The 57,109-nt window shown below is 73.3% G+C and carries 51 protein-coding genes and 5 tRNA genes (1 of these 56 running past the window's edge); 41 read left to right on the forward strand and 15 right to left on the reverse strand.

The window, feature by feature from the left end:
* Positions 1–169: 169 nt before the first annotated feature.
* From serA to cimA, 7 genes are all read left to right on the forward strand, one after another.
* A complete protein-coding gene (gene serA, locus OG550_RS24400) occupies positions 170–1,753 on the forward strand; it encodes a phosphoglycerate dehydrogenase (protein ID WP_327684104.1) in 1,584 nt (527 codons plus the stop codon).
* A gap of 348 nt (positions 1,754–2,101) precedes the next feature.
* The gene (locus OG550_RS24405) at positions 2,102–2,263 is read left to right on the forward strand and encodes a hypothetical protein (RefSeq protein ID WP_327680931.1); all 162 of its coding nucleotides are present in this window, start codon (positions 2,102–2,104) and stop codon (positions 2,261–2,263) included.
* Between the two features lie 256 nt (positions 2,264–2,519).
* Complete coding sequence (locus OG550_RS24410) at positions 2,520–5,912, forward strand: S8 family serine peptidase (protein WP_327680933.1); 3,393 nt, start codon at positions 2,520–2,522, stop codon at positions 5,910–5,912.
* A gap of 115 nt (positions 5,913–6,027) precedes the next feature.
* A complete protein-coding gene (locus tag OG550_RS24415; protein WP_327680935.1) occupies positions 6,028–6,591 on the forward strand; it encodes a Uma2 family endonuclease in 564 nt (187 codons plus the stop codon).
* 68 nt (positions 6,592–6,659) lie between these two features.
* Complete coding sequence (locus tag OG550_RS24420) at positions 6,660–7,697, forward strand: 3-isopropylmalate dehydrogenase (protein WP_327680937.1); 1,038 nt, start codon at positions 6,660–6,662, stop codon at positions 7,695–7,697.
* A 249-nt stretch (positions 7,698–7,946) separates the two neighbouring features.
* A complete protein-coding gene (locus tag OG550_RS24425; RefSeq protein ID WP_327680939.1) occupies positions 7,947–9,059 on the forward strand; it encodes a branched-chain amino acid aminotransferase in 1,113 nt (370 codons plus the stop codon).
* Between the two features lie 387 nt (positions 9,060–9,446).
* Positions 9,447–11,057 (forward strand): citramalate synthase, encoded by a 1,611-nt coding sequence (gene cimA / locus OG550_RS24430; protein ID WP_327680941.1) that lies wholly within the window; start codon positions 9,447–9,449, stop codon positions 11,055–11,057.
* Between the two features lie 259 nt (positions 11,058–11,316).
* Here the strand turns inward: cimA and OG550_RS24435 are convergent, their stop codons facing one another.
* The 8 genes from OG550_RS24435 to OG550_RS24470 form a co-directional block, all read right to left on the reverse strand.
* The gene (locus OG550_RS24435) at positions 11,317–11,901 is read right to left on the reverse strand and encodes a GTP-binding protein (RefSeq protein ID WP_327680943.1); all 585 of its coding nucleotides are present in this window, start codon (positions 11,899–11,901) and stop codon (positions 11,317–11,319) included.
* Positions 11,882–12,580 (reverse strand): DUF742 domain-containing protein, encoded by a 699-nt coding sequence (locus OG550_RS24440; protein WP_327680945.1) that lies wholly within the window; start codon positions 12,578–12,580, stop codon positions 11,882–11,884. The genes OG550_RS24435 and OG550_RS24440 overlap by 20 nt, the downstream gene beginning before the upstream one ends.
* Before the next feature lie 161 nt (positions 12,581–12,741).
* Positions 12,742–13,155, reverse strand: coding sequence for a roadblock/LC7 domain-containing protein (locus OG550_RS24445; RefSeq protein WP_043468791.1), 414 nt, complete (start codon positions 13,153–13,155; stop codon positions 12,742–12,744).
* A gap of 10 nt (positions 13,156–13,165) precedes the next feature.
* The gene (locus OG550_RS24450; protein ID WP_327680947.1) at positions 13,166–16,600 is read right to left on the reverse strand and encodes a sensor histidine kinase; all 3,435 of its coding nucleotides are present in this window, start codon (positions 16,598–16,600) and stop codon (positions 13,166–13,168) included.
* Positions 16,601–16,999: 399 nt separating this feature from the next.
* The gene (locus tag OG550_RS24455) at positions 17,000–17,578 is read right to left on the reverse strand and encodes a GTP-binding protein (protein WP_327680949.1); all 579 of its coding nucleotides are present in this window, start codon (positions 17,576–17,578) and stop codon (positions 17,000–17,002) included.
* The gene (locus OG550_RS24460) at positions 17,559–17,984 is read right to left on the reverse strand and encodes a DUF742 domain-containing protein (RefSeq protein ID WP_327680950.1); all 426 of its coding nucleotides are present in this window, start codon (positions 17,982–17,984) and stop codon (positions 17,559–17,561) included. The genes OG550_RS24455 and OG550_RS24460 overlap by 20 nt, the downstream gene beginning before the upstream one ends.
* A 162-nt stretch (positions 17,985–18,146) precedes the next feature.
* Complete coding sequence (locus OG550_RS24465; protein ID WP_043468791.1) at positions 18,147–18,560, reverse strand: roadblock/LC7 domain-containing protein; 414 nt, start codon at positions 18,558–18,560, stop codon at positions 18,147–18,149.
* A 10-nt stretch (positions 18,561–18,570) separates the two neighbouring features.
* Entirely contained in the window at positions 18,571–22,386 is a 3,816-nt protein-coding gene (locus tag OG550_RS24470; RefSeq protein WP_327680951.1) for a nitrate- and nitrite sensing domain-containing protein, read from the reverse strand.
* A 686-nt stretch (positions 22,387–23,072) separates the two neighbouring features.
* On the opposite strand from OG550_RS24470, the gene OG550_RS24475 reads away from it, so the two are divergent.
* From OG550_RS24475 to OG550_RS24510, 8 genes are all read left to right on the forward strand, one after another.
* Positions 23,073–23,294 carry a hypothetical protein gene (locus OG550_RS24475; protein ID WP_327680953.1) on the forward strand — a complete coding sequence of 74 codons (222 nt, stop codon included), beginning with the start codon at positions 23,073–23,075 and terminating at the stop codon, positions 23,292–23,294.
* A 231-nt stretch (positions 23,295–23,525) separates the two neighbouring features.
* Entirely contained in the window at positions 23,526–24,326 is an 801-nt protein-coding gene (locus OG550_RS24480; RefSeq protein ID WP_327680955.1) for a fumarylacetoacetate hydrolase family protein, read from the forward strand.
* Positions 24,319–25,818: a glutamate--tRNA ligase gene (gltX, locus tag OG550_RS24485; protein WP_327680957.1), complete on the forward strand. Its 1,500-nt coding sequence runs from the start codon at positions 24,319–24,321 to the stop codon at positions 25,816–25,818. The genes OG550_RS24480 and gltX overlap by 8 nt, the downstream gene beginning before the upstream one ends.
* Positions 25,819–26,088: 270 nt before the next feature.
* Positions 26,089–26,160, forward strand: a tRNA-Gln gene (locus OG550_RS24490).
* Between the two features lie 50 nt (positions 26,161–26,210).
* A tRNA-Glu gene (locus tag OG550_RS24495) sits at positions 26,211–26,283 on the forward strand.
* Between the two features lie 27 nt (positions 26,284–26,310).
* A tRNA-Glu gene (locus tag OG550_RS24500) sits at positions 26,311–26,383 on the forward strand.
* 26 nt (positions 26,384–26,409) lie between these two features.
* Positions 26,410–26,485: transfer RNA gene (locus OG550_RS24505), tRNA-Glu, on the forward strand.
* Positions 26,486–26,529: 44 nt separating this feature from the next.
* Positions 26,530–26,604 (forward strand) — tRNA-Gln (locus OG550_RS24510).
* 198 nt (positions 26,605–26,802) lie between these two features.
* On the opposite strand, the gene OG550_RS24515 is transcribed toward OG550_RS24510, so the two are convergent.
* Positions 26,803–27,516, reverse strand: a complete 714-nt coding sequence (locus tag OG550_RS24515; protein ID WP_030306825.1) for an IclR family transcriptional regulator — start codon at positions 27,514–27,516, stop codon at positions 26,803–26,805.
* A gap of 231 nt (positions 27,517–27,747) precedes the next feature.
* Between OG550_RS24515 and leuC the strand changes: the two genes are divergently transcribed.
* From leuC to OG550_RS24535, 4 genes are all read left to right on the forward strand, one after another.
* Positions 27,748–29,169: a 3-isopropylmalate dehydratase large subunit gene (gene leuC / locus OG550_RS24520; RefSeq protein ID WP_327680959.1), complete on the forward strand. Its 1,422-nt coding sequence runs from the start codon at positions 27,748–27,750 to the stop codon at positions 29,167–29,169.
* Positions 29,170–29,174: 5 nt separating this feature from the next.
* Positions 29,175–29,771 (forward strand): 3-isopropylmalate dehydratase small subunit, encoded by a 597-nt coding sequence (leuD, locus tag OG550_RS24525; RefSeq protein ID WP_327680961.1) that lies wholly within the window; start codon positions 29,175–29,177, stop codon positions 29,769–29,771.
* A gap of 183 nt (positions 29,772–29,954) precedes the next feature.
* Positions 29,955–30,302, forward strand: coding sequence for a hypothetical protein (locus OG550_RS32815; RefSeq protein WP_442906072.1), 348 nt, complete (start codon positions 29,955–29,957; stop codon positions 30,300–30,302).
* Positions 30,303–30,435: 133 nt separating this feature from the next.
* On the forward strand, positions 30,436–31,155 hold the full coding sequence (locus tag OG550_RS24535) for an HU family DNA-binding protein (RefSeq protein ID WP_327680963.1): 720 nt from the start codon (positions 30,436–30,438) through the stop codon (positions 31,153–31,155).
* 163 nt (positions 31,156–31,318) lie between these two features.
* On the opposite strand, the gene OG550_RS24540 is transcribed toward OG550_RS24535, so the two are convergent.
* Positions 31,319–31,540 (reverse strand): hypothetical protein, encoded by a 222-nt coding sequence (locus tag OG550_RS24540; RefSeq protein WP_327680965.1) that lies wholly within the window; start codon positions 31,538–31,540, stop codon positions 31,319–31,321.
* Between the two features lie 54 nt (positions 31,541–31,594).
* Positions 31,595–32,314, reverse strand: a complete 720-nt coding sequence (cofC, locus tag OG550_RS24545; RefSeq protein ID WP_327680966.1) for a 2-phospho-L-lactate guanylyltransferase — start codon at positions 32,312–32,314, stop codon at positions 31,595–31,597.
* 214 nt (positions 32,315–32,528) lie between these two features.
* Here cofC and OG550_RS24550 point away from each other — a divergent pair, with 214 nt between their 5' ends.
* The 3 genes from OG550_RS24550 to OG550_RS24560 all read left to right on the forward strand — a co-directional run bounded on the left by OG550_RS24550 (position 32,529) and on the right by OG550_RS24560 (position 35,562).
* Positions 32,529–33,359 (forward strand): lysophospholipid acyltransferase family protein, encoded by an 831-nt coding sequence (locus tag OG550_RS24550; RefSeq protein ID WP_327680967.1) that lies wholly within the window; start codon positions 32,529–32,531, stop codon positions 33,357–33,359.
* A complete protein-coding gene (locus tag OG550_RS24555; protein WP_327680969.1) occupies positions 33,356–34,357 on the forward strand; it encodes an NAD(P)H-dependent glycerol-3-phosphate dehydrogenase in 1,002 nt (333 codons plus the stop codon). The genes OG550_RS24550 and OG550_RS24555 overlap by 4 nt, the downstream gene beginning before the upstream one ends.
* A gap of 62 nt (positions 34,358–34,419) precedes the next feature.
* The gene (locus tag OG550_RS24560; RefSeq protein ID WP_327680971.1) at positions 34,420–35,562 is read left to right on the forward strand and encodes a D-alanine--D-alanine ligase family protein; all 1,143 of its coding nucleotides are present in this window, start codon (positions 34,420–34,422) and stop codon (positions 35,560–35,562) included.
* Between the two features lie 62 nt (positions 35,563–35,624).
* On the opposite strand, the gene OG550_RS24565 is transcribed toward OG550_RS24560, so the two are convergent.
* Both OG550_RS24565 and OG550_RS24570 read right to left on the reverse strand, forming a co-directional pair.
* Positions 35,625–36,140, reverse strand: coding sequence for a DUF3515 domain-containing protein (locus OG550_RS24565; RefSeq protein WP_327680973.1), 516 nt, complete (start codon positions 36,138–36,140; stop codon positions 35,625–35,627).
* Positions 36,141–36,160: 20 nt separating this feature from the next.
* Positions 36,161–36,394, reverse strand: a complete 234-nt coding sequence (locus OG550_RS24570) for an Lrp/AsnC family transcriptional regulator (RefSeq protein ID WP_327680975.1) — start codon at positions 36,392–36,394, stop codon at positions 36,161–36,163.
* A gap of 219 nt (positions 36,395–36,613) precedes the next feature.
* Between OG550_RS24570 and OG550_RS24575 the strand changes: the two genes are divergently transcribed.
* From OG550_RS24575 to thiD, 3 genes are all read left to right on the forward strand, one after another.
* A complete protein-coding gene (locus OG550_RS24575) occupies positions 36,614–37,579 on the forward strand; it encodes a thiamine-phosphate kinase (protein WP_327680977.1) in 966 nt (321 codons plus the stop codon).
* A 241-nt stretch (positions 37,580–37,820) separates the two neighbouring features.
* Positions 37,821–38,846 (forward strand): 6-phosphofructokinase, encoded by a 1,026-nt coding sequence (locus OG550_RS24580; RefSeq protein ID WP_327680979.1) that lies wholly within the window; start codon positions 37,821–37,823, stop codon positions 38,844–38,846.
* Positions 38,847–38,869: 23 nt separating this feature from the next.
* A complete protein-coding gene (gene thiD / locus OG550_RS24585) occupies positions 38,870–39,700 on the forward strand; it encodes a bifunctional hydroxymethylpyrimidine kinase/phosphomethylpyrimidine kinase (RefSeq protein ID WP_327680980.1) in 831 nt (276 codons plus the stop codon).
* Positions 39,701–39,842: 142 nt separating this feature from the next.
* On the opposite strand, the gene rpmB is transcribed toward thiD, so the two are convergent.
* On the reverse strand, positions 39,843–40,028 hold the full coding sequence (rpmB, locus tag OG550_RS24590; protein ID WP_014138233.1) for a 50S ribosomal protein L28: 186 nt from the start codon (positions 40,026–40,028) through the stop codon (positions 39,843–39,845).
* 284 nt (positions 40,029–40,312) lie between these two features.
* Here rpmB and OG550_RS24595 point away from each other — a divergent pair, with 284 nt between their 5' ends.
* From OG550_RS24595 to mutM, 10 genes are all read left to right on the forward strand, one after another.
* The gene (locus tag OG550_RS24595; protein ID WP_327680982.1) at positions 40,313–41,944 is read left to right on the forward strand and encodes a DAK2 domain-containing protein; all 1,632 of its coding nucleotides are present in this window, start codon (positions 40,313–40,315) and stop codon (positions 41,942–41,944) included.
* Positions 41,945–42,028: 84 nt separating this feature from the next.
* A complete protein-coding gene (gene recG, locus OG550_RS24600; protein ID WP_327680984.1) occupies positions 42,029–44,272 on the forward strand; it encodes an ATP-dependent DNA helicase RecG in 2,244 nt (747 codons plus the stop codon).
* Between the two features lie 161 nt (positions 44,273–44,433).
* Positions 44,434–44,958: a hypothetical protein gene (locus tag OG550_RS24605; protein WP_327680986.1), complete on the forward strand. Its 525-nt coding sequence runs from the start codon at positions 44,434–44,436 to the stop codon at positions 44,956–44,958.
* Between the two features lie 205 nt (positions 44,959–45,163).
* Positions 45,164–45,748: a 16S rRNA (guanine(966)-N(2))-methyltransferase RsmD gene (gene rsmD / locus OG550_RS24610; RefSeq protein ID WP_327680988.1), complete on the forward strand. Its 585-nt coding sequence runs from the start codon at positions 45,164–45,166 to the stop codon at positions 45,746–45,748.
* A gap of 51 nt (positions 45,749–45,799) precedes the next feature.
* The gene (coaD, locus tag OG550_RS24615) at positions 45,800–46,315 is read left to right on the forward strand and encodes a pantetheine-phosphate adenylyltransferase (protein WP_327680991.1); all 516 of its coding nucleotides are present in this window, start codon (positions 45,800–45,802) and stop codon (positions 46,313–46,315) included.
* A gap of 199 nt (positions 46,316–46,514) precedes the next feature.
* On the forward strand, positions 46,515–47,714 hold the full coding sequence (locus OG550_RS24620; RefSeq protein WP_327680993.1) for a cell division initiation protein: 1,200 nt from the start codon (positions 46,515–46,517) through the stop codon (positions 47,712–47,714).
* A gap of 142 nt (positions 47,715–47,856) precedes the next feature.
* Positions 47,857–48,501 carry a YceD family protein gene (locus OG550_RS24625; RefSeq protein ID WP_327680995.1) on the forward strand — a complete coding sequence of 215 codons (645 nt, stop codon included), beginning with the start codon at positions 47,857–47,859 and terminating at the stop codon, positions 48,499–48,501.
* A gap of 2 nt (positions 48,502–48,503) precedes the next feature.
* Complete coding sequence (gene rpmF, locus OG550_RS24630; RefSeq protein ID WP_030056747.1) at positions 48,504–48,677, forward strand: 50S ribosomal protein L32; 174 nt, start codon at positions 48,504–48,506, stop codon at positions 48,675–48,677.
* 20 nt (positions 48,678–48,697) lie between these two features.
* Complete coding sequence (gene rnc / locus OG550_RS24635) at positions 48,698–49,486, forward strand: ribonuclease III (protein ID WP_327680997.1); 789 nt, start codon at positions 48,698–48,700, stop codon at positions 49,484–49,486.
* A 57-nt stretch (positions 49,487–49,543) separates the two neighbouring features.
* A complete protein-coding gene (gene mutM / locus OG550_RS24640; RefSeq protein ID WP_327680999.1) occupies positions 49,544–50,422 on the forward strand; it encodes a bifunctional DNA-formamidopyrimidine glycosylase/DNA-(apurinic or apyrimidinic site) lyase in 879 nt (292 codons plus the stop codon).
* 6 nt (positions 50,423–50,428) lie between these two features.
* Here the strand turns inward: mutM and OG550_RS24645 are convergent, their stop codons facing one another.
* Entirely contained in the window at positions 50,429–51,352 is a 924-nt protein-coding gene (locus tag OG550_RS24645) for a hypothetical protein (protein WP_327681002.1), read from the reverse strand.
* Between the two features lie 318 nt (positions 51,353–51,670).
* Here OG550_RS24645 and OG550_RS24650 point away from each other — a divergent pair, with 318 nt between their 5' ends.
* The 6 genes from OG550_RS24650 to smc form a co-directional block, all read left to right on the forward strand.
* Entirely contained in the window at positions 51,671–53,032 is a 1,362-nt protein-coding gene (locus OG550_RS24650; protein ID WP_327681003.1) for a hypothetical protein, read from the forward strand.
* A 156-nt stretch (positions 53,033–53,188) separates the two neighbouring features.
* Positions 53,189–53,773 (forward strand): hypothetical protein, encoded by a 585-nt coding sequence (locus OG550_RS24655; RefSeq protein WP_327681005.1) that lies wholly within the window; start codon positions 53,189–53,191, stop codon positions 53,771–53,773.
* 31 nt (positions 53,774–53,804) lie between these two features.
* The gene (locus OG550_RS24660) at positions 53,805–54,326 is read left to right on the forward strand and encodes a winged helix-turn-helix transcriptional regulator (RefSeq protein ID WP_327681007.1); all 522 of its coding nucleotides are present in this window, start codon (positions 53,805–53,807) and stop codon (positions 54,324–54,326) included.
* A gap of 149 nt (positions 54,327–54,475) precedes the next feature.
* Positions 54,476–54,775, forward strand: a complete 300-nt coding sequence (locus OG550_RS24665; protein WP_327681009.1) for an acylphosphatase — start codon at positions 54,476–54,478, stop codon at positions 54,773–54,775.
* Between the two features lie 400 nt (positions 54,776–55,175).
* Positions 55,176–55,379 carry a hypothetical protein gene (locus tag OG550_RS24670; protein ID WP_327681011.1) on the forward strand — a complete coding sequence of 68 codons (204 nt, stop codon included), beginning with the start codon at positions 55,176–55,178 and terminating at the stop codon, positions 55,377–55,379.
* Positions 55,380–55,644: 265 nt separating this feature from the next.
* On the forward strand, positions 55,645–57,109 hold the start of the coding sequence (smc, locus tag OG550_RS24675) for a chromosome segregation protein SMC (RefSeq protein WP_327681013.1). Its footprint extends 2,177 nt past the window's final position; the window shows 1,465 of its 3,642 coding nt (coding positions 1–1,465); the start codon lies at positions 55,645–55,647; its stop codon lies off the right edge, out of view.

Below are 57,109 nucleotides of genomic sequence, written 5' to 3' on the forward strand. Positions count from 1 at the left end.
GAGCAGCCTGGTACCCAGCCCGTCGATACACTTCCGAGTGCGCGTCAGGCCCACAGCGTCGTGCGTCTACCTACGCGGCATGCCACCTTCCCCCCGCCTTCCACGCCACCTTCGTGCCGGGGAGAACCGGACAGTTAAGGACAACACTGTCGTGAGCACTGCTAACACTGTGAAAACCGGCGTCGTACTGATCGCCGAGGAGCTGTCGCCCGCCACCGTCGACGCCCTCGGTCCCGACTTCGAGATCCGCCACTGCAACGGTGCGGACCGCACCGAGCTGCTGACCGCGATCGCGGACGTCGACGCCATCCTGATCCGCTCGGCCACCAAGGTGGACGCCGAGGCGCTGGCCGCCGCCCGCAAGCTGAAGGTCGTCGCCCGGGCCGGCGTCGGCCTGGACAACGTCGACGTCTCCGCCGCCACCAAGGCCGGCGTCATGGTCGTCAACGCGCCGACCTCGAACATCGTCACCGCCGCCGAGCTCGCCTGCGGCCTGCTGATCTCCGTCGCCCGCAACATCGCGCCGGCCAACGCCGCGCTCAAGCAGGGCGAGTGGAAGCGCAACAAGTACACCGGCGTCGAGCTGAGCGAGAAGGTCCTCGGCGTCGTCGGCCTCGGCCGGATCGGTGTGCTGGTCGCCCAGCGGATGTCCGCGTTCGGCATGAAGATCGTCGCGTACGACCCCTACATCCAGGCCGCCCGGGCCGCGCAGATGGGCGTCAAGCTGGTCTCCCTGGAGGAGCTGCTGGAGGTCTCGGACTTCATCACCGTCCACCTCCCGAAGACCCCGGAGACCATCGGCCTGATCGGCGACGAGGCCCTGCACAAGGTCAAGCCGAGCGTCCGGATCGTCAACGCCGCCCGCGGCGGCATCGTCGACGAGGAGGCGCTCGCCTCCGCGCTGCGCGACGGCCGGGTGGCCGGCGCCGGCCTCGACGTGTACGCCAAGGAGCCGTGCACCGACTCGCCGCTGTTCGCCTTCGACAACGTGGTGGCCACCCCGCACCTGGGCGCCTCCACCGACGAGGCGCAGGAGAAGGCCGGCATCGCCGTCGCCAGGTCGGTCCGGCTGGCGCTGGCCGGCGAGCTGGTGCCGGACGCGGTCAACGTCCAGGGCGGCGTGATCGCCGAGGACGTCCGCCCGGGCCTGCCGCTCGCCGAGAAGCTCGGCCGGATCTTCACCGCGCTGGCCGGCGAGGTGGCCGTCCGGCTCGACGTCGAGGTCCGCGGCGAGATCACCCAGCACGACGTGAAGGTGCTCGAACTCTCCGCGCTCAAGGGCGTGTTCGAGGACGTCGTGGCGGAGACGGTGTCCTACGTCAACGCCCCGCTGTTCGCGCAGGAGCGCGGTGTCGAGGTGCGCCTGACCACCTCCAGCGAGAGCCCCGAGCACCGCAACGTGATCACCGTGCGCGGCACCCTGGCGAACGGCGAGGAGATCGCCATCTCCGGCACGCTGTCCGGCCCGAAGCAGACCCAGAAGATCGTCGGCGTCGACGCCTTCGACGTGGACGTGGCGCTCACCGACCACATGGCCTTCTTCAAGTACGAGGACCGCCCGGGCGTGGTCGGCGTCCTCGGCCGCCACCTCGGCGACGCCGGCGTCAACATCGCCGGCATGCAGGTGGCCCGTGACGGCGCCGGCGCGCTGGCCTCCATCACCGTGGACAGCCAGATCCCGCAGGACGTCCTGACCGCCATCGCCGGCGAGATCGGTGCCCGCTTCGCCCGCTCGGTCGACCTGGGCGCCTGAGCCCCGGGACGCCCCGACGACAGGGCCCGGACCACCGTTCGAACGGTGGTCCGGGCCCTGCTGCTTTCCTCCGGGTGACACCCGTCTCAGATAGTAGGAAATCCAAGTATTCGTGCAGACACGGCCGCGCGCCGGTCGTACCGTGGAGGAGTCATACGGTGTGCCGCCCCTGTAGCCAGGGCGTTCGGCCCGTGTGGACCCGCATGCCCGATGGGCGGGTGATCCCCGCCCGGCGTGCCGCCCCGTGATCCGCCGCCGCCCCGTGCGGCCGCGCTTCGCACGGACCCTCCTGTTCCACACCCTCCTGTCGCGACCCTCCCCGGCGCGCAACGAACCTAGGAGCCCGGCATGTCCCCGACCGCAGACCGCCACGCCGCTTCCGCCCCCGCCGCCATCACGACCCGCGCCCCGCGCCGCCGCCGGGCGGCCGAGCGGAACCCCTTCGCCGCCGCCGCGCTCCAGCGGGCGCTGGACCGCCGCGACAACGGCGGTTCGGCCGGCCGCCCCTGATCCGGCCACCCCTGACTCCGGCCGCCCCGGGACGGGCCGGACCCACCGGCCCGGCGTTCATCCTCCGAATGGGCCGATCGGGCTGACGGCCCGTCACTCCGGAGAGTGCAAGTTGCCACCGTTCGAGGGATGTTGCTCGCCCTGACCGGCGCGATATTCCTAATTTGGGGCTCCCGGAAGGGTGATCGACGGCCGCGCGGGCGGGCGTCAGCGGCACGGCTTGCGGATCAGCTCCCCCGGCCGGGGAGAGGGTCCCATGCGTCAGCCGACCGTCCGCCGACCGCTCGCCAGGATCGGCCTCACCCTGGCCCTCGTGGCCGGGCCGGTCCTGCTCGCCACCGCCCCCGCGGCCGGCAGCCCGCCGGGCGCCCCGCCGGGCCCGCCGTCCTCGGCCGGACCCCCGGCCTCCGTCCTGCTGGAACTCGGCACCGAACCCGCCGCCCCCGCCTGGCGCCGGGCCGGTGCCGAGGCCCGGCGCGCCCAGCGCTCCCCGGAAGCCGTCCGGCGCGAGGCCGCCCGGGCCGGCGCGGGACAGCGGGCCCGGGCCTCCGAGGCCCTCGACCGGCTCGTCGGCGCCGTCCGCGGCGCCGCCCCCACCGCCCGGGAGCTCTACCGCACCCGCACCCTGCTCACCGGCCTCGCCGTCACCGTGCCCGCCGACCGGCTGCCCGCGCTGCGCGCCCTGCCCGGGGTCGCCGCCGTCCACCCGATCGTCCGCAAGCAGCGCGCCAACGCCCACTCCGTGCCGGTCACCGGCGCACCCGAGGTCTGGGCCGGGGCCTCCGCCGACGCCTCCCCGGGCGCCGGGGGGAACACCGGCCGGGGCGTGCGGATCGGCGTCGCCGACAGCGGCATCGACTACACCCACGCCGACTTCGGCGGCCCCGGCACCGAGGAGGCCTTCACGGCGGTGGACGGCGCGAAGCCCGCCCCCGCCGGGCTCTTCCCCAACGCCAAGGTGGTCGGCGGCCGCGACCTCGTCGGCGACGACTACAACCCCGACCCGGCCTCCCCGCACTACCAGCCCGAACCCCGCCCCGACGACAACCCGATCGACTGCGCCCGCAACGGGCACGGCACCCACGTCGCGGGGACCGCCGCCGGTCTCGGCGTGACCACCGACGGCCGCACCTACCCCGGCCCGTACCGGCCCGGCCTCGACCCGGCCGGCTTCAAGGTCGGCCCCGGGGCCGCGCCCGGCGCCCAGCTGTACGCGATCCGGGTCTTCGGCTGCGACGGCTCCACCGACCAGCTCGCCCAGGCCCTCGACCTGGCCGCCGACCCCGACGGCGACGGCGACCTCGGCGACCGGCTCGACGTCCTCAACCTCTCGCTCGGCAGCCGGTTCGGCTCCACCGACGACGCCGACGCCCTCGCCGTCGACCGGCTGTCCGAAGCCGGCACCGTCGTGGTCGCCGCGGCCGGCAACGAGGGCGACGTCTACGGCATCGGCGGCAGCCCCGGCACCGCAGCCCGGGCCGTCGCCGTCGCCGCCTCCGTCGACCCGCACAGCGACGCCGACGGCCTCACCGTGCTCGCCCCCGAACCGCTCGCCGGCGTCGTCCCCGCCCACTGGAGCGCCCGGTACCAGGACTGGTCCACCGCCGACGTGACCGGCACGCTCGCCCTGCCCGCCGACCAGTCCGACGGCTGCACGGCGTTCGGCGAGGCCGACCGGCAGCGGATCACCGGGAAGATCGCCGTCCTCGCCTGGCGCACCCGCGAGTCCGAGCGCGCCTGCGGCTCCGGCCCGCGCGCCGACCACGTCGCCGAGGCCGGCGCGATCGGCGCCCTGCTCGCCGCCGACGACGACCACCTCGCCGAGATCGCGGGCAACGACCGCGTCCCGCTCGCCCTGCTCGCGCACGCCGACGGCGAACGGCTCCGCGCCGCCGCGGCCGACGGCGAGGTCCGGGTCCGGCTCGCCGCCCCCGGCAACCCGCTGCACGGCGTCGTCCCCCAGGACCAGCCGCAGCGCCTCGACACCCTCACCGACTTCACCTCCCGGGGCATCGGGGTGCCCGGCGTGGTCAAGCCCGACCTGGCGGCCCCCGGCGAGACCATCTGGTCCGCCAGGGTCGGCAGCGGCAGCGGCGGCCAGCGCGAGGACGGCACCTCGATGGCCACCCCGCACACCGCGGGCCTGGCCGCGCTGGTCCGCTCCGCCCACCCCGACTGGACCGTCGAACAGGTCAAGGCCGCGCTGATGAACACCGCCGGCGACACCTGGGTCGGCGACGGCGCCACCGGCCCGGTCTACGGCCCCGAGCGCACCGGCGCGGGCCGCGCCCGGGTGGACCGCGCCGTCCGTACCCCCGCCGTCGCCTACGCGGCCGGCCCGGGCGCGGTGGAGGGCGCGGTCGGCGTCTCCTTCGGCCCGGTGGCGGTCGGCGGACCGCTCACCCTCGACCGCGAGGTCGAGGTGCGCAACCTCTCCGGCTCCCCGCTCTCCTACCGGACCGGGTACGCGGCCGCCACCGAGCTGCCCGGGGCCCGCTTCGACGTCGCGCCCGCCCGGATCGACGTCCCGGCCGGCGGCAGCGCCCGGGTCCGGGTCACCCTGGCCGTCCCCGGACGGCTCGGCCGCCTCCCCGACCCGACCATCGCCACCCTCCAGGGCGGCAAGGCCCGCACCTACCGGGGCGAGCTCTCCGGGCGGCTGCTGCTCACCCCGGACGACCGGGCCGTCCCCGAGCTGCGGGTGCCCGTCCTGGCGGCCCCCCGGGCGGTCTCCGACCTCGCCGCCACCACCGCGGTCCGCACCACCCGGGCGAACGCCCTGGCCGCCCTCGCCGGCACCGCCGCCCCCGGCGAGGGGCCCGGCCTGCTCAGCGCCCTCGCCCTCGGCGGGGAGGCCGCCCGCTGGCCCGACTGCCCGCCGAACAGCGGCGCGGCGGTCGGCCCGGGCGCGGGCATCGTGCCCGAGGACAGCGCCGACGGGGCCGCCGCGATCCAGGACGTCTGCGTCGAGCGCGCCGGTGACCGGGCCGCCAACCTGCGCGCGGCCGGCGCCGCCACCGACGCCCCCGCGGTCGGCGGCGACCCGCTGGCCGGCGGCACGCTCTACCTCGGCGCGCAGGTCTGGGCGCCCGCCGCCACCCCGGTCGGCCTGTTCGCCGTCCGGGCCTCGCTGGACACCGACGGCGACGGCGCCACCGACGTGATCGTCAAGGCGGACCGGCAGCGCGGCAGCGACGTCCTGGTGGCCCGCGCCCTGGACGCCCGCACCGGGGCCGAACTGGACGTCCAGCCGCTCAACGCACGCTGGGGCGACACCGACACCGCGCTGCTGGACAGCGACGCCCTGGTCCTCCCGGTCCGGCTGAGCGCCCTGCCGGGCGTCCGGGAGGGGCACAGCACCGTCCGCTACGCGCTCTGGACCGGCGTGGCCACCTCGGGCAAGCCGGACCCGGCCGGGGCGTTCTCGGCGATCGGGCTGCGCGGCACCCGGCCCACCCTGGCGGTCGACGTCCTGCACCCGGCCGTGGACGTCCGGGCCGGCCAGGGCGGCCCCGCCGCCGTCGCCGCCCCCGCCGGGCCCGGCACCGTCCTCGACATCCGCCGCACCGAGGGCGACCGGTCCCGCCTGCTGCTGCTCCACCACCTCAACCCGGACGGCGCCCGCGGCCAGGTGCTGGACCTGCCGTAGCCGCCCCGGGGGAGCGCCCGCCGAACGGCGGGCGCTCCCCCGAGAGGGCGAAGTGCCCGGCGACCGGCCCGAGTAGCCTGAGACCAGCCACGAGGATGCCCCCATGGGAGGAACCATGAGCGTCGCGCCGTACCCCGACTGGATTCGGCCCCCTGTCGGTGGTTACACCGCCGAGGACCTCGACCGGCTGCAGGATCTCCCGCCGCACACCGAGTTGCTCGACGGGAGCCTGATCTTCGCGAGCCCGCAGACGAAGTTCCATGTGAGGACGAAGCGCCTGCTGGAGCGTGCGTTGGAGCAGGCTGTTCCGGACGGTTGGGAGGTCTGGCCCGAGATGACGGTGACCATCGACCGACGGAACCGTCCGGAGCCGGACCTGCTCGTCGTGAACGCGTCCTCGGACACCGGGCACCTTCAGACGACCTTCGACGCCGAGCACGTGCTGCTCGCCGTCGAGGTCGTCTCGGAGGAATCGCGGGACCGGGACCGGGAGGTCAAGCCGCGGAAGTACGCGCGGGCAGGGATTCCCCACTTCTGGCGCGTCGAGTGCGACGAGGGGCGTCCGATCGTCTACACCTTCGAGATCGACCCGGCCACGGGCCTGTACGGCCCCACCGGCATTCACCACAAGCAATTGAGACTGACCCGGCCCTTCCCGCTCGACGTCGACCTCCTCTGACCCGCGCGGCATGTCCGGATAGTGGACGCCGGATGTCAGGGTCTGGGACACCGGAGTAGCCTCCGAGCATGTCTCGCACGATTCGTCTCGCAGTCGTCCCCGGTGACGGTATCGGCCAGGAAGTGGTGGCCGAAGGCCTCAAGGTCCTCGGCGCGGTACTCCCCGCCGACGTGAAGCTGGAGACCACCGAGTTCGACCTCGGCGCCCGGCGCTACCACCGCACCGGCGAGACGCTGCCGGACAGCGTCCTCGCGGAGCTCAAGGCGCACGACGCCATCCTCCTCGGCGCCATCGGCGACCCGAGCGTCCCCTCGGGGGTGCTGGAGCGCGGGCTCCTGCTGAAGCTGCGGTTCGCCTTCGACCACCACATCAACCTCCGCCCGGGCCGGCTCTTCCCCGGTGTGAAGTCCCCGCTGGCCGGCGAGCCCGCCATCGACTTCGTGGTCGTCCGCGAGGGCACCGAGGGCCCGTACGTCGGCAACGGCGGCTCGCTGCGCACCGGTACCGAGCACGAGGTGGCCACCGAGGTCAGCCTGAACACCGCGTTCGGCATCGAGCGGGTCGTCCGGGACGCCTACCGGCGCGCCGACGCCCGCCCGCGCAGGAAGCTGACCCTCGTCCACAAGAACAACGTGCTGGTGCACGCCGGCCACCTGTGGACCCGGATCTTCGAGCAGGTCGGCCGGGAGTTCCCCGAGGTCACCACCGAGTACCTGCACGTCGACGCGGCGACCATCTTCTTCGTCACCCAGCCCGAGCGGTTCGACGTCATCGTGACCGACAACCTGTTCGGCGACATCCTGACCGACCTGGCCGCCGCCGTCACCGGCGGGATCGGCCTGGCCGCCAGCGGCAACATCAACCCGAGCGGCGACTTCCCGTCGATGTTCGAGCCGGTGCACGGTTCGGCGCCGGACATCGCGGGCCAGGGCAAGGCCGACCCGACCGCCACCGTGCTGTCGGTCGCCATGCTGCTCGACCACCTCGGCCTCGCCGCCGAGGCCGCCCGGATCGAGGCCGCGGTCGCCGCGGACCTCACCGAGCGGACCGGAACCCGTACCACCGCCCAGGTCGGCGACGCGCTCGCCGCCCGAGTATCCGGCTAGGCCGGAACCGAAAGTAGGTAGTCCGGCCTGGCAGGGCCGGAACCGACAGACGGTGTTCCGGCCGGTGGGCCGGACCCCATAACGGCAGCTCGCGGCTCCCCGAGGAGCCGACGACTGTTCGGCACGGCCCTCTGGATGCGAGTATCGACAGTGGGCCGTGCCGTCGTGCGTCCGTTTCGGAGCAGTTCCCCGAGACGTTCACCCGGCGGAGGCGGCCCGGACCAACCCCACGGTGAAGGACACACAGCCATGAGCACGCCCACCCAGGCGCCCATCACGTTCGACCTCAAGCCCTCCGCCCACCCGCTCTCCGACGCGGAGCGCGAGGCCCGGCTGGTTAACCCGGGTTTCGGACGGGTCTTCACCGACCACATGGTCACCATCCGCTGGACCGAGGGCGTGGGCTGGCACGACGCCCAGCTGACGCCGTACGCGCCGCTGGAGATCGACCCGGCCAACATGACCCTCCACTACGGCCAGGCGATCTTCGAGGGACTCAAGGCGTACCGCCAGGCCGACGGCTCGATCGCGACCTTCCGCCCGGAGGCCAACGCCGCCCGCTTCCAGGCCTCGGCCCGTCGCCTGGCGATGCCGGAGCTGCCGGTCGAGGCCTTCGTCGAGGCCGTCGAGCTGCTCGTCCAGCAGGAGCAGGCCTGGGTCCCGAACGAGCCGGAGCAGAGCCTCTACCTGCGCCCGTTCATGTTCGCCACCGAGGTCGGCCTGGGTGTCCGCCCGGCCAACTCCTACATCTTCATGATCATCGCCTCTCCGGCCGGCGCCTACTTCCCCGGCGGCGTCAAGCCGGTCTCGGTCTGGCTCTCCGAGGACTACGTCCGCGCGGCCCCGGGCGGCACGGGCGCCGCCAAGTGCGCCGGCAACTACGCCGCCTCGCTGGTCGCCCAGGCCGAGGCCGCCGCCAAGGGCTGCGACCAGGTGGTCTGGCTCGACGCCGCCGAGCACCGGTGGATCGAGGAGATGGGCGGCATGAACCTGTACTTCGTCTTCGGCGAGGGCGCGGACGCCCGGATCGTCACCCCGGAGCTGTCCGGCGCGCTGCTGCCCGGCATCACCCGCGACTCCCTGCTCCAGCTCGCCGCCGACCTCGGCCACCCGGTCGAGGAGCGGAAGATCTCCACCGAGGAGTGGAAGCGCGGCAACGCCGACGGCACCCTCACCGAGGTGTTCGCCTGCGGCACCGCCGCCGTCATCACCCCGGTCGGCTCGGTCAAGTCCCGCGGCGGCGACTGGACCGTCGGCGCCGGCGAGCCCGGCCCGGTCACCATGGAGCTGCGCAAGGCCCTGCTCGCCATCCAGGGCGGCCAGGCGCCCGACACCCACGGCTGGCTGCACAGGATCGTCTGACCGCCGCGGCGGTACGGCCCCAGGGCGCCCCGCGACGGCGGGGCGCCCTGGCGCGTCCGGGGCCGTTCCGGATACCGAGACGGGGCGGCCGGATCCCGGATGGATGTGCCAGACTTCGAGCGTGTCCTCGCTTTCGCTGATTATTAGCAGCAGGCGCGCCGGTCCGCAGTGACCGCTCCCGCAGTACCCGATGCGGAGCGACCACCAGCGTCCAGACCCGCGCGCAGACCTCTCGCACCCGCGAGGGGTCTTTTTGTTTCCCCCGGACCGGCCGGAGCCCCCACAAGGGGCCGAGGGACACCGGGCGCGCGCGGGATGCTGGACAGTGGAGCCGGACCAGAACCGGCAGAGCAGCACCCGACCTCCCGGAACGGAGAACCCAGGGTCATGACCCAGGCGAGCAACCTCCCAGACGACGCCTTCCACGTCTTCGACACCACCCTGCGCGACGGCGCCCAGCGCGAGGGCATCAACCTCACGGTGGCCGACAAGCTGGCCATCGCCCGGTACCTGGACGAGTTCGGGGTCGGCTTCATCGAGGGCGGCTGGCCCGGCGCCAACCCCCGGGACACCGAGTTCTTCGCCCGCGCCGCCACCGAGCTCGACCTGGCCAACGCCCGGCTGGTCGCCTTCGGCGCCACCCGCCGGGCCGGCGGCAGCGCGGCCGACGACCCGCAGCTCGCCGCCCTGGTGAACTCGGGGGCGCCGGTCGTCACGCTGGTCGCCAAGGCCCACGACCGCCACGTCGAACTGGCCCTGCGCACCACGCTGGACGAGAACCTGGAGATGATCCGGGACAGCGTCGCCCACCTGCGCGCCCAGGGCCGCCGGGTCTTCATCGACTGCGAGCACTTCTTCGACGGCTACAAGGCCAACCGGGACTACGCCCTCGCCGTGGTCCGCGCCGCCCACGGGGCCGGCGCCGACGTGGTGGTGCTCTGCGACACCAACGGCGGCATGCTGCCGGCCGGCGTGCACGAGATCGTCGCCGACGTGCTCCGCGAGACCGGTGCCCGGCTCGGCATCCACGCCCAGGACGACACCGGCTGCGCCGTCGCCAACACCCTGGCCGCGGTCGACGCCGGTGCCACCCACGTCCAGTGCACCGCCAACGGCTACGGCGAGCGGGTCGGCAACGCCAACCTGTTCCCGGTGGTCGGAGCGCTGGAGACCAAGTACGACCGCCGGGTGCTGCCCGCCGGCAGCCTGGCCGAGATGACCCGGATCTCGCACGCCATCGCCGAACTGGTCAACCTGACCCCGTCCACCCACCAGCCCTACGTCGGCTTCTCCGCCTTCGCCCACAAGGCCGGCCTGCACGCCTCCGCGATCAAGGTCGACCCGGACCTCTACCAGCACATCGACCCCGGGACGGTCGGCAACACCATGCGGATGCTGGTCTCCGACATGGCCGGCCGGGCCTCCGTCGAGCTCAAGGGCAAGGAGCTCGGCTACGACCTCTCCACCGACCGCGACCTGGCCGGCCGGGTGGTGGCCAGGGTCAAGGAGCAGGAGAGCCTCGGCTACACCTACGAGTCGGCCGACGCGTCCTTCGAGCTGCTGCTCCGCGACGAGGTGCGCGGCAACCGGCAGCGCTTCTACACCCTGGAGTCCTGGCGGACCATCAGCGAGCAGGGGCCGGACGGGAACCCGGGGAACGAGGCCAGCGTCAAGCTCTGGGCCAAGGGCGAGCGCATGATCGCCGCCGGTGAGGGCAACGGTCCGGTCGACGCGCTGGACAAGGCCCTGCGCACCGCGCTGGAGCGGATCTACCCGCAGCTGGGCAAGCTGGAACTGGTGGACTACAAGGTCCGCATCCTGGAGGGCCAGCACGGCACCGGCTCGAAGACCCGGGTGCTGATCGAGACCAGCGACGGCACCGCCGCCTGGTCCACGGTCGGGGTGGCGGACAACGTGGTGGCCGCCTCCTGGCTGGCGCTGGAGGACGCCTACACCTACGGCCTGCTGCGGGCCGGTCTGGAGCCGGGCACCGACTGAAGCGCGTGCGGGTGCGGCCCGTGGACCGGGAGGTCCGCGGGCCGCATAGTCGTCGCACGCGCCGTTCCCGCACCGGCCGTCCCGACGGGCGGCACCGGGGCACGCACCGGGGCATGCACCGGCACGGCGAGGACCGGCGCGGCACGCGTCGTCACGGCACGCGCCGCCACCGCGGGCGCCGCCGTCGCACCCGCGGGCGCCCTACCGGCCCGCGCCGTGCGGGCCGCCGCCCCGCACGCCGCGGCCGTACGCGCCGGAGTCAGCGGAGCCGGGCGAGGAGGGCGTGTTCGACGAGGGTGATGAGGGCGCTCTTGGCGCTGTCCCGGCGTCGGGCGTCAAGCGTGATGACGGGGGTGTCGGGGCCGAGCTGGAGGGCTTCGCGGACCTCGTCGGAGGTGTGGGGCTGGTGTCCGTCGAAGCCGTTGAGGGCGACGACGAAGGGGAGTCCGCTGTTCTCGAAGTAGTCGAGGGCGGGGAAGCAGTCGGCGAGGCGTCGGGTGTCGACGAGGACGACGGCGCCGATGGCTCCGCGGACGAGGTCGTCCCACATGAACCAGAAGCGGTCCTGGCCGGGGGTGCCGAACAGGTAGAGGATGAGGTCTTCGTCGAGGGTGATGCGGCCGAAGTCCATGGCGACGGTGGTGGTCGTCTTGCCGGAGACGTGGCTCAGGTCGTCGATGCCGGCGGACGCGCTGGTCATGACGGCTTCGGTGCGCAGCGGGTTGATCTCGGAGACGGCGCCGACGAGCGTGGTCTTGCCGACACCGAAGCCGCCCGCGACGACGATCTTCGCGGAGGTGGTCGCGCGGGTGGGGGCGGCCGCGTTAGAGCTTGCGAAGTCCACTGAGGACCCTTTCGAGCAGCGTGACGTCGGGCTGGTTTCCGGATTCGCCGCCGGAAGCGGGCTGGTGGATGGCGACCAGGCCGGCCTCGGCCAGGTCGGCCACGAGGATGCGGGCCACTCCCAGGGGAAGGGAGAGCAGCGCCGACACCTCGGCCACGGACTTCACCTCGGTGCACAGGGTGCAGATCCGCTGGTGCTCGGGGAGCAGGGTGGCCAGTCGCTGCGGATCCACGTCGGCCGAGACGAGCGCCTCCAGGGCGAGCTCGTACCGGGGGCGGGTGCGTCCGCCGGTCATCGCGAACGGCCGGATCAGCGGACCCGAGTCCTGCTCGTCCTCGAACTCGTCGCCCTGTCCGGGCCGCTGGGCCGACCGGCCCGCCTGCTGCCCGACACCCGGCCGGTTCCCGAGGCCGTGGCCGTGCTGCGGGCCGGCCGTCCCGTCCTGCGTCGGGTAGCCCGGCGGGGGCGCGTCGTAGGAGGGCTGCTGCTGGGGTCTGCCGTACTGGTCGTACTGCCCCGGCGGGTACGGCCGGCCGTACTGCGGCTGTCCGTAGTGCTGGCCGTGGAGCGGCTGGCCGTACTGCTGACCGTGGCCGACGCCGGGTGCTCCGAAGGCGTCATGGCCTGTGCCAGGGTACGGAACGCCGTACTGGCCGCTGCGGTCGTCGGGCGGTGTCACGGATCCTCTCCTCACAGGGTGCGGCGGTGCGGTGCGAGCTCGGGCACTGGTCCTGAGCCGGTGGTGCGAAGGCCGTACTACGTCCGAACCCGAGCCCGCCGAAGCGGGCCCGGGAGGGGCGCGGAGGTGCTTCGAATACCAGGACGGTATCCGACGGTCCGTCAGTGCAGGAGACTGCCCTGGAGTTCTGCGCGGAGTGCGGGGGTGAGGACGGCGCCGGCGCGGTCGACGAGCAGGGCCATCTCGTACCCGACGAGGCCGATGTCGGAGTCGGGGGCGGCCAGGACGGCGAGTGCGGAACCGTCGCTGACGGCCATCAGGAAGAGGAAGCCGCGCTCCATCTCGACGACGGTCTGGTTGACCTCGCCGCCCTCGAAGATCCGGCTGGCGCCGGTCGTGAGGGAGGTGAGGCCGGAGGCGACGGCGGCGAGCTGGTCGGCGCGGTCGCGGGGGAACCCTTCGGACATGCACAGCAGGAGGCCGTCCGCGGAGACCACCACCGTGTGCGACACCCCGGGGGTGTTGTCCACGAAATTGGTGATCAGCCAGTTCAGGTTCTGTGCGGCCTGGCTCATCTGACTCAACTCAACGCTCCTGGTGGTTCGAGCCGCCGAAGAGATCGGTGCTGCGATTCTGCTGTCCGTTGCCGGACGGGTCTGCCTGATCGGGGTCGATCCGGAAGCTTCCGGTACTGCCGGCGTTGCGGCCCTGCTCGACACCGCGGCGCAGGTTGGTGAGGCGGCCACGGACCTCCTCGGGCGTGCGGGAGACCTGCGGCCCTTCCTGCGGGGTGGGCTTGGCGTTGCCGGCCACCAGGTTCTGCTTGGGCACCCGGCGGGGCAGGCCCGACGGGGTGGTGCCGCTGGAGGAGGGCTCGCGGAGCTGCTCGGCGCGCTGCCAGTCGCCGTCGTTGGGCGACTGCCAGGCCGCGCTGCCGGCACCGGTCGGGCCGGTGGGCCCGTACCCGCCGAGGGCGGACACCTCGTGGCCGCGCGGCTCGGCCGTGGACGCGGAGGTGTCCTTGGCGCCGGCGAACCAGTTCGGGCTCTCGCCGCCCTGGCCGGAGGAGGCCGGCCCGGACGGGAACCCGCCGCCGGCCAGCTGCTGGCCGGGGCGGCGCTGCGGCAGCCCGGACGCCAGGGTCGAGGGGGAGGTGTCGGCGGCGGGGAGCGCGGGCTGCTCCGGGGCGTACGGGTGGCCGGCCGGGGCTTCCTCGGCCTGCCGGCCGTACTGCTGGTCGCCGTAGCCGTCGTACCCGTCGTAGCCCTGGGACTGGTCCTGGGACTGGTCCTGGTACTCCTGCCGGCCGTACTGGTCGTCCCCGTAGCCGGACTGGTCGTAGCCCTGCTGCGGGTACTGGTCGTAGCCGTCCTGCTGGTAGCCGTTGCCGTCGTAGCCGCCGTCCTGGCCGTAGCCGTACCGGTCGTCGGCGTAGCCCTGGTCGTAGCCCTGCTGGCCGTACTGCTCGTCCTGGCCGTAGCCCTCGTCGTTGCGGCGGCCGTAGGCCGGGTAGTCCTCGTCGACCTCGGCGTCGAGGACCGGCGGCTCCTGGCCGGCGTGCGGCCCGGACTCCAGCGCGGCGCGGCGGACCTGGTCCAGGCGCTGCGAGCGCTGGACCGCCTCCAGGGCCGGGCTGAAGCCGCTCGACCCGGCGTTGCCGATGCCGGTGAGGTGGTCGTCGAAGCCGAGCTCGGCGGCGCTGCGGGCCTGGTCCTGGCCGAGGGCGGCCCAGTCGGCCGCGGACGGCTCCTGGTCGGCGAAGATCCGGGAGACGGTGAACTGCTCCTCGGGCTCCGGCGCCGCGGCCATGATGGTCAGGAACGGCGGGAGCATGACCAGCGAGGTGGTGCCGGCCGACTCGCCCGAGGGGCGGAGCTGGACGCGGATGTCGTGCCGCTGGGAGAGCCGGCCGACCACGAACAGGCCCATGCGGCGGGAGATGGTGGCGTCGACCGTGGGCGGCTCGGCCAGCTTCTCGTTGATCTCGGCGAAGTCCTCGGCGGTGAGGCCGATGCCCTTGTCGTGGATCTCGACCAGCACCCGGCCGTCCGGCAGGCGGGTCGCGTTGACCAGGACCCGGGTCTGCGGGCTGGAGAACGAGGTGGCGTTCTCCAGCAGCTCGGCGAGGAGGTGGACGAGGTCGGTCACGGCGGCGCCGACGACCTCGGCCTCGGGGATGCCGGAGAGCTCGACGCGCTCGTACTGCTCCACCTCGGAGGCGGCGGCGCGGAGCACGTCGACCAGCGGGACCGGGGTGTTCCAGCGGCGGCCGGCCTCTTCGCCGGCGAGGACGAGGAGGTTCTCACCGTTGCGGCGCATACGGGTCGCGAGGTGGTCCAGCTTGAAGAGGTTCTCCAGCTGGTCCGGGTCGGCCTCGTTGTTCTCCAGGTCGGTGATCAGCGCCAGCTGGCGCTGGATCAGGCCCTGGCTGCGGCGCGACAGGTTGGTGAAGATCGCGTTGACGTTCCCTCGCAGCAGCGCCTGCTCGGCGGCGAGCGCGACCGCCTGCCGGTGGACCTGGTCGAAGGCCCGGGCGACCTCGCCGATCTCGTCCTTGCCGTGCAGGGGGATCGGGGTGATGTTGGTGTCCACCCGGTCCGGGTCGGTCTTGGAGAGCTTCTCGACGAGGTCCGGCAGGCGGTGGTCGGCGATCTCCAGGGCGGCGTTGCGCAGGGTGCGCATGCCGAGGATCATCGAGCGGGCCACGTAGCCGGTGAGCACACCGGCGAGGACCAGCGACGCGAGGACGATCAGCGCGTTGAGGATGGCGTCGAAGCGCGCGTTGTCGCGCAGGGCCGCGGCGTCCTGGAGCACGTCGTCCAGCAGCACGACCTCGGTGGCGCGGAGGCTGGCGATGTGGGTGTTGGCGGCCTGGTTCCAGTTCTCCGGCGTCAGGCCGGAGTCCTTGGCCTCCTTGTAGGCCCGGTCCGCGGCGTCCTTGCCCTGCGCCTGGCCGATGGCGGCGGCCTGGCTGTACGCGGCGCCGAGGTTGAGCAGGCCCTGCATGGTGGGGACGGTGCCGTTGGGCATCCGGTAGGCGGCGCGCTGGTCGGCGTTGGCCTGGGCGACCTGGGCGTCCGAGTAGCGGCGGGCGTCCTCGGGGGCGCTGCCGGTGTTGAACTCGGAGAGCGCGGTCTGCTCCAGGCGCTGGGCGACCAGCAGCTGCTGGATCAGGTCGGAGTTCTCGTACCGGGTGGTGGCGCCGGCGGAGATGCCGACCAGCAGGTGCAGCATGAGCGCGCGCTGGGTCGAGGCGGAGGCCTTCGCCAGCGACATGGCGTAGATCGAGCGGCCCTTGCTGGTGAGGTTGGAGGAGCCGAGGCCGACCGAGTTGTCGTAGGCCAGCAGCGGGGCGAGCATCACCGAGTAGGCCGAGGCGGTCGCGGAGGCGAACAGGTTGGGGCTGTAGGCGTTGGCGCGCAGGTGCGGCAGCGCCCCGACGACGCTCTGGAAGGCCTCGTGGCGGCGCGGGAGCTCACCGGACTTGTCGCTGGCCTCGTAGGCCGCGTTGTAGGCCTTGAGGGCGGCGTCGGTGGTGGAGCGCGCCTTGGTGACGTCGTTGTTCGGGTCCTGCTTGGTGAGCAGGGGTATCAGCGTCTTGTCGCGCTCGCTCTCCAGCGACTCGGCCAGTTCGGTGGCGGCCTTGGCGAGGGTGGCGGTCCGCTGGGCGCGGTCGGCCTTGATGAAGCCGTCGAACGAGGTGTTGACGCGCAGACCGCCGAAGATCAGGCCGATGACGACCGGGATCATGAGGATCGCGATCAGACGGGCCGGCACGCGCCAGTTGCGCGGGCGCAGGAAGTCGTACCGGCTGCCGCCCTTGCCGCCGGCGTCCTCCGGTTCGGGGCCGCTCTGGCGGTCCTTGCCCGGGCTCTGCGGCTGTGGCGCGGGGGCGGCCGGTGGCCGTTCCTCGGTCGGCGTGAACGCCGAGAACCCTGCCGGGCTCGGTGCGGTGCCGTTCGGCTCGCTCTGGCGGGGCTCGGAGCGCCGCTGCGGGGCGACCTGCTGCTTACGCCTCACTCGACAACTACCTCTCGGCCGACAGCCGGCCATGGATCAATCCAGCGCTACCCCCGGGGTCCGTCCGTTCCGGGGAACGACGGCCGTATGGATTCAGGGGTAGCTGGAATTTCAGCACGTGCAGGGATGGGGGACAAACAGCTGCCGGTCAGCGCTCTGCTGGGAACATTTGGGACATTCGCCGACATGACGGCGCAAAACTGTGGTCTTCTGGCGCTGAGTGGTGCTGATTCGCTACAAACAGTCATTGTTGATCACAAAATGCCTACCGAACTGTTATCCGCCGCTTATGAGGGGGTCTTGCGCGCGGCGCCCGGACGACATCTCCCCGCAAGCGGACGCGCCCCGGCACTCCGCCGCGGTGGCGGGGTGCCGGGGCTGCCGACCTGCGGGTTCCGCTCAGCGGAGCCGGGCGAGGAGGGCGTGTTCGACGAGGGTGATGAGGGCGCTCTTGGCGCTGTCCCGGCGTCGGGCGTCAAGGGCGATGACGGGGGTGTCGGGGCCGAGCTGGAGGGCTTCGCGGACCTCGTCGGAGGTGTGGGGCTGGTGTCCGTCGAAGCCGTTGAGGGCGACGACGAAGGGGAGTCCGCTGTTCTCGAAGTAGTCGAGGGCGGGGAAGCAGTCGGCGAGGCGTCGGGTGTCGACGAGGACGACGGCGCCGATGGCTCCGCGGACGAGGTCGTCCCACATGAACCAGAAGCGGTCCTGGCCGGGGGTGCCGAACAGGTAGAGGATGAGGTCTTCGTCGAGGGTGATGCGGCCGAAGTCCATGGCGACGGTGGTGGTCGTCTTGCCGGAGACGTGGCTCAGGTCGTCGATGCCGGCGGACGCGCTGGTCATGACGGCTTCGGTGCGCAGCGGGTTGATCTCGGAGACGGCGCCGACGAGCGTGGTCTTGCCGACACCGAAACCGCCCGCGACGACGATCTTCGCGGACGTCGTGGCACGGGTGGCTCCGTTAGAGCTTGCGAAGTCCACTGAGGACCCTTTCGAGCAGCGTGACATCGGGCGTTCCGCCCGACTCGCCCGCGGCGGCGGGCTGGTGGATGGCGACGAGGCCGGCCTCGGCCAGGTCGGCCACGAGGATGCGGGCGACACCGAGCGGAACGCCGGCCAGAGCGGAGATCTCCGCGATGGACTTGACCTCACGGCAGAGGCTCACGATCCGGGCGTGCTCGGGCAGCAGGCCGCCGGTCCGCTCGGCGGAGCCGGTCGTCGAGATCAGCGCCTCGATCGCGAGCTGGTACCGGGGCCGGGTGCGGCCTCCGGTCATCGCGTACGGGCGGACCAGCGGCTGCTGCTCGTAGCCGTCGGACTGCTGCCCGCCGTAGCCGCTGCCGTACCCGCTGCCGTACGAGCCGGCGGGTGTCGAAGGCGGGGTCATGGGTCCTCCTTGTGCTGCAGCCTGGGGCAGCCGGTTCCAGCTGGGGTGGTTGCCAGCTGAGGCGAAATCAGCTGCCTGAGGGTAGCTGAGGGTGGAACGCCGGGTCCGGTCGGGTCGGACCCGGCGGGGAGGTGGGACGGGTGGGATGCCCGCTCAGTGCACTCAGTGCAGGAGACTGCCCTGGAGTTCTGCGCGGAGTGCGGGGGTGAGGACGGCGCCGGCGCGGTCGACGAGCAGGGCCATCTCGTACCCGACGAGGCCGATGTCGGAGTCGGGGGCGGCCAGGACGGCGAGTGCGGAACCGTCGCTGACGGCCATCAGGAAGAGGAAGCCGCGCTCCATCTCGACGACGGTCTGGTTGACCTCGCCGCCCTCGAAGATCCGGCTGGCGCCGGTCGTGAGGGAGGTGAGGCCGGAGGCGACGGCGGCGAGCTGGTCGGCGCGGTCGCGGGGGAACCCTTCGGACATGCACAGCAGGAGGCCGTCCGCGGAGACCACCACCGTGTGCGACACCCCGGGGGTGTTGTCCACGAAATTGGTGATCAGCCAGTTCAGGTTCTGTGCGGCCTGGCTCATCTGATTCAACTCAACGCTCCTGATGATCTGCGGCGTTGCCGTCGGTCCGGCCCCCGAAACTATCGAACCCGGGCTGTTGGGCACCATGGTGGAATCCGGCCTGATTGCCCTGGTTCTGGGCCGGGCCCTGGCCGGCCGCCTGCTCGGCGCCGACCCGTCGGCCCTGCTGGATGCCGCGGCGCAGGTTGGTCAGGCGGCCGCGCACCTCCTCGGGGGCGCGGGACACCTGAGGACCGGTCAGCGGGGACGACTCGGCGGTCCCGGAGACCAGGTTGGCCTGCGGGGTCCGCCGGGGGAGGCCCGACATGGTGACGCCGCTGGTCGAGGGCTCGCGGACCTGCTCGGCCCGGCGCCAGCGCTCGTCGTTGGCGGACGGGCGCCACGGGGCGTCGCCGGGGCCGCCCTGCGGGTCCTGCGGGGCCTGCGGCTGGGCCGGGGCCTGCGGGGCCTGCGGGGCCGGAGCCTGCGGGGCCTGGGCCTGCGGAGCCGGAGCAGGGGCCTGCCGTCGGGCCTGCTGGGGAGCCTGGGCCTGCGGGCCCTGGGCCCGCTGCGGCCGGCCCTGGCCGCCCTGCTGCGGGGCAGGACGGCCGGGCGCCGGCTCGAAGCCCGGTGCGGTGGTGCCGGGGCGGCGCGGCTGGTACGGGCGGGGGCGGGACCCCTGCTCGCCCGTGCGGGCCTCGTCGCCGTACCAGGCCTGCTCGGCCGGGGCTCCGCCGTCGGACGGACCGGTGGGCAGGGCCATCGGCTCCGGCCTGGCCGGCGGCTGCTGCGGCTGGGCGGCCTGCTCCGGACGGACCGGCTCCGGACGGGCCGGGGTCGGCACGTTCGGCAGCACCGGCTCGACCAGACCGAGGCCGAGCGGGTCGCGCGGGTCGATGTCGCTGGCCTCGAAGCGCGGGCGGGCGAGCTGCTGGGTGCTCTCCAGCGGCGCCGGCTCGGCCGACGGGAGCGGCTGGGCGGGCTGGGGCTGCGGGAGCTGCTGCGGCTGCTGCTGGCGGGGCTGGCCCTGCTGCGGGAGCTGCGGCTGGCGGCCCTGCGGCGGCGCACCCGGACCGGGGCGCTGCGGTCGGCCCTGGCCCTGGCCCGGGCCCTGCTGGCCCGGTCGGCCCGGAGCCTGCTGGCCCGGCTGACCAGGGCCCGGCTGACCCGGAGCCTGCTGGCCGGGAGCCTGCTGGCCCTGGCCGGGACGCTGGCGCTGCGGCAGCCCGTCCTGCGGACGGTTGCCCGGGCGGGTGCCGTGCGGCGCACCGCCCGGCCGCCCGGGCTGGTCGGCCCAGCCGTGCTGCGGCTGCTCGGGGGTCCGGCCGGCCGGACCGCCCTCGGCCCGCGGCCGCTCCTGGCCGGGGCGCGGGCCGGCACCGGGACCGCCCTGCGGGGCGCCCGGCTGCTGGCCGCGGCGGGGCAGGCCGTTGGGAGCGCCCTGCGGCGGGCCCTGCCGGCCGGGGGTGCGCTGGGGCAGGCCGCCCTGCTGGCCGGCGGTGGGCTGGCCGCCCTGCTGGTTCTGCTGGTTCTGGGGGGCCTGGGCGCCCGCCCGTCCGCCCTGGGCCGGTGCGTTCTCACGCAGCGACTGCCCGGCCTGGCGGGTCGGCAGACCCCCCGGGCCGCCGGGCGCACCCGGGCCGCCGGGGGTGTTCGGCCCGCCGGGACCGCTCTGGCCCAGCTGGGGCCGGTTCTGCGGGGCACCGCCCGCGGGGCCCTGGCCGAGTGCGGCCGGGGCCGCGCCCGGACCGCCCGGCACCTGGCGCTGCTGGCGCGGCGTCGGGGCGACCCCGCGCTGCTGCTTGGCCTGGGCCGGGCCGGGGCGGCCGGCGCCGCGGCGGTCGGCGGAGTTGGTGACGTCCACCGGGAGCATGACGAGCGCGGTGGTGCCGCCGGAGTCGCTGGGGCGGAGCTGGATCCGGATGCCGTGCCGCAGGGACAGGCGGCCGACCACGAAGAGGCCCATGCGGCGGGAGACGGAGACGTCCACCGTCGGCGGGTTGGCGAGGCGCTCGTTGATCTCGGCGAGGTCGTCGGGGCTGAGGCCGATGCCGGTGTCGTGGATCTCGACCAGCACCCGGCCGTCCGGCAGCGCGTGGCCGGTGACCCGGACGCGGGTCTGCGGGCTGGAGAACGACGTGGCGTTCTCCAGCAGCTCGGCGAGCAGGTGGACGAGGTCGTTGACGACGCGGCCGGCGACCTCGGCCGACGGGACGGAGGCCAGTTCGATGCGCTCGTACTGCTCCACCTCGGAGGCGGCGGCGCGGAGCACGTCGACCAGCGGGACGGGGCGGGTCCAGCGGCGGCCCGGGTCCTCACCGGCGAGGACGAGGAGGTTCTCGCCGTTGCGGCGCATGCGGGTCGCGAGGTGGTCCAGCTTGAAGAGGTTGGCCAGCTGGTCCGGGTCGGCCTCGCGGCTCTCCAGCTCGGAGATGAGCGACAGCTGGCGCTGGATGAGGCCCTGGCTGCGGCGCGACAGGTTGGTGAACATCGCGTTGATGTTGCCGCGGAGGAGGGCCTGCTCGGCGGCGAGGCGGACGGCCTCGCTGTGCACCATGTCGAAGGCGTGGGCCACGTGGCCGATCTCGTCGGCGGAGTCGACGGCGACCGGTTCGACGGTGACGTCGACGTCGTGCGGGTCGCTCTCGGAGAGCGTCTTGACCAGCTCCGGGAGCCGCCGCTCGGCGACGTCCTCGGCCGCGGCCTGCAGCCGGGTCAGCGAGCGCACCATCGAGCGGGCGATCAGACCGGCGCCACCGAGGGCGACGAGCAGCACGAGCGCGACGGCGGCACCGATGATCAGGGCCTCGGTGTCGGCCTGCGACTGCAGTTCCTGGGCCTTGCCGTCGAGGTCCTCGATGAGCTTGGACTCGATGCGGCGCTCGGCGGAGATCTTGGCGGTGGACTGCTCGTACCAGTCCTTGAAGCTGACGGTCTCGCTCTGGTGGATACCGCTCTGCTGGAGGATCGAGCGCGCGTAGCGGTCGGCCGCGGCGACGACCGAGTTGTAGCTCAGCTGGCCGCGCAGGTTGTCCAGGTCGCGCGAGGTGTAGATGTTGTTGAAGCCGGTGAGCGCGTTGTCGTAGGACGAGCGCAGCCGGATGCCGAAGGACTCGTCGCTCAGGCTGAGGTTGGGGCCCTCGGGGTTGGCGAGCGCGGCGCTGATCAGCGCGCGCTGCTGCGAGGTGGAGTTCTTGGCGAGCGAGAACTGCTGCAGGGCACGGGTGGAGCGGACCAGCTCGCGGTTGTTGGAGGCGAGCGCGATGTCCTGGGTGATCGACAGCAGGTCCCGGATGATCACGTCGTAGGCGGTGATCGTGGCCTGGATGTTCTGGTTGTTCTGGTACGGCGTGCCACGCGCGTCGGAGACCGAGTTCAGGTCCTTGCGGATCTGGAAGAGCAGCGCCTTGCCGCCGGAGAGTTCGAGGTTCTCGAACTTGTCCGAGGACGCGGTGAAGGTGCGGCTGAGGTCGTCGGTGACCTTGCGGGCGGCGACGATGTCGTCGTCCAGCGGTGCGTTCGGCTTGGCGGTGATCGGGCCGGCGCTGATGTCCCGCTCGTTCTGCAGCGCGTTGGCGAGGTCGGTCGCCTTCTTGGCCAGGTCGGAGAGGTTGGCCATCTGGGCCAGCTGCTGCGAGGTTTCGAGCGAGGTCTGGATGCGCAGGCCACCGAGGACCAGCGCGACCATGACCGGCAGCGCGAGCAGCGCGATCAGCTTGCTGCGGATTCGCCAGTTGCGCATGGCGAGCCGGCTCACGCCCTTGGCCCGTCGGCGGGTGAGCGTGGTCCGGAGCTTGTCCCGGGTCGACTTCCGGTCGGCCCCGTCCTCCTCCGGCCTGCCGATCACCTCGGGCGCCGGTTCGGCCGGGCCGCCGGGCGTCGCCGCCTGCTGGGGGGCTGTCGCGGGCTCACGCGACTCCGGGTCACCCGCGGCGCCGCTACCCCTTTTGAAACGTCCCTGCACTGGCGTCGCAACCTCTGGACCGGGCGTCCCGCCGCGTCGCCGCGGCCTGGACGGTGTCGAGTTTCCATCCGCACCCCGGCCGGTCCGGGAGAGCGGGTCACCGGGGTGGACTACTCCCTACCCACGGTCCGTGGCATTCCAGCACAGCCGGGGAATCCCAACAAGGGCCGCCAGGGCACGCGGGGCGGTGCTACCCACTGCGCGCGGGATCTCACTGACTGTGCGGCAAACGGACCGGAATACCGCCTTTTTCGGACACTCGTCGGATACATGCCAAGCTGGCCCGAGATCAACAAGAGTCGCAGAGCTTCGGGTATGACCGATATATCCGGTTATGCCGGTAAAAGCTGATGCGGCGATATGTCGGATATAAGAGAATTGCTCTTCAATTTGTGAGCAAAATCACAGGTCTATGTGTAGCTTTGGTCACGGTGACTGTGGAAAGAGATCCGTAACCTGGCTGTATCCGGAGCACGGCCCCGATCAGCCTGCCCAGAATCTCCCCGAATCACTCAGGCCGGCGCCGGTCCCCGCGGACCGCCCGGCCACGACCATGAGGTGCTGACGCGATGTCCCAGGCGAACACGGCCGGCAAGTCCCCGTCCTCCAACGGTTCCACCGCGAACCCGCGCCGGACGACGCTGGCCTCGGTGGAGGACTTCGGCAAGGTCCCCGGCGCCCGCAAGGTCGAGGACGTGGCCACCTACGCCACCGAGCTGCCGGTCTCCACCGCGAACCCGCGCCGCACCCGGCTGATGGTCGCGCCGGTGGTGAACGTCCCGCAGAACTGAACCGTTCCGCGTGTGCCGCGAGGGGCGCCGCGGTCCGACCCGCCCGGGTCGGACCGCGGCGCCCCTCGCCGCGTCCGGGGCGCAACGGCCCCGAACAGGGGCAAAGCGGTCGCCCGGGGGCCCACGCGATAGCCTGGTCAGCGATCGAGCGGGGCCGGGCCCAACGGGCGCGGTGCCCACCAGCGCCCGGGCGCGCCCCGGGCGGCCGTCGAAGCGAGGGGTAGCCCAGCCGTGCGCATTGCCAGGTTTTCCGTCCGGGAAGGGAGCCCTGCCGCCGGCAGCGTCTCCTTCGGCGTGGTCGAGGGGGACCCGGCCAGGCCCGAGTCGCTGGTCGTCCACGCCCTGGCCGGCCACCCGTTCGGGCAGCCCCAGCCGACCGGCGAGAGCTACCGCCTCCAGGACGTCCGGCTGCTCAGCCCGATGCTGCCCAACAAGATCGTCGCGGTCGGCCGCAACTACGCCGCGCACGCCGCCGAGCTGGGCAACGACGTCCCCGACGTCCCGCTCACCTTCTTCAAGCCGTCCACCGCGGTGATCGGCCCGACCGAGTCGATCGCCTACCCGCCGTTCTCCTCGGACGTCCAGTACGAGGCCGAACTCGCCGTGGTGATCGGCCGGATGTGCCGCGAGGTGCCGCTGGACCGGGTGCCCGAGGTGATCCTCGGCTACACCTGCGCCAACGACGTCACCGCGCGCGACGTCCAGCAGCGCGAGGGCCAGTGGGCCCGGGCCAAGGGCTTCGACACCTCCTGCCCGCTCGGCCCGTGGATCGAGACCGACCTCGACCCGGCCGACCTCGCCATCACCTGCACCGTCAACGGGGAGCTGCGGCAGACCGGCCGCACCTCCCAGATGGTCCGCTCGGTCGCCGAGCTGATCGTCCACGTCTCCGAGGCCATGACGCTGCTCCCCGGCGACGTCATCCTCACCGGCACACCCGCTGGGGTGGGCCCCCTCAACGTCGGCGACGAGGTCGCCGTCTCCGTCGAAGGCATCGGCACTCTCGCCAACAAGGTGATCAAGCGTGGCTAACACCGACCCCACCGTCCGGGTCCGCTTCTGTCCGTCCCCGACCGGCAACCCCCACGTGGGCCTGGTCCGGACCGCCCTCTTCAACTGGGCCTTCGCCCGCCACCACGGCGGCACGATGGTCTTCCGGATCGAGGACACCGACTCGGCCCGCGACTCCGAGGAGTCGTACGAGCAGCTGCTCGACGCCATGAAGTGGCTGGGCTTCGACTGGGACGAGGGCCCGGAGATCGGCGGCCCGCACGCGCCGTACCGCCAGTCGCAGCGGATGGACGTCTACGCCGACGTCGCCCGCCGCCTGCACGAGGCCGGCCACGCCTACCGCTGCTACTGCTCCACCGAGGAGCTGGACGCCCGCCGCGAGGCCGCCCGCGCGGCCGGCAGGCCGTCGGGCTACGACGGTCACTGCCGCGACCTGACGGCCGACCAGGTGGCGGTGTACGAGCTGGAGAAGCGCGAGCCGATCCTGCGGTTCCGGATGCCGGACACCACCATCGCGTTCGACGACCTGGTCCGCGGCACGCTGAGCTTCGAGCCCGAGAACGTGCCCGACTACGGCATCGTCCGGGCCAACGGCGCGCCGCTCTACACCCTGGTCAACCCGGTGGACGACGCCCTGATGGGCATCACCCACGTGCTCCGCGGCGAGGACCTGCTCTCCTCCACCCCGCGCCAGGTCGCGCTCTACGCGGCGCTCGCGGACATCGGCGTCGGCAACGGCACCACCCCGCGCTTCGGCCACCTGCCGTACGTGATGGGCGAGGGCAACAAGAAGCTCTCCAAGCGCGACCCGCAGGCCTCGCTCAACCTCTACCGCGAGCGCGGCTTCATCCCCGAGGGCCTGCTCAACTACCTGTCGCTGCTCGGCTGGTCGCTCTCCGCGGACGACGACATCTTCTCGGTGGAGCAGCTGGTCGAGGCGTTCGACATCGCCGACGTCAACGCCAACCCGGCCCGCTTCGACCTCAAGAAGTGCGAGCACATCAACGCCGAGCACCTGCGCAAGCTCGCGCCGGAGGACTTCGTCCGCCGCCTGGTGCCGTACCTGCAGGCCCCCGGCCTGCTGCCGGCCGAGCCGACCGCCGAGCAGCTGGAGCTGCTGGCGAAGGTGGCGCCGCTCACCCAGGAGCGGATGGTCGTGCTCGGCGAGATCGTCGCCATGGCCGGCTTCCTGTTCGTCGCCCCGGAGGACTTCGCCCTGGACGCGGACGACGCGGCCAAGGTGCTGACCGCGGACGCCCGCCCGGTGCTGGAGGCCAGCGTCAAGGCGCTGGAGGCGCTGGAGGACTTCTCCCCGGAGCCGATCCAGGCCGCGCTGCGCGAGGCCCTGGTGGACGGCCTGGGCATCAAGCCCAAGTTCGCCTTCACCCCGCTGCGGGTGGCGGTCACCGGCCGGCGGGTCTCGCCGCCGCTGTTCGAGTCGATGGAGCTGCTCGGCCGGCCCGAGACGCTGCGCCGTCTGAACGCGGCCCTGACGGCGGTCCCGGCGGCCTGAGCGGTACCGGGGCCAGGACCCCGTCCGGGGCCCCCGGTGGTGCCCTGAGCAGCCCGCGGGCCCGGCTTCGTGCCGGGCCCGCGGCGCCCCCGGACGTCACCGGACGTCCTCCCCGCCGCTGCCTGGGGTTATCGATTTTGGAGCCAGGCCAGACGTCGGGTAATGTTCTTTCTGCGCCGCCCGGGAGGGAACGGACGAGGGAGTGAAACCCCGTCGGTAACCGAGCGAGGGGCGCAACGCCCGAGAAGGCCCGCGAGGGTCCAACTCTGGTGGGGTATGGTGTAATTGGCAGCACGAGTGATTCTGGTTCATTTAGTCTAGGTTCGAGTCCTGGTACCCCAGCGCAGTACAGCACCACCGCAGTACCGCAGTACCGCACAAAAAAAGATCAAGCCCCCGTTGTGTAGCGGCCTAGCACGCTGCCCTCTCACGGCAGTAGCGCCGGTTCGAATCCGGTCGGGGGTACTGGTCCCGCAAGGGACCGCCTGGAAAGCCCCCGTTGTGTAGCGGCCTAGCACGCTGCCCTCTCACGGCAGTAGCGCCGGTTCGAATCCGGTCGGGGGTACTGATTCCGCAAGGGATCGTCAGGAAGCCCCCGTTGTGTAGCGGCCTAGCACGCTGCCCTCTCACGGCAGTAGCGCCGGTTCGAATCCGGTCGGGGGTACCAGAGCAGGAAGGCCGGTGGGCTTACCCATCGGCTGATTGCTTTGTTGGGGTATGGTGTAATTGGCAGCACGAGTGATTCTGGTTCATTTAGTCTAGGTTCGAGTCCTGGTACCCCAGCCAGAAAGTACGGCCCCGGTTCACGCCGGGGCTTTTCGCATTTCCGGACGCCCGCGTGGAAACGCCCGCGCGGAGCCCGGCGGAAACGCCCCCGGACAATGCCCACCCATCCGAAAGGGCCCGCTCACCTGGTGAGCGGGCCCTTTCGGATGGGTGGGGGAGTTACTGCGGTGGGGGCGGGTGGGGGAGTGGGCGGGGCTCTCAGCTGCGGCGCAGGGCCTCGGTGAGGCGGTTGGCCGCCTCGATGATGGCCTGGGCGTGCAGCCGGCCCGGGTGGCGGGTCAGCCGCTCGATCGGGCCGGAGACCGAGACGGCGGCCACCACGCGGTTGGAGGGGCCGCGGACCGGCGCGGAGACCGAGGCCACGCCCGGCTCCCGCTCGCCGATCGACTGGGCCCAGCCGCGGCGGCGCACACCGCTCAGCGCGGTGGCGGTGAAGCGGGCGCCCTGGAGGCCGCGGTGGAGCCGCTCGGGCTCCTCCCAGGCCAGCAGGACCTGGGCGGCCGAGCCGGCCTTCATCGGCAGGGTGCTGCCGACCGGGACGGTGTCCCGCAGACCGGAGAGCCGCTCGGCGGCGGCGACGCAGATCCGCATCTCGCCCTGCCGGCGGTAGAGCTGTGCGCTCTCGCCGGTGACGTCGCGCAGGTGGGTCAGGACCGGGCCCGCGGTGGCGAGCAGCCGGTCCTCGCCCGCCGCGGCGGAGAGTTCGGACAGCCGCGGGCCGAGGATGAAACGGCCCTGCATGTCCCTGGTGACCAGACGGTGGTGTTCGAGTGCGACGGCGAGCCGGTGGGCCGTGGGGCGCGCCAGACCGGTGGCGGCGACCAGCCCCGCCAACGTGGCGGGGCCCGACTCCAGTGCGCTCAGCACCAGAGCGGCCTTGTCGAGAACGCCGACGCCGCTAGAGTTGTCCATGCCCTAAGACTGCAGTCTCAGTCCGCGAGACGCAAGTTCAATCTTCCGGGAAAAGCGCCACTCTGGAAGCAGCAGCCCGGGAGACATCCAGGATGCGACCCCGACCGGGTGTCCGCATCGTGGACACCTATCCGGTGTGCAGGTCGCACGGCGCGAGCCTCACAGGGCGGCGACAGCTTCGACCTCGACGACACGAGAAGGCCGGCAACGCGGCCGGCTGGAGGGAACCCGATGGGACGGACACTCGCAGAGAAGGTCTGGGACGACCACGTCGTGCGGCGCGCGGAGGGCGAGCCCGACCTGCTCTACATCGACCTGCACCTGCTGCACGAGGTGACCAGCCCGCAGGCCTTCGACGGCCTCCGGCTGGCCGGGCGAACGGTCCGCCGCACCGACCTCACGATCGCGACCGAGGACCACAACACCCCGACCCTGGACATCGACAAGCCGATCGCGGACCCGGTCTCCCGGGTCCAGCTGGAGACGCTGCGCAGGAACGCCGCCGAGTTCGGCGTCCGGATCCACTCGCTCGGCGACGTCGAGCAGGGCGTCGTCCACGTCGTCGGCCCCCAGCTGGGCCTGACCCAGCCCGGCACGACCGTGGTCTGTGGCGATTCCCACACCTCCACCCACGGCGCCTTCGGCGCGCTGGCGTTCGGCATCGGCACCAGCCAGGTCGAGCACGTGCTGGCCACCCAGACCCTGCCGCTGGCCCCGTTCCGGACCATGGCCATCACCGTCGAGGGCGAACTGCCCGACGGGGTGACCGCCAAGGACCTGATCCTGGCGATCATCACGAAGATCGGCACCGGCGGCGGCCAGGGCTACGTCCTGGAGTACCGCGGCTCGGCGATCCGCAGCCTCTCCATGGAGGCCCGGATGACCATCTGCAACATGTCCATCGAGGCGGGCGCCCGGGCCGGCATGATCGCCCCGGACCGGACCACCTTCGACTACCTCGAAGGACGCCCGCACGCCCCCGAGGGCGAGGACTGGGACGCGGCCGTCGCCTACTGGGAGACCCTGGTCACCGACGAGGACGCGGTCTTCGACCACGAGATCTTCATCGACGCCACCGAGCTGACCCCCTTCGTCACCTGGGGCACCAACCCCGGCCAGGGCGCCCCGCTCGGCGCGAACGTCCCGCACCCCGAGTCCTTCGCCGACCCGCAGGAGCGGGTCGCCGCCGAGAACGCCCTCGCCTACATGGGCCTGGAGGCCGGCACCCCGCTGCGCGAGGTCGCGGTCGACGCGGTCTTCGTCGGCTCCTGCACCAACGGCCGGATCGAGGACCTGCGGGCCGCGGCCGCGATCCTGGAGGGCCGCCGGGTCGCCGAGGGCGTGCGGATGCTGGTCGTCCCCGGCTCCGTCCGGGTCGCCCTGCAGGCCGTCGAGGAGGGCCTGGACAAGGTGTTCACCGCCGCCGGCGCCGAGTGGCGCCACGCGGGCTGCTCGATGTGCCTGGGCATGAACCCCGACCAGCTGGCCCCCGGCGAGCGCTGCGCCTCCACCTCGAACCGCAACTTCGAGGGCCGTCAGGGCAAGGGCGGCCGCACCCACCTGGTCTCCCCGCAGGTCGCCGCCGCGACCGCCGTCCTGGGCCGGCTGGCCGCCCCCTCCGATCTGTCGTCCAACGCCGCTGTGGAGGTCTGAGCAGCATGGAGAAGTTCACCACCCACACCGGCCGGGCCGTCCCGCTGCGCCGCAGCAACGTCGACACCGACCAGATCATCCCCGCCCACTGGCTCAAGAAGGTCACCCGTTCCGGTTTCGAGGGCGGTCTGTTCGAGGCCTGGCGCAAGGACGAGTCGTTCGTCCTGAACCGGCCCGAGCGCCAGGGTGCCACCGTCCTGGTGGCCGGCCCCGAGTTCGGCACCGGCTCCTCCCGCGAGCACGCCGTCTGGGCCCTGCAGAACTACGGGTTCCACGCGGTCGTCTCGTCCCGCTTCGCCGACATCTTCCGCGGCAACTCGCTGAAGAACGGCCTGCTCACCGTGGTCCTGCCGCAGGAGACCGTGGAGCGGCTCTGGGAGCTCACCGAGGCCGACCCGACCGCCGAGGTCACGGTGGACCTGGAGGCCCGCGAGGTGCGCGCCGAGGGCATCACCGCCTCCTTCGAACTGGACGACAACGTTCGGTGGCGGCTGCTGAACGGGCTGGACGACATCAGCATCACCCTGCAGAACGAGCCCGACATCGCGGCCTTCGAGGCGACCCGCCCGTCCTTCAAGCCGCGCACTCTGCCGGTGGCCTGAGATCCCGTTCTGAACAAGCATTCTGACGATCCGCCGGATGGCCCGCTCCCCCCTCGGGGGGGCGGGCCATCCGCCGTTCCGGGGCGGGAGTTGTCCCTCCCGGCCACCCCCCGATTGCCCATTCGGTAATGCCTCAGAGGGCCCCGCGCATGCACAACTCCGGGTAGATGGCACAATCAGTGCATGCACCGGCACCATGAACCTCCGTACGCGGGCGGCGAACCCGCGTCACCGGAGTCCACGGGCCGGGGATCCGAACGCCGAATTGACGATCGGCCGGACGTCGCCACCTCACCTGCTGAGGGGCCGGACGACCCGGAAGTCGCAGCGCTCTTCGCGCTTGTGGCCGAGCGGTTGAAGCAAGCTCACGACCGCGTGCATGCGCTGAACGTGTCTGCCGATGCAAAGACCGCTCTCACCCGTCAACTGCTGATCGTCACGGAGACCGCCAAGCGCGATCTTCCCGGGGCGGCGCGGCGGTTGAGTCGCTTTGTGCAGGACCTCGACGAGGGGCGCCCGCCCGTCGACTGAGGTCGCCGACGCGCAAATCCATTGCGACACTAGGGTGATTCGCGCGTTTGGTAATTGAAAGTCCGCAGATACATACCTAACGTGCGAAATGAACGGATGGAATCATCCGGCGCCCGTTTCCGAAGGGGAAGACGTGAACAAGGCTCAGCTTGTCGAAGCGGTGGCCGAGCAGCTGGGCGGTCGCAAGGCTGCCGCAGAGGCCGTCGACGCAGTGCTCGACACCATGGTCCGCGCCGTCGTGGCCGGTGACCGGGTGTCGGTCACCGGTTTTGGCACCTTTGAGAAGGTGGAGCGCTCCGCGCGCTTCGCCCGCAACCCGCAGACCGGCGAGAAGGTCAAGGTCAAGAAGACCTCGGTGCCCCGCTTCCGTCCCGGTCAGGGCTTCAAGGACCTGGTCAGCGGCAGCAAGAAGCTGCCGAAGGAAGGCCCCTCGGTGAAGAAGGCGCCCAAGGGCTCCCTCACCCCGGGCAAGAGCGGTGTCGCCGCGACCCCGGCCGCCAAGCGCGCCGCCACCAAGCGCGCCGCCACGGCCGCCGCTGCCGCCGCCCCGGCGAAGAAGGCCGCCGCCAAGAAGACGGCCACCACGGCCGCCGCGAAGAAGACCACCGCGACCGCCGCCAAGAAGGCGACCGCCACCAAGAAGGCCACCACCACCGCCGCCGCGAAGAAGACCACCGCGACCGCGACCAAGAAGACGGCGACCACCGCCGCGAAGAAGACGGCCACCACGGCCGCCGCGAAGAAGACCACGGCGACCGCCGCCAAGAAGACGACCGCGACCGCCAAGAAGACGGCTCCGGCGAAGAAGACCGCCACCCGCAAGACCACCGCGCGCAAGACCAGCGCGAAGTAGTCCTGCCGGACGGCCTTCGAGAGCCGTGGCGCAGCACCCCGTCCGGGTTTCCGGAAGGGGTCGGCGCCACGGCTCTCCGGCTTTCCGCCCCGCTTCCCGCCCGCCGGTTCCCCGGCTTTCCGGTCTTTCGGCTCCGCCTTCCGGCGCGCCGGTGCCGGCGCGGTCAGGCCTCGGCCGGGTCCGGGAAGGTCTGCAGCGTCACGAAGACCACCCGGCGGGCCGTTCCGGCGCCCTCGGTGCGGATCCGCACCCGCTGGCCGGGGCGCAGCAGCCGAAGGCCGCCGGCGTCGAAGGCGGCCGCGTCGAACGGCACCGGGGTCCCGTCGTCGAGCAGCACGGAGCCGGCCCGGGTGGCGGGGTCGAAGGTGAACGCGGTGGCCTGCATGGCAGCAGCATAGCGAGCACCGCCGACAGTCCCCGGTGGCGTCCGCGCCGCGGCTCAGCGCCGCCCGGGGGGCCCGGGCGCGTCCTGCACCGGCAGGTACCCGAGGCGGGCCGCCAGGGCGCGGGTGTGCCGTCCCACACCGAGGGCCAGGGCCGCGGCCAGGTCCTCGCCCGTGTCGACGTCCCGGCGGACCGAGTCCACGCCGGACAGCCGCAGTTCGCGGGCGCCGCCGGCGGTGTGCCGGGCCCGCGAGCCGTCCCCGAAGGCGGGGGCGAGCGGGCTGCCGGGGGCGCAGGCGAGCAGCGTGGTGCCCAGCCCCGGGGCGTCGGGCAGGAAGGCGCGGCCGGTGGCCGGTACGGCGGCGAGCACCCGGCCCAGTTCGGCCGGGCGCAGGGCCGGCAGGTCCGCCGAGAGTGCGGCCAGCGGGGCGTGCGGGGCGAACGCCAGCGCGGCGGCCGCACCGTGCGCCAGTGCCTCGTTGAGCCCGCCCCCCGGTTCGTCGTCGACCACCAGGGCGCCGAGCGCGGCGAGCAGTCCGCCCGCCGCCGGGTCCGTGGTCACCACCAGGACGCGGCTGACCTCGGGGGCCGCCAGCGCGGCGGTGACGGTGTCGAGGGCGAACGCGAGGGCCAGGTCCGGGCGGTGCGGACCGGCGAACGGCGCCAGCCGGGACTTGGCCCGGGCGAGCGGCTTGAGCGGCAGCACCAGCGACCAGCCGGCGGTGGGTGCGGCGGGCGCGACGGGCCCGCTGGGGCGTACGGTGTCCTGGGTCATCGGCGTCATTGTGGCGCCGGTCCCGGAGCCCTCGCCAGGCCGTCCGAACTGTGCGGACGTGCGTTTGATCACGCCCGCCCGACGTGCTGGCGGGGTTGCTCGACAGCCGGTGAGCGGTCGGGCGAGACTGTTCCGCGCCCGGGCCCCGAACCGGGGTCGCGGCAACGTGACTGACGCGGCACCCCACGTGCCGCACGGATGAGGAGGACCTGGGGTGGCCCGCCGCTCGTACGCCAGCTTCGGCAACGCCGACTACGGCATCTGGTACCGCTTCGCGGCCGTGCTGGTGAAGCCGGTGACGACCGCCCTGGTGAAGCCCGACTGGCGGGGCTGGGAGCACCTCCCGAAGGAGGGCGGCTTCATCGCCGCGGTGAACCACAACTCGGTCATCGACCCGGTGGTCTACGCGCACTGGCAGTACAACAGCGGACGGCCCCCGCGGATCCTCGGCAAGTCCTCGCTGTTCTCCGTGCCGTTCATCGGGTTCATGCTCCGCAAGACCGGCCAGATCCCGGTCTTCCGCGAGTCGACCGACGCCGCGCAGGCCTTCCGGGCCGCGATCGACGCGGTCGACGGCGGTCAGTGCGTGCAGTTCTACCCGGAGGGCACGCTCACCCGGGACCCGGACCTGTGGCCGATGACCGGCAAGAGCGGGGTGGCCCGGGTCGCGCTGATGACCGGCGCACCGGTCATCCCGGTGGCGCACTGGGGCGCGCACGAGATCATCCCGCCGTACGGCAGGGGCGGCTCCGGGAAGGGCCGGTTCAACCTCTTCCCGCGCCACCGGGTGACGGTGGCGGCCGGGCCGGCCGTCGACCTGAGCAGGTACCAGGGCCAGGAGCTGACCGCGCAGGTCCTCCGGGACGCCACCGAGGACATCATGACGGCGATCACCGCGGTGCTGGCCGAGATCCGCGGCGAGGAGCCGCCCGCCGAGCGGTACGACATGCGGGAGGCGGCCCGGCACCGGGCCGCCGCGGCGGCGGCCCGCAGGCAGAAGGCGGCCGGACGGGCCGGCGACGAGGCCGAGGAGGCCGGCAAGTGACGCGATGCGCCGTGTTCGGAACGGGTTCCTGGGGCACCGCGTTCGCGATGATCCTCGCGGACGCCGGCTGCGAGGTGACCCTCTGGGGCCGTCGGCCGGAGCTGGTGGACGCGATCCACGGCACCCACGTCAACCCCGACTACCTGCCGGACGTCCCGCTGCCCCCGTCGATCCGGGCCACCACGGACCCCTCGGTGGCGCTGGCCGGAGCCGACTTCGCCGTGCTCGCGGTGCCCTCGCAGACGCTCCGCGAGAACCTGGCCGCCTGGGCGCCGCTGATCGAGCCGCAGACCGTGCTGGTGAGCCTGATGAAGGGCATCGAGCTCGGCACCGCCAAGCGGATGAGCGAGGTCATCGGCGAGGTCACCGGTGTCGGACAGGAGCGCGTGGCCGTCGTCAGCGGCCCCAACCTGGCCCCGGAGATCGCCAACCGGCAGCCCGCCGCGAGCGTCGTCGCCTGCACCGACGAGTCGGTCGCCAAGCGGTTCCAGGCGGCCTGCCACACGCCGTACTTCCGGCCGTACACCAACACCGACGTGATCGGCTGCGAGCTGGGCGGCGCGGTGAAGAACGTGATCGGCCTGGCCGTCGGCATGGCCAACGGCATGGGTCTCGGCGACAACACCAAGGCGACGCTGATCACCCGCGGGCTGGCCGAGACCACCCGGCTGGGGCTGGCGCTCGGCGCGGACGCGCACACCTTCGCCGGGCTCGCCGGGATGGGCGACCTGGTGGCGACCTGCTCGTCGCCGCTGTCCCGCAACAACACCTTCGGCACCAACCTGGGCCGGGGGATGTCGCTCGCGGAGACCATCGCGGCGACCCGGCAGACCGCGGAGGGCGTGAAGTCCTGCGAGTCGGTGCTCGACCTGGCCCGGCGCAACGGCGTCGACATGCCGATCGTCGAGGCGGTGGTGGACGTCGTGCACAACGGCCGCCCCACCCAGGAGGTCCTGCAGGCGCTGATGTCCCGCTCCGCCAAGCCGGAGCGGCGGTGAGCGGCACCGCGCAGGGTGGCTGACCCTCCCGGAACGGGCCGCACGGTAATCTCGGTCGCGATATGAGCATCGAACAGACCTCCCAGAACCCGTCCGGGAAGCCGCGCGTCGCCGTCGTCTTCGGCGGGCGCAGCTCCGAGCACGCCATCTCGGTCTCCACCGCGGGCAGCGTGCTGAGGGCGATCGACCGCGACAAGTACGAGGTGCTGCCGATCGGCATCACCCACGAGGGCCGCTGGGCGCTGGTCAGCGACGAGCCGGCCCGGATGACCATCACCGACGGCCGGCTGCCGGACGTCGCCCACGTCGCCGAGTCCGTCGAGGGCCAGGTCGCGCTGCCGCTCGGTCCGGGCAGCCGCGAGGTGGTCTGGAGCGAGCCCGGCGCCGCGCCCAAGGCGCTCGGCGAGGTCGACGTGGTCTTCCCGCTGCTGCACGGCCCCTGGGGCGAGGACGGCACCCTGCAGGGCCTGCTGGAGCTCTCCGGCGTGCCGTACGTCGGCAACGGGGTGCTCTCCAGCGCGGTGGGCATGGACAAGGAGTTCACCAAGCGCCTGCTGGCCTCCGAGGGGCTGGGCGTCGGCAGCTACACCGTGGTCAGGCCGCGCGAGTGGGAGACCGAGGAGGGCCGTGCCGCGGTCCGCGAGCGCGCCGCAGGGCTGGGCCTGCCGCTCTTCGTGAAGCCCTGCCGGGCCGGTTCGAGCATGGGCATCACCAAGGTCAAGGACCTCTCCGACCTCGACCGCGCGATCGAGGAGGCCCGCCGGCACGACCCCAAGCTGATCATCGAGGCAGGCGTCTCCGGCCGCGAGGTCGAGTGCGCGGTGCTGGAGTTCGAGGACGGCCCGCGGGCCAGCGTCCCGGCCGAGGTCCTGGTCGGCGGCGACTTCGAGTTCTACGACTTCGAGGCCAAGTACATCGACTCCTCCGAGGTGCGGATCCCGGCCGAGCTCACCGCCGCGGAGACCGCCGAGATCCGCCGCCAGGCGGTCGCCGCGTTCGAGGCGCTCGGCTGCGAGGGCCTGGCCCGGGTGGACTTCTTCCTGCTGGAGGACGGCAGCTGGATGGTCAACGAGATCAACACCATGCCCGGCTTCACCCCGATCTCGGCCTACCCCAAGATGTGGGAGGCCAGCGGGCTGTCGTACCCGGAGCTGATCGACCGGCTGCTGCAGGCGGCGCTGCGCCGCTCGACCGGCCTGCGGTAGCCGCGCGGACGACGCGGAAGGGCGGGCCGGAACGTTCCGGCCCGCCCTTCCGCGCGCACGTCCTAGGGGACGGTGGCCGCCACCGCTTCGGAGAGGGCCGCGCCGGCTTCCAGCGGGTTGGGGGTGGCCCCGCGGGGGACGGTCAGCTCGACGAAGGCCGCGCGCTGGGTGACGGTGAGCCGGTAGCCGCCGTCCTTCAGCGGCTCCGGCCACCAGGTGACGTCGTTGAACGTCGGCGTGATCTCCGCCTGCTTCTCGTCGACCAGCGCCTCCGGGTGCGGCACGCCGCAGCGCAGCACGATGCGCTGCGGCGGGGCGCCCCAGGCGGCGACGTACGGGGAGGCGGGCTTCGGGTCCTTGCGGGGGTGCCCGAGCAGCTCCTGGGGGAGCGCGGCGGCCAGTGCCCGGCAGTAGCCGGCCGCCCTGGCGGACGGCTGGGGGATCTCGATCTTCTCGGGCGTGCCCCAGCTGCCGATCAGCACCACCACGGTGCAGGTCAGCGCGAGCGGCACCGCCAGCCACCGGACCGGGGCCGGCAGTGCCGCCAGGAAGCGGGGGACACGGGGTTCTCGGGTCACCCGCCGATGGTATGCGGGTCTTACAGGTGGACCACCGGACAGGTCAGGGTGCGGGTGATCCCCTCGACCTGCTGGACCTTCGCCACGACGAGGCGGCCGAGGTCGTCGACGGTCTCCGCCTCGGCCCGGACGATCACGTCGTAGGGACCGGTCACGTCCTCGGCCTGGAGGACTCCGGGGATCTTGGAGATCGACTCGGCCACGGCGCTGGCCTTGCCGACCTCGGTCTGAATCAGGATGTAGGCCTGTACCACGGGGACCTCCCGGCGGCTGGGTACGGGGATCGCCGCCGTGATCGCCCGGTCAGGCGTCGGGGGTGGGGAGCGGGCTCACCGGCAGTCTGATCACCACGCTACCGCGCAGCGGGGCGGGGAGGGGAGACCTGTGCGCCGTCGGAGGGCGTACGCTGCGCGCGGAAGCGACTTGGACGTACGGCGCACGTGCGCACGCGATGGAGACCGAGAGGACGGCAGATGCAGGGGACCGTGGGCGAGCTCGGCGAGTTCGGACTCATCAGGGAGCTGACCGCCCGGGTACCGCTCACCGACGCGGTCGACCTCGGCCCGGGTGACGACGCCGCCGTGGTGAAGGCCCCGGACGGCCGGGTGGTGGCCACCACGGACGTGCTGATCGAGAACCGGCACTTCCGCCGGGACTGGTCGACCGCCTACGACGTGGGCCGCAAGGCCGCCGCGCAGAACCTGGCCGACGTGGCCGCGATGGGCGCGGTGCCGACCGCGATCCTCCTGGGCCTGGTCGCGCCCGCCGACCTGCCCACCACCTGGGCGACCGAGCTGATGGACGGGCTGCGCGACGAGTGCCAGGTGGCCGGGGCGACGGTGGTCGGCGGCGACGTGGTGCGCGGCGACACCATCACGCTGGCCATCACGGCGCTCGGGGATCTGCAGGGGCGCGCGCCGGTGACGCGCGCCGGGGCCCAGGTGGGTGACGTGGTGGCGGTCACCGGCTGGCTGGGCTGGTCCGCGGCCGGGCTGACCGTGCTGCAGCGCGGCTTCCGCTCCCCGCGGGCCTTCGTGGAGGCGCACCGCCGCCCGGAGCCCCCGTACCACGCGGGCCCGGCCGGTGCGGAGTTGGGCGCCACCTCGATGATCGACGTCAGTGACGGGCTGGTCGCGGACCTGGGCCACGTCGCCAAGGCCAGCGCGGTGGACATCGACCTGCGGGCCGCCGACTTCGACGTCCCGGCCCAGATGGCGGACATCGGGCAGGCGGTCGGCGTGGACCCGCTGGTCTGGGTGCTCTCCGGCGGCGAGGACCACGCGATCGTGGCGACCTTCCCGCGCGGGGTCCAACTGCCCGCCCGCTGGCGGGTGGTGGGCGAGGTCGTGGGCCGGGCGCGGGCGGCGCGCGGCGGCCGGGTGACGGTGGACGGCGAGGCCTGGGACCGGGTCGGCGGCTGGGACCACTTCTCGGAGTGACCGCGGGCGCGGCCGGGGCGGCGCTCCCCGGCCGACCGGGCCGCGGGGCCCGCCGGTTGACGCCCCGTCGGGTGCGCGGGCGGGGCGCGCCCGGGGGCGCGCGACGCTCCGGACACGTCCGGCGAACCGGTTCCGGGTGGGCCGAGCGCGTAGGCTTGCCGCATCCGGACCGCCCGTCGTCGGCATGGGTGGTCTGAACCACTGTGGTCTGAACCACTTCGGAGCGGGAGAGCACACCACCATGCGTATCGGTGTCCTGACCAGCGGCGGCGACTGCCCCGGCCTGAACGCGGTGATCCGCTCCGTGGTGCACCGGGGCACCGATGTGCACGGCGACGAGATCGTCGGCATCGAGGACGGCTTCCTCGGCCTGATCGAGGGCCGCACCCGTCCGGTCTCCCACGACGACGTCACCGGCCTGCTGACCCTCGGCGGCACCATCCTCGGCTCGGCCCGGGTCCAGCGCGACCGGATCGCCTGGGCGGTGGAGAACGCCAAGACCCTCGCCCGCGACATCGGCATCGACGCGCTGATCGCGATCGGCGGCGAGGGCACGCTCACCGCCGCCAAGATGTTCAGCGACGCCGGACTCCCCGTGGTCGGCGTGCCGAAGACCATCGACAACGACATCGACGCCACCGACGTCACCTTCGGCTTCGACACCGCGGTGCACGTCGCGACCGAGGCGATCGACCGGCTGAAGACCACCGCAGAGTCCCACCAGCGCGTCATGGTGGTCGAGTTGATGGGCAGGCACACCGGCTGGATCACCCTCACCGCCGGCATGGCCGGCGGTGCGCACGGCATCCTGATCCCGGAGAAGCCGTTCGACATCGAGGGCGTGGCCCGGATGGTCGAGGACCGGTTCGCCCGCGGCAAGAAGTTCGCCATCATCGCCGTCGCCGAGGGCGCCGCGCCGATGCCCGGCACCATGCGCTTCGACCACGGCGAGGTCGACCGGTTCGGCCACCGCACCTTCGGCGGGATCGGCAACCGGCTGGCCAACGAGCTGGAGAACCTGCTCGGCAAGGAGGCCCGCCCGGTCATCCTCGGCCACACCCAGCGCGGCGGCACCCCGACCGCCCGCGACCGGGTGCTCGCCACCCGCTTCGGCTGGCACGCGGTGGAGGCCGTCCACCAGGGCGCGTTCGGCCACTTCACCGCACTGCGCCGGGGCGAGATCCGGCTGGTGCCGGTCGCCGAGGCGGTCACCCGGCTCAAGACCGTGCCCGAGGACCGCTGGGCGGAGTCGGAGGCGGTGCTCTGAACCGGCGCCGGTAGGTTGGGGGCATGTCCCTCCCGTCCTCCGCCCCCGCTCCCGCCGGCCCCTCCACCGCGCCCCCGCGCGTCCTCACCGTGGCCGGCTCCGACTCCGGCGGCGGCGCCGGCATCCAGGCCGATCTCAAGGCGATGCTCGCCCTCGGCGTCCACGGCATGAGCGTGATCACCGCCGTCACCGCGCAGAACTCGCTCGGCGTCCAGGGCTACTGGGAGCTGCCCGCCGAGGCCGTCCGGGCCCAGTTCCGCAGTGTGGTGGACGACATCGGCGTCCAGGCCGTGAAGACCGGCATGCTCGCCTCCATCGAACTGGTGGAGACCGTCGCCGAACTGCTGGCGCCCGTCGGCGCACCCGTCGTCGTCGACCCGGTCGGCGTCTCCAAGCACGGCGACGCACTGCTCGCCGCCGAGGCCGTCGCGACCGTCCGCGAGAAGCTGCTCCCGGTCGCCACCCTCGCCACGCCCAACCTCCACGAGGTGACGCAGCTCACCGGCCGGACCGTGGAGAACGAGGCGCAGATGGTGGACGCGGCCAAGGCGCTGCTGGACCTCGGCCCGCGCTGGGTGCTGGTCAAGGGCGGCCACCTGGAGGGCGAGGCGGCCGACCTGCTGTACGGCGGCGCGGGGGAGGAGCACTGGTACCGGGCGCCGCGCTACGACAACCGGCACACCCACGGCACCGGCTGCACGCTGGCCAGCGCGATCGCCTCCGGGCTGGCCAAGGGCGAGCCGCTGCCGGAGGCGGTGGCCTCCGCGAAGGAGTACATCACCGGCGCGATCGCCGGCGGATTCGCGCTCGGCGGCGGGATCGGCCCGGTCGACCACGCCTGGCGCTGGCGCTGAGCCGGACCGGGAAAGACCGATGGGCGGGCCCGTGAGGGCCCGCCCATCGGCGGAACGGTCGGTTGATCCGCCGGGCAAACAGGAAGCCGGCCCATCCGAGGATGAACCGGCTTGCTGGAGGACCGGCGTACCGGTCTGCGCGTCAGCGCGAGACCTTACCGGCCTTGATGCACGAGGTGCAGACGTTGAGCCGCTTCGGCGTCCGCCCAATCACAGCGCGCACCGTCTGGATGTTGGGGTTCCAACGACGGGGGGTACGGCGGTGAGAGTGGGAGATGCTGTTGCCGAAGCCCGGCCCCTTGCCGCAGACGTCGCAGTTGGCAGCCACAGGAGTCACTCCAAGACTTCAGATCATTTACGTTCGAAAACCCCGCTGGACCAGCGGAGCACTCGCGTGAACCGGACCGGGCCGAAGGGTGAGCCTGAACCTGTTCCAGGCAACCGGAAGAGCATACAACGCTTGCTTCCGTTCAACGAAACTACCATGACCGGCCGGGTGATCGCTCTGCCCGCCGCTTCCGGCGCCGCCTCCCCGCCCCCGATAACCTGCCGGGTATCACCCCTCGCCGTTCACCCTCAGGCCATCACGGCGTCCCATCCGGAGGAGACCTGGTGCTGCACACGCTCGACGCCCCGGCCGTGCGCAGCTGGTGCCGGCTGGCCCTGCGCGCGCTCGGCCAGGCCCGCGAGGAGATCGACGCACTCAACGTCTACCCCGTCCCGGACGGGGACACCGGCACCAACCTGTACCTGACCGTGGAGTCGGCCGCCGCCGAGGTGGAGAGCCGGTTCGCCGACCCGGGGGAGGGCCCGGCACCGGACCTCGCCGAGACCGCCCGGGCGATGGCCCGCGGCGCGCTGGTCGGCGCCCGCGGCAACTCCGGCGTGATCCTCGCCCAGTGGCTGCGCGGAACCGCCGAGACGCTGGCCGAGGGCGGCGGCGCCGACCAGCTGCGGGCCGCCCTCCAGCGGGCCGCCGACTCCGCCTACCAGGCCGTCGCCGAGCCGGTCGAGGGCACCCTGCTCACCGTCGCCCGGGTCGCCGCCAGGGAGGCGGGCCGGGCCGGTGCCGGGCTCGGACAGGTCGCCGACACCGCGTACCGGGCCGCCCGGGAGGCGCTCCGGCACACCCCCGAACAGCTCGCCGTGCTCGCCGAGAACGGCGTGGTGGACGCCGGCGGCCGCGGCCTGGTCGCCGTCCTCGGCGCGCTCGCCGACGCGGTGGCCGGACACCAGCCGATGGGCCCGGTCGCGCTGCGCGACGACCTCCACCTGGTGGACAGCTGCGCCGGACACGTCCGCCCGCCCGGGCCCGGCCACCCCGCCTTCGAGGTCATCTACCTGCTGGACGCCCCCGACGGGGCGCTGCCCGCACTGCGCGAACGGCTGGCCGCACTCGGCGACTCGCTCGTGGTCGGCGGCGGCGACGGGCTCTGGAACGTCCACGTCCACGTGGACGACGCGGGCGCCGCCGTCGAGGCCGGGGTCGAGGCCGGGCGGCCGCACCAGATCCGGATCACCCACTTCGCCGAGGCCGCCGCCCGGGCCGGCACCGCCGCCGACCGCGGCGAGACGGAGCAGCGCACCCGCGCGGTGCTCTCGGTGGTCTCCGGCGAGGGCCTGGCCGAACTCTGCGAGCAGGCCGGCGCGGTCGTCCTGCACGCCGAACCGGGCCGCCCCCCGGCCAGCGCCGAACTCACCGCCGCCGTCCGGCGGGCCGCCGCCCGCGAGGTCGTGCTGCTGCTCAACGACCCGGAGCTGCGGGCCGCCGCCGGCGCCGCCGCCGACCAGCTGCGCGAGGAGGGCGTCCGGATCGCCGTCCTGCCAACCCGGTCGCCCGTCCAGGGCCTGGCCGCGCTCGCCGTGCACGAGAGCGCCCGCCGCTTCGACGAGGACGTGGTCGCCATGACCTCGGCGGCCGGCGCCACCCGGTACGCCGAACTGGCCGTCGCCGAGGGGGAGTCCTGGACCATGGCCGGGGTCTGCCAGGCCGGCGACGTGCTCGGGCTGATCGACGGGGACGTCGCGGTGATCGGCACCGGACTGGCCGAGGTCGGCACCAGCGTGCTGGACCGGATGCTCGGCGCCGGCGGCGAACTCGTCACCCTGATCCTCGGCGAGGGCGCCCCCGGGGGGCTGGCCGACCTGCTGGTCGCGCACGCCCGGCACCGGCGGCCCGAGGTGGACGCGGTGGTGTTCCACGGCGGCCAGGAGTCGGCGCCGCTGCTCATCGGCGTGGAGTGAGGGCGGCCGGACCGGAGCGGGCCCGGGCGGGGTGCGGGCCGGTCGCGGCCCCGGCTGTCGGTCCCGTGGTGTAAACAAGCCCTGATGGGCGCTCTCGATGAACCACTGACCAAGCTCGTCGGCGACCGGACCGCCAAGGTGCTCGCCGACAGCCTCAAGCTGCGCACGGTCGGGGACCTGCTGCACCACTACCCGCGCCGCTACGTCGAACGCGGCCAGCTCACCAGCCTGGACGAGCTGGAGATCGACGAGCACGTCACCGTGCTGGCCCGGATCGAGAAGGTCACCCTGATCCCGTTCCGCGGCCGCAAGGGCGACCGCCTGGAGGTGGTCGTCACCGACGGCCGCAGCAGGCTCTCGCTGGTCTTCTTCAACCAGGGCTGGCGGCAGAAGGAGCTGAAGGGCGGCGCCCAGGGCCTGTTCGCGGGCAAGGTGGGCGTCTTCAACCGCACCCGCCAACTGGTCTCGCCGGACTACCAGCTGCTCGACGAGGACGCCGACGCCGGAGCCGCCCGGCAGTTCGCCGGCCGGCTCATCCCGGTGTACGGCGCCAGCTCCCAGATGCCCAGCTGGAAGCTCTCGCTCTGCGTCGAGACGGCGCTCACCAAGCACCTGTCCGACGTCGGCGAGCCGCTCCCGCCCGAACTGCGCGAGCGGCACGAGCTGATCCCGCTGCCCGAGGCGCTCGAACTCATCCACCGCCCGCGCAGCCACGCCGACCGCGAGCGCGCCCAGGACCGGCTCCGCTGGGACGAGGCGTTCGTCCTCCAGGTCGCCCTCGCCCAGCGCCGGGCCGCCGACTCCGCGCTGCCCGCCAAGCCCCGCCGGGTCCGGGAGGGCGGCCTGCTCGACGCCTTCGACGCCCGGCTCCCGTTCACCCTCACCGAGGGCCAGCGGAAGGTCTCCGCGGAGATCACCGCCGACCTGGCGGGCGAGCACCCGATGCACCGCCTGCTCCAGGGCGAGGTCGGCTCCGGGAAGACCCTGGTCGCCCTGCGCGCCATGCTCACCGTGGTGGACGCCGGCGGGCAGGCGGTGCTGCTCGCGCCCACCGAGGTGCTGGCCCAGCAGCACCACCGGTCGATCGTCGAGATGATGGGCGACCTGGCCGAGGGCGGCCTGCTCGGCGGCTCCGACCTCGGCACCCGGGTGGTGCTGCTCACCGGCTCGATGGGGGTCCCGGCCCGCCGCCAGGCCCTGCTCGACATGGCCTGCGGGGACGCCGGCCTCGCGATCGGCACCCACGCGCTGATCGAGGACAAGGTGCAGTTCCAGGACCTCGGCCTGGTCGTGGTCGACGAGCAGCACCGCTTCGGCGTCGAACAGCGCGACGCGCTGCGCGCCAAGGGCGACCAGCCGCCGCACCTGCTGGTGATGACGGCCACCCCGATCCCGCGCACCGTCGCGATGACCGTCTTCGGGGACCTGGAGACCTCCGTGCTGGACCAGTTGCCGGCCGGCCGCTCGCCCATCTCCACCCACGTCGTCCCGGCCGTCGAGAAGCCCAACTTCCTGGCGCGCGCCTGGGAGCGGGTCCGCGAGGAGGTGGCCAAGGGCCACCAGGCGTACGTGGTCTGCCCCCGGATCGGGGACGAGGAGCCCGCCGGCCCCGAGGCCGGGGCGAAGGCCGCGAAGAAGCGGCGCCGGGCCGGGGACGACCTGGAGGACCTGACCGACGACGCGCCGGACGAGGGCGCCGCGGCCGACGAACGGCGGCCCCCGCTCTCCGTCGTCGAGACCGCCGCGATGCTGGCCGGGGGCCCGCTGGCCGGGCTGCGGGTGGAGATCCTGCACGGCCGTCTGACGCCGGAGGCCAAGGACGACGTGATGCGCCGGTTCACGGCCGGCGAGGTGGACGTGCTGGTCGCCACCACGGTGATCGAGGTCGGCGTCAACGTCCCGAACTCCACCGCGATGGTGATCATGGACGCGGACCGGTTCGGCGTCTCCCAGCTCCACCAGCTCCGCGGCCGGGTCGGGCGGGGCTCCGCCGCGGGGCTCTGCCTGCTGGTCAGCGACATGCCCGCGGGCAGCGCCGCCCGGGCCCGGCTGGACGCGGTGGCCGGCACGCTGGACGGCTTCCAGCTGTCCCGGATCGACCTCGAACAGCGCCGCGAGGGCGACGTCCTCGGCCAGGCGCAGTCGGGCGTGAAGTCCTCGCTCAAGGTGCTGTCGGTGCTGGAGGACGAGGAGGTCATCGTGACCGCCCGCGCCGAGGCCACCCGGCTGGTCGCCGAGGACCCGTCGCTGGCCGCCCACCCGGAGCTGCGCACCGCGCTGGAGAGCCTGCTCGACGCGGACCGCGCGGAGTACCTGGAGAAGGGCTGAGAGGGCTCGGGCGGACTCGGCCGGGTCCGTCGGCGGGCCTGTCGGCGGGCCTGTCGGCGGGCCCTCGGCCGGGCCCGGTTGTCAGACCCCCGGGAGAGAATGGAGGTGTTCAGGACGCACCCCCAAGGTGCGTTCCTGGCACGACACTTGGGGGTTTTGCCATGGCATTCCGTCATCTCAACGAGCTCCCGCTGGGCGACAAGGTCTTCCGGATCGAACTCGCCAGCGACGACGACCGCGAGGTCACCCTCACCCTCACCGGCTGGCGCGACGGGGAGGCGGCCTCGCCGCTCGCCTCCGGCCGGCTGCGGCTGCCGGTCGAGGACGTCGCCTCGCTGCGGATCGCGCTCAACCGGGCGCTCCGGGCCCTGGCGATCGTCGCCGACGTCTCCGAGCCCATCCCCGACCGTGACGTGCTGCGCGAGCTCTACCCCGGCCACGGCGCCCCCTGGGTGCCGCAGCACGAGGAGGAACTGGTCCGGCGGTTCCACGAGAACGAGACCGTCGCCCGGATCGCCGCCCGCTTCGGCCGCACGCCCGACTCCGTCCGCACCAAGCTGCGCGAGCTCGGGCACGACCCGCGCCGCCCCGAGTACTGCCCGCCCGACGGCTGCCTGTCCTGGTCCCGCTACGCCTCGCCGACGCTGCTCGGTGCGGCCGCCCCGGCCCAGGCGGCGGGGGAGTAGCCGCACCCTCCGAGGATCCACGAGCGACCCCGGGCGACCCCGGGTGACCCGCGGGGCGGGACCGCACCGGTGTGCGGCTCCGCCCCGCGGACGGGCCCGGGGGCGCGCCGAGCGCCCGGGAAGGCCGAGTGGCCCCACCGGTCCGACCGGCGGGGCCGCTCCCGTATAGCGTGGTCGGGCAGCGACGAAAGGACCTCCCACCACCATGACCCGCGTGATCGCCGGGGCGGCCGGCGGCCGCCGGCTGGCCGTACCGCCCGGCCGGGGCACCCGCCCGACCTCCGACAAGGCCCGCGAGGCGATGTTCTCCACCCTGGAGGCACTGCGCGGCAGCCTCCAGGACACCCGCATGCTCGACCTGTTCGGCGGGTCGGGGGCGGTCGGCCTGGAGGCGCTGTCGCGCGGCGCCCGGCACGTGCTGCTGGTCGAGGCGGACGCCCAGGCGGCCCGGGTGATCCGGGAGAACGTCCGGACGGTCGGCCTGCCGGGGGCGCTGGTGAAGGCCGCGAAGGCGGAGAAGGTGATCGCCGGGCCGGCCCCGGAGGACCCGTACGACCTGGTCTTCCTCGATCCGCCGTACGTCGTCACCGATGACGAGGTACGCGAGATGCTGATCACACTGTCGGCTGGGGGCTGGCTCGCGGCCGACGCACTCGTCACCGTGGAGCGCAGCACCCGGGGCGGCGAGTTCGGCTGGCCGGAGGGCTTCGAGGTGCTGCGCTCGCGCAGGTACGGCGAGGGCACGCTCTGGTACGGTCGCGCCGCCGCCGAGACCCGCCACCACCCCTAGCGGGCCGAGGCCCGCAGCAGTCCCGTCACCCCACGAGGGAGCACAAACGCCATGCGCCGTGCCGTCTGCCCCGGTTCGTTCGACCCGATCACCAACGGTCACCTCGACATCATCGGGCGGGCCTCGAAGCTGTACGACGTGGTGCACGTCGCGGTGCTGATCAACCGCAACAAGCAGGGCATGTTCAGCGTCGAGGAGCGGATCGCGCTGATCGAGGAGACCACCGCCCAGTACGGGAACGTCGTGGTCGAGTCGCACCTCGGCCTGCTGGTGGACTTCTGCCGCGAGCGGGACATCCCGGCGATCATCAAGGGCCTGCGCGCCGTCAGCGACTTCGACTACGAGCTGCAGATGGCCCAGATGAACCACGGGCTGACCGGCGTCGAGACGCTCTTCGTGCCGACCTCGCCGACGTACAGCTTCCTCTCCTCGACGCTGGTCAAGGAGGTCGCCTCGTACGGCGGCGACGTCTCGCACCTGCTGCCGGAGACGGTGCACCGCCGCCTGGCCGAGCGGATCGCCGAACGGAACGCCGAGCGGAACGCGGGGCAGAGCGCCCGGTCGTAGCCGGCCGGGTGGTGACCGGAAGTCCGTTTCTGCCGGTTCGTCACGGTATGTCGATCGGGTGGGTGGTCGGCCCCGTCCGGGCGTTGTGACCTCGCCCCGCGGTGGCCGTACAGTCTGTATTCCTGCCCTGCGGTGAGGTGCACCGCGCCGGGCGCTGCCTCCGCCGGACCGTCGGCGGCACACGGAAAGACGAAGCCCCGTGGACGTGCAGAACAAGGTCGACGAGATCGTGGCGGCCGTCGAGAACGCCCGCTCGATGCCCATGTCGGCCTCCTGCGTGGTGAACCGTGCCGAGCTGGTCGGCCTGCTCCAGGCGCTGAGGGCGTCACTGCCCGCCGAGCTGGCCCAGGCCCAGTCGGTGATGGCGGACCACGAGTCGGTGGTCCTGGACGCCCAGGCCGAGGCGGAGCGGATCATCCAGGGCGCGCACGCCGAGCGGGGCTCGCTGATCTCCGACACCGAGGTGGTCCGCCGGGCCCAGGCCGAGGCCGACCGGATCCTCGCCGAGGCCCGCGCCGAGGTCGACACCAAGCGCGGCGAGGCCGACGACTACGTGGACAGCAAGCTGGCCAACTTCGAGGTCGTGCTCACCAAGACGCTCGGGGCGGTCGGCCGCGGCCGGACCAAGCTGCGCGGCGACGCGAGCGTCTTCGAGAACGACCAGGACGGCGAGACCGACGGCGAGGAGTTCCGGCCGCAGCGGATCAGCCCGAGCCCCGAGGTCGACGAGTACGTCGATGTGAAGCTCGCCACCCTGGAGAACGTGCTCAGCGCGACCCTGGAGGCGGTCGGCAAGGGGCGCGACAAGCTGCTCGGCAAGAAGTCGATCGACGAGCTGGGCGCCTACCTGGCCGCCGCCGACCAGGCGCAGCAGGCCAAGGAGCGGGCCGAGGCGGTCGCCGCCGGCTTCGCCGGGGACGCCGACGGCGCCGACATCGCGTGGTACCGCGAGGACGTGCCGCAGCAGCAGACCTGGCCGGAGCAGACCCCGGCCGCGGCGGGCTGGCAGGCGCCCGGAACCGACCACTACGCGGCCGCGCAGCAGGGCGGCGGCCAGTACGCCGAGGTGTACGGCGGCGGCTTCGACCCGGCGGCCGGCCAGGGCGGCGACCCGTACGGCGGCCAGTACGGCTACGGCCAGCAGGTGCCGCAGGTGCAGCAGGGGTACCCGGAGGACCAGCAGGGCGGCTACGGCTACCCGCCCCAGCAGCAGGGGTACGCCGTGCAGCAGTACGACGCCTGGGGCAACCCCCAGCCCGAGGCCGCGGCGGGCTACCCGCAGCCGCCGGCCAACCCGCCGGCACTCCCGCAGCAGGCGCAGCCCGGCCTGGACGAGACCAGCTTCTTCGACACCAGCATGATCGACATGACCCGCCTCCGGGAGCTCGGCGGCAGGTAGCGTTCGGGAGCGAAGTTGGGCCTGGCCGGAGACTCCGGTAGTCTGACCACTCCGGCCCCTCCGTGTCGGGCCGTCGGTCTGCCCGCGCATCCCATCCGATGAGCGGCGCCGCGCATCAGTTTCCTCAGGAAGTCAGGACACCTTGAACCGCCTCGACCACCGCGACCCCCTCGTGTTCGACACGCACGAGCTGGGCCGTCGTCCGGGTGCGCTGCGCAAGGTGACCCGGACCCTGGAGGCCCCCGAGGGCCTGGGGATCATCGACGTGATCGGTGTTCCCGAGAAGAGCGAGATCGTACTGGAGCTCCGCCTGGAGTCCGTGGTCGAGGGCGTGCTGGTGACCGGCACCGCCGAGACCGTGGTCGAGGGCGAGTGTGTACGGTGCCTGGAGCCGGTCGAGTCCGATCTCGACGTGGACTTCCAGGAGCTTTACTACTACCCAGAGTCCGACGAGCGTCACCGCGCCCGGACGACCGGGACCGAGGACCTCGACGAGGACTCGGAAGACGAGACTTACCGCCTGGAGGGCGATTACTTCGACCTCCAGCCGGTGCTGCGTGACGCGGTGGTGCTCGCACTGCCGCTGCAGCCGGTGTGCCAGGAAGACTGCCTGGGCCTGTGCTCCGAATGCGGAGCGCGCCTGAGCGACGACCCGGCGCACCACCACGACGCCGCCGACCCCCGGTGGGCGGCTCTGCAGGGACTCTCCGCCGCCCCTGGCGACGAGGGTGACGGAATCAAGTACAGCGACGCCCGTGAGGGTCTCGCCGAGAACCAGGAGAAGTAGCCGTGGCTGTTCCGAAGCGGAAGATGTCGCGCAGCAACACGCGCCACCGCCGGTCCAACTGGAAGGCCGTTGTCCCGGCCCTCGTGGCGTGCGACCGCTGCCACGAGCCGAAGCTGGGTCACATCGCGTGCCCGAGCTGCGGCACGTACAACCGCCGCCAGGTCCTCTCGGTCTGATCGGCGGGGTGCACGGATCGATGTCGGACGGTAACTCCTCCCGCAAGGCGGCCACCGCCCCGAAGGCTCCTTCGGGCGGCGGAAAGGCCGGCGGGCCGGCTTCGACCGAATACGACGTCCTGGAAGGGCGCCTCGGGTACACGCTCGAGCGCGCCCTTCTGGTGCGTGCCCTGACCCACCGCTCGTACGCGTACGAGAACGGCGGGCTGCCCACCAACGAGCGCCTGGAGTTCCTCGGCGACTCGGTGCTGGGCCTGGTGGTGACCGACACCCTCTACCGCGTCCACCCGGACGTCCCGGAGGGCACGCTCGCCAAGCTGCGCGCCGCGGTGGTCAACTCGCGCGCGCTCGCCGACGTCGGCCGCGGCCTGGAGCTCGGCACGTTCATCCGGCTCGGCAAGGGCGAGGAGGGCACCGGCGGCCGTGACAAGTCGTCGATCCTCGCCGACACCGTCGAGGCCGTGATCGGCGCCGTCTACCTGGACCAGGGACTGGACGCCGCCACCGAGTTCGTCCACCGGCTGTTCGACCCGCTGATCGAGGAGTCCTCTCAGCTGGGAGCCGGCCTGGACTGGAAGACCAGCCTCCAGGAGCTCACCGCCTCGGTGGGCATCGGAGTGCCCGAGTACGTGGTCGAGGAGTCCGGTCCGGACCACGAGAAGACCTTCACCGCGGCGGCCCGGGTGGCCGGCGAGGACTTCGGCAGCGGCGTCGGCCGCTCGAAGAAGGAAGCCGAGCAGAAGGCCGCGGAGAGCGCCTGGCGGGCGATCAGGGAGAAGTACGCCGACCGCCTGCCCAGCGGGGCCTGAGCACGCAGTAGCCTTCCTCCTGCAGACGCAGTTCCCCGTTGCAGGAGGCTTGTTCCCGTGCCCGAACTCCCCGAGGTCGAGGTCGTCCGCCGCGGTCTGGCGAACTGGGTCGCCGGGCGGACCGTGGCCGGGGTCGAGGTGCTGCACCCCCGTGCGGTGCGCCGCCAGTCCGCCGGCCCGGCCGACTTCACCGCCCGGCTCACCGGCACCACGCTCGGCAGCGCGCAGCGGCGCGGCAAGTACCTCTGGGTGCCGCTCTCCGGCACCGGGACCGGCTTCTCGCTGATCGGCCACCTCGGGATGAGCGGCCAGCTGCTCGTCCAGGACCCGTCCGTGCCGGACGAGAAGCACCTGCGGGTCCGGATGCGGTTCGACGACGGCGGGCGCGAGCTGCGCTTCGTCGACCAGCGGACCTTCGGCGGGCTGGCCGTCGAGGAGGCCGAGGACGGCGACCCCGAGGGCACCCCGGTCTCCATCGCGCACATCGCCCGCGACCCGCTCGACCCGCGCTTCGACGACGCCGCCTTCGCGTCCGCGCTGCGCGCCAGGCGCACCACCGTCAAGCGGGCGCTGCTGGACCAGACGCTGATCAGCGGGGTCGGGAACATCTACGCCGACGAGGCGCTCTGGCGCAGCCGGCTGCACTACGACCGCCCGACCGGGTCGCTGACCCGTGCGCAGGCGCTGACGCTGCTGGCCGACGCCCGGGACGTGATGGCGGCGGCGCTGGCCGTCGGCGGCACCAGCTTTGACAGCCTGTACGTCAACGTGAACGGCGAGAGCGGCTACTTCTCCCGCGACCTGGACGCCTACGGCCGCGAGCAGGAACCGTGCCGGCGCTGCGGCACGCCGATCCGGCGGGCCGCCTGGATGAACCGGTCCAGCTACTTCTGCCCCCGCTGCCAGCGGGTGCCGCGGGTCCGCAGCGGGGGCTGAGCGCCCTCAGTGCTTGGCGAGTTCGGGCTTCGGGTGCTCGGGCTCGGGGGCGCCGCCGTGGGTGTCCTGGCCGAAGTAGGCGACGCCGACCGCCGCGACCACCGACAGCAGGAAGCCCGCCACGCCGAGCCAGCCGAGCCCGGCCTTCGAGGAGTCGCCGAGCCAGAGCACGCCGACCGCGCCGGGCAGCACCGTCTCGCCGACCACGAGGGCCGCGGTGGCGCCGTTCACCGAGCCGATCTGCAGCGCCACGGTGTGCACGTACATGCCGCCGATGCCGCCGACCAGGATCGCGTACAGGGCCGGGTCGGAGAGCAGCCTGCCGAGCTCGAACGGCTCGACGCCGTTGAGGATGCGCACGCCGACGCCGAGTGCGCCGAAGCCCAGGCCGGAGAGCAGGCCGGCGACGATCGCGCCGTTGGCGCCCATCCGGCGGACCAGCAGGGCGCCGCCGACCAGCAGCACGGTGGTGATCGCCAGCAGCCACCAGTGGAAGGCCATCTCGGCGTGGTGGCCGCCCTCGGGCCCGGCCGAGACCGCCAGCAGCACCAGCGCCGAGCAGAGCACGCCGATCGAGGCCCACTCCAGCTGCTTGAGCCGGATCCCGAGCAGCTTGATCGACAGCACCGCGGTGATCACCAGGTTGGCGCTGATGATGGTCTGCGAGAGGAACAGCGGCAGCAGCCGGGCGGCCAGTGCGCCGAGCCCGAAGCCGATGAAGTCCAGCACCGTGCCGAGGATGAACTCCCAGGTGACGGCGGCCTTGGCGGTGGAGGAGAGGCTCGGCCCGCCGTGCGCGGTGGTCCCGGCGGCGGAGGCGCCCTTGGCGGCCTCCTCGCGGGCGGAGCGGCGTGAGCCGACGGCCTGCAGGACCGAACCGGTGCCGTAGCAGGCGGAGGCCGCCACGGCGGTGACGAGGCCGATCAACACGCGGGTGCTCCGATCGAGAGTCTTGCGGGGGAGGAAGGTCAAGAGAAGGTCATGAGCGGGTGGTACGGCCACCACTATGCCCGGTCGGGGAGTACGGTCGGACCGCCCCCCGGGGACCGCCGCGGGCTGCGCCGACCCGCCGGAACGTACGTCCGGGCAGGTGACCGGGTTCCCGCGGCAGGACGGGGTCAGGGACCCTCCCGGGTAGAGATCATCCCCGGGGAGGGGACGCACCCCGGCGGACGGTGGGGGTGGCGGGGCGGTCCGTACCCGGCGGGTATGCCCTGCGAGGGGGCCCGTGGAGGTAGCGTCGATGGCATGAGAACCCTTGCTCGACGACGTTCCCGGGGCGCCGGGCCGCTGGCCCTGGTGGTGGCGCTGCTCGGGCTGCTCCTCCTGCTGGCGCCGACGGCCTCGGCGGCGGGCGGGTTGGACGACGCGGCCGCCGCACTCAAGCAGGGCCGGGTGTACGTCGACCCGGCCATGGCCGGCCGGTTCGACCAGGGGCAGGCCGACGCGCTGACCGAGCGGATCCGGCAGACCGACAAGCCGATCTTCGTCGCGGTCGTTCCCGCCGCCGCCCCGTACGGCGCCCAGACGGTCTTCGACGACCTGCGGACCAAGACCGGCATCACCGGCACCTACGCGATCTGGCGCGGCGACCAGTTCCAGGCCCGCTCCGACAAGGCCGCGCTGCCCAGTGCGAGCGCCGAACGGATCGCCGGCGCCGCCTTCCGCGCGCACCCCGGCGACATCGGCGCCACCCTCGGCGACTTCGTCGACACCGCCGCGCCGCAGATCAAGGGACACGGCGTGAACAGCGCCGCGGGCGGAGTCTCCACCGCCGCGATCGTCGTTCCGCTGGCCCTGCTCGCGCTCGCCGGCACCGGGGTGTTCCTGCTCTTCCGCCGCGCCAAGCGGCGCAAGGAGGAGCAGCGCCGGGCCGAACTCGCACAGCTGCGCCGGGTCGTCGACGAGGACATCACGGCCTACGGCGAGGAGCTCGACCGGCTCGACTTCGACCCGCGCGCCGCCGACGCGGACGACGCCCAGCGCGACGACTACGCGCACGCCCTGGACTCGTACGAGCGGGCGAAGCTGCTGATGGACGAGGCCAAGGGGCCGCAGGACGTGAAGCCGGTCACCGAGGCGCTGGAGGACGGCCGGTTCGCGCTGGCCACTCTGGACGCCCGGCGCGAGCGCGAGCCGCTGCCGGAGCGGCGGCCGCCGTGCTTCTTCGACCCGCGGCACGGTCCGTCGGCGCAGGACGCCGAGTGGGCCCCGGCGGGCGGCGCGGCGCGCACCGTCCCGGTCTGCCGGGCCGACGCGGAGCGGCTGGCGGCCGGGCAGGACCCGGACGTGCGGACCGTCCCGACCGAGCACGGCCCGCAGCCGTACTGGAACGCCGGACCGGCGTACGGGCCCTGGGCGGGCGGCTACTTCGGCGGCTTCGGCGGCGGCCTGCTGCCGGGCCTGCTGGTGGGCACGATGCTCGGCTCGGTGATGGCGAGCCCGGCCTACGCGGCCGGTGCGGCGGAGGCGGGCGCCGGATACGAGGGCGGCGACGCGTCGGGCGCCGACTACGACTCCTCCGACTTCGGCGGCGGGTTCGGTGGCGGGGGCGACCTCGGTGGCGGCGGGGACTTCGGCGGCGGGGGTGACTTCGGGGGCGGCTTCTGACCGGCCGCCGTCCCCGGCGCGACGCCGTCCACGGGGGACGGCGGGCGCGCCGGGGCGGCGACCGGCTTCGGAGGCCCGCGGCCCCACCGGTCCACCGGTGGGGCCGCGCCGTCGCGGTGGGGTGGGGGACGAGGAGTGGGGAAGGGGGAGGGGCCCGTGTCACCGAGTCCGGAGCTCGCCCGGCCGTGGCTGCGGCCGGGCGAGGAGCTGTCCGGCCTGGTCGAGGTCCGGCTGAGCTGGGCGGTCGGCCGGGCGCCGCGGCGCCACCGCGAGCGGGGCGCCGACGTGGAGGCCGGGGTGGAAGGCGCGTTCGGCGTCCTCGACCTGCTGCTCGACGGCGCCCAGGGCGTCGCGGGGCTCGCCCTCCTGTACGGGGCCAGGGCCGTCGCGCCCGGCCTGACCGGCGGCTGGGAGAGCCTCGCGGGCCGGTTCGCCGCCGCCGCACGGGAGGCCGAGCCGGAGCGCTCGTCGGCGACCTTCGGGTACGTGCTGCTGGCCTTCACCGACCGCCGCCGGCTGCTGCTCAAACGGCGGGGCGCGCTGCGCGCCGACCACCTGGTCGACCCCGGCCGGATCGTCGGGGTGGACCGGATCCGCCCGCACGGCCGGGACGTCCCGGCGGGCGGGGACGAGCGCTGGGTGCGGCTGCGGTTCGCCGACGGCTCGGCGGTGGCGGTGCGGGTGGCGCGCGGGGAGCTCAAGGCGCTGGAGGGGCTGACGGCCCTCGACAGCTGGGTTTGAGAACGCAACCCGGTGTGGCAGGGTGGGGTACGTGACTTCTCGGGATGTGACCTCCGACACCCCTCCGGCGGTCCCCGCCGTGCCCGCCCTGCCCGGGCGGCCCTGTTCGATCGCCGCCGCGCTGCACGTGGTGGGGGAGAAGTGGGCGCTGCTCGCGGTGCGGGAGCTGTTCTACGGCAACCACCGGTTCGACCGGATCGCCCGGAACACCGGGGCGCCGCGGGACCGGCTGACCGCCCGGCTGCGGGCACTGGAGGAGGCCGGGGTGGTGGAACGCCGGGCCTACAGCGAGCGCCCGCCCCGCTTCGAGTACCACCTGACCGAGGCCGGCCTGGACCTCGCGCCGCTCACCCAGGCGCTGCTCGGCTGGGGGGACCGCTGGCTGATGCCGGAGCCCCCGGTCGGCCTGGAGCACGGGCCGGAGGGGCACGAACCGCACCCGTACGACCCGGCCTGGGTCTGCCGCACCTGCGGGGAGGAGGGGCGGCGCGCGGAGCTGCGGCTGGAGGTCCGCGGCCCGGACTGGACGAGGGAGGGCCCGGCGGCGCCGTGACACGACCGTCGGTGTGCGGTCCGGCCGCCGGTGCCCGACCCGGCCGCCGTCGGCGTGGCGCCATGCCGTGCCGTGCTGCCGTGGCGCCGGTCGGCGGAGCGCGGCCCGACCGCGACGCGGGGCGCCGCCCGGCCGGATAGGGTCGGGGCATGCACGGTCGCGACGCCCACAGTGAGGAGCCGGTCCGGGTCACCGCCTGGGTGCGGGGCAAGGTCCAGCAGGTCGGCTTCCGCTGGTGGACCAGGGCGCGGGCACTGGAGATCGGCCTCAGCGGCTACGCGAGCAACCTCGGCGACGGCCGGGTGCAGGTGGTCGCGGAGGGCTTCGCCGTCGACTGCGAACAGCTGCTCGCCCTGCTCAGGGGTCCGGACACGCCGGGGCGGGTCGCCGGGGTGACCGAGATCTGGACCGCCGTCGGCACCGGCTACGAGGGCTTCGAGATCCGCTGAGTCCGGCCCGCTCCGGAACCGGGCCGAAAGGATCGGCAACTGGCGGTGTCGTACGGTTGCCATCCGGGCAGACTCGTGGTTGACTCCGCATCGGACGATGATCCACGAGCACGTGGTGGACCTCCCCGCGACCGCCCGGCGTGACCACACCGCCAGGCAGGTGACAGGGGCGCGGTAGCGTGCGGTGATCGTGTTGACCCGTTCCGTCTTTGGTGAGACGCTGGAAGCCCGCGCACACGACCGCGTTATCCCGGCAGGCGCATGCCCTCGTGGGCCCAGCTCACGGCGGTTGTGCCGTAGTGCCCAGCCAGCACTGCCGGAGCGCGCCGCGCGTGCGTCCCCCTTCCCCCTAGACCTGTACCGTTCCGGTTCGGTCACTCAGCGTGGAGGACCATTCATCATGGCAAAGGCGCTTCTCGGGTACGTCGGCGGCCCCGACCCGCGAATGCTCTCCGAGATGCGACGGCTGCAGCAGCGCGTTCAGGACCTCGAATCCGAGCTGATTCGGATGCAGGCCGAGAACGACGCTCTCACCGCTGTCGCTGACGAGCACTCGCTGCTCAGCAGCATCGATCTGGACCAGCGGGAGCCGGCTCTCACCTGAGTCCCGCCCCGACCCCGATCGACGCCGTTGTGCACAGAGCCGCCCCGAAAGGGACGCAGCTTGCAAGGGACGCCCCGCGTGGCGTCCCTTCGTCGTGTCCGGGGTGATCGTTCGGGAGCGTCCGGCCGGCGGGGCCGGACGACCGGGTGACCGCACGGCGGGGCGTCCGGGCCCGGCCCGCCCGGTGTGTCCGGGCACGATCGCCGCAGGTGCGGGCGGATACAGTCGCCGCAGGGCCTGGCGGGCGATGTGAGGAGACCGGCGCGTGCACCTGAAGAGTCTGACGCTGCGCGGGTTCAAGTCCTTCGCCTCCGCCACCACCCTGCGGTTCGAACCCGGCATCACCTGCGTCGTCGGACCCAACGGCTCCGGCAAGTCCAACGTCGTCGACGCCCTCTCCTGGGTGATGGGCGAGCAGGGCGCCAAGTCGCTGCGCGGCGGCAAGATGGAGGACGTCATCTTCGCCGGGACCAGCGGGCGCGCCCCGCTCGGCCGCGCCGAGGTCAGCCTCACCATCGACAACACCGACGGCGCCCTGCCGATCGAGTACGCCGAGGTGACCATCACCCGGACGATGTTCCGCAACGGCGGCAGCGAGTACGCGCTCAACGGCGACACCTGCCGGCTGCTCGACATCCAGGAACTCCTCTCCGACTCCGGCATCGGCCGCGAGATGCACGTCATCGTCGGCCAGGGGCAGCTCGACTCCGTCCTGCACGCCGACCCGATGGGCCGCCGCGCCTTCATCGAGGAGGCGGCCGGCGTCCTCAAGCACCGCAAGCGCAAGGAGAAGGCGCTGCGGAAGCTGGACGCGATGCAGGTCAACCTCAACCGCGTCCAGGACCTGGTCGCCGAACTCCGCCGCCAGCTCGGCCCGCTCGGCCGGCAGGCCCGGATCGCCCGCCGCGCCGCCGGCATCCAGGCCGACCTGCGCGACGCCCGGCTCCGGCTGCTCGCCGACGACCTGCTCGCCCTGCGCCAGGCGGTCGAGGCCGAGATCGCCGACGAACTCGCGCTGCGGCTGCGCCGCTCCACCGTCGAACAGGAACTGGGCCGGGCGATCGGCCGCGAGGCCGTCCTGGAGGCACAGGTCCAGCAGCTCGGGCCCGGCCTGGAGGCCGCCCGGCAGACCTGGTACCGGCTCTCCGCGCTGACCGAGCGGACCCGCGGCACCATCGGGCTGGCCGAGGCCCGGGCCCGGCACGCGGCCGCCGGCGGGCAGCCCGAGGAACGCCGCGGCCGGGACCCGGAGGAACTGGAACAGGAGGCCGGACGGGTCCGCGAGGAGGAGGCCGCGCTGGCCGAGGCGCTGGAGGAGGCCCGGTACGCACTGGCCGAGGCGGTGGAGACGAAGGGCGGGCTGGAGCGCGGCCTCGCCGCCGAGGAACGGCGGCTGAAGGACGCCGCCCGGGCCATCGCCGACCGCCGGGAGGGCCTGGCCCGGCTGCAGGGGCAGGCCGGCGCGGCCCGCTCCAAGGCCGCCGCCGCCGAGGCCGAGATCGGCCGGCTCGCCGAGGCCCGCGACGAGGCACTGCTGCGCGCCGGGGCGGCCCGGCACGAGTACGAGGAACTCAAGTCCCGGGTCGACGCCGGGGCAGCGGACGACGAACTGGCCGACACCGCGCACGAGACCGCCCGGGTCCGGCTCGCCGACGTCGAACGGGACCTCGCCACCGCCCGCGAGGCCGCCGGAGCAGCCGAACGCGACCGCGCCGGACTGACCGCCCGGC

Source organism: Kitasatospora sp. NBC_00458, assembly GCF_036013975.1.
Taxonomy (GTDB): Bacteria; Actinomycetota; Actinomycetes; order Streptomycetales; family Streptomycetaceae; genus Kitasatospora.

Coding starts and splice junctions, on each gene's coding strand:
- OG550_RS24460 (WP_327680950.1), bottom strand. CDS start 17,984: ATGACCCCGCCTTCGACACCCGCCGGCTCGTACGGCAGCGGGTACGGC.
- OG550_RS24465 (WP_043468791.1), bottom strand. CDS start 18,560: ATGAGCCAGGCCGCACAGAACCTGAACTGGCTGATCACCAATTTCGTG.
- OG550_RS24425 (WP_327680939.1), top strand. CDS start 7,947: ATGAGCACGCCCACCCAGGCGCCCATCACGTTCGACCTCAAGCCCTCC.
- OG550_RS32815 (WP_442906072.1), top strand. CDS start 29,955: ATGCACCGGCACCATGAACCTCCGTACGCGGGCGGCGAACCCGCGTCA.
- recG (WP_327680984.1), top strand. CDS start 42,029: ATGGGCGCTCTCGATGAACCACTGACCAAGCTCGTCGGCGACCGGACC.
- leuC (WP_327680959.1), top strand. CDS start 27,748: ATGGGACGGACACTCGCAGAGAAGGTCTGGGACGACCACGTCGTGCGG.
- rsmD (WP_327680988.1), top strand. CDS start 45,164: ATGACCCGCGTGATCGCCGGGGCGGCCGGCGGCCGCCGGCTGGCCGTA.
- OG550_RS24515 (WP_030306825.1), bottom strand. CDS start 27,516: ATGGACAACTCTAGCGGCGTCGGCGTTCTCGACAAGGCCGCTCTGGTG.
- coaD (WP_327680991.1), top strand. CDS start 45,800: ATGCGCCGTGCCGTCTGCCCCGGTTCGTTCGACCCGATCACCAACGGT.
- OG550_RS24410 (WP_327680933.1), top strand. CDS start 2,520: ATGCGTCAGCCGACCGTCCGCCGACCGCTCGCCAGGATCGGCCTCACC.
- cofC (WP_327680966.1), bottom strand. CDS start 32,314: ATGACCCAGGACACCGTACGCCCCAGCGGGCCCGTCGCGCCCGCCGCA.
- OG550_RS24405 (WP_327680931.1), top strand. CDS start 2,102: ATGTCCCCGACCGCAGACCGCCACGCCGCTTCCGCCCCCGCCGCCATC.
- OG550_RS24445 (WP_043468791.1), bottom strand. CDS start 13,155: ATGAGCCAGGCCGCACAGAACCTGAACTGGCTGATCACCAATTTCGTG.
- rnc (WP_327680997.1), top strand. CDS start 48,698: ATGTCGGACGGTAACTCCTCCCGCAAGGCGGCCACCGCCCCGAAGGCT.
- cimA (WP_327680941.1), top strand. CDS start 9,447: ATGACCCAGGCGAGCAACCTCCCAGACGACGCCTTCCACGTCTTCGAC.
- OG550_RS24605 (WP_327680986.1), top strand. CDS start 44,434: ATGGCATTCCGTCATCTCAACGAGCTCCCGCTGGGCGACAAGGTCTTC.
- OG550_RS24415 (WP_327680935.1), top strand. CDS start 6,028: ATGAGCGTCGCGCCGTACCCCGACTGGATTCGGCCCCCTGTCGGTGGT.
- leuD (WP_327680961.1), top strand. CDS start 29,175: ATGGAGAAGTTCACCACCCACACCGGCCGGGCCGTCCCGCTGCGCCGC.
- OG550_RS24540 (WP_327680965.1), bottom strand. CDS start 31,540: ATGCAGGCCACCGCGTTCACCTTCGACCCCGCCACCCGGGCCGGCTCC.
- OG550_RS24475 (WP_327680953.1), top strand. CDS start 23,073: ATGTCCCAGGCGAACACGGCCGGCAAGTCCCCGTCCTCCAACGGTTCC.
- OG550_RS24575 (WP_327680977.1), top strand. CDS start 36,614: ATGCAGGGGACCGTGGGCGAGCTCGGCGAGTTCGGACTCATCAGGGAG.
- OG550_RS24580 (WP_327680979.1), top strand. CDS start 37,821: ATGCGTATCGGTGTCCTGACCAGCGGCGGCGACTGCCCCGGCCTGAAC.
- OG550_RS24560 (WP_327680971.1), top strand. CDS start 34,420: ATGAGCATCGAACAGACCTCCCAGAACCCGTCCGGGAAGCCGCGCGTC.
- OG550_RS24665 (WP_327681009.1), top strand. CDS start 54,476: ATGCACGGTCGCGACGCCCACAGTGAGGAGCCGGTCCGGGTCACCGCC.
- OG550_RS24670 (WP_327681011.1), top strand. CDS start 55,176: ATGGCAAAGGCGCTTCTCGGGTACGTCGGCGGCCCCGACCCGCGAATG.
- thiD (WP_327680980.1), top strand. CDS start 38,870: ATGTCCCTCCCGTCCTCCGCCCCCGCTCCCGCCGGCCCCTCCACCGCG.
- OG550_RS24420 (WP_327680937.1), top strand. CDS start 6,660: ATGTCTCGCACGATTCGTCTCGCAGTCGTCCCCGGTGACGGTATCGGC.
- OG550_RS24650 (WP_327681003.1), top strand. CDS start 51,671: ATGAGAACCCTTGCTCGACGACGTTCCCGGGGCGCCGGGCCGCTGGCC.